This window comes from Leptospira broomii serovar Hurstbridge str. 5399, from assembly GCF_000243715.2.
In the GTDB taxonomy this organism is placed as follows: Bacteria; Spirochaetota; Leptospiria; order Leptospirales; family Leptospiraceae; genus Leptospira_B; species Leptospira_B broomii.
Genome location: NZ_AHMO02000008.1, coordinates 1,783,643 through 1,841,313, shown reverse-complemented (window position 1 = coordinate 1,841,313; position 57,671 = coordinate 1,783,643). Strand labels below are relative to the sequence as shown.

Annotated in this window: 54 protein-coding genes and 1 riboswitch (2 of these 55 running past the window's edge); of the genes, 42 read left to right on the top strand and 12 right to left on the bottom strand. The window is 43.5% G+C overall.

Translation table 11 applies throughout. The features are described 5' to 3' along the window. Window positions 1-364 carry the beginning of an ATP-binding cassette domain-containing protein gene (locus LEP1GSC050_RS14150; protein WP_010571863.1) on the bottom strand. Its footprint begins 1,283 nt before the window's first position, so only the first 364 of its 1,647 coding nucleotides appear in the window; the start codon lies at window positions 362-364; the stop codon falls past the left edge of the window. Between the two features lie 441 nt (window positions 365-805). Here LEP1GSC050_RS14150 and LEP1GSC050_RS14140 point away from each other — a divergent pair, with 441 nt between their 5' ends. Further along, the gene (locus LEP1GSC050_RS14140; protein WP_010571861.1) at window positions 806-2,065 is read left to right on the top strand and encodes an FAD-dependent oxidoreductase; all 1,260 of its coding nucleotides are present in this window, start codon (window positions 806-808) and stop codon (window positions 2,063-2,065) included. A 4-nt stretch (window positions 2,066-2,069) separates the two neighbouring features. On the opposite strand, the gene LEP1GSC050_RS14135 is transcribed toward LEP1GSC050_RS14140, so the two are convergent. Continuing rightward, window positions 2,070-2,918 carry a class I SAM-dependent methyltransferase gene (locus LEP1GSC050_RS14135; protein WP_020987724.1) on the bottom strand — a complete coding sequence of 283 codons (849 nt, stop codon included), beginning with the start codon at window positions 2,916-2,918 and terminating at the stop codon, window positions 2,070-2,072. Window positions 2,919-3,019: 101 nt separating this feature from the next. Here LEP1GSC050_RS14135 and LEP1GSC050_RS14130 point away from each other — a divergent pair, with 101 nt between their 5' ends. Further along, the gene (locus LEP1GSC050_RS14130) at window positions 3,020-5,407 is read left to right on the top strand and encodes a transglycosylase domain-containing protein (protein WP_010571859.1); all 2,388 of its coding nucleotides are present in this window, start codon (window positions 3,020-3,022) and stop codon (window positions 5,405-5,407) included. Here the strand turns inward: LEP1GSC050_RS14130 and LEP1GSC050_RS14125 are convergent. Further along, window positions 5,379-6,848 carry an ABC transporter substrate-binding protein gene (locus LEP1GSC050_RS14125; RefSeq protein ID WP_010571858.1) on the bottom strand — a complete coding sequence of 490 codons (1,470 nt, stop codon included), beginning with the start codon at window positions 6,846-6,848 and terminating at the stop codon, window positions 5,379-5,381. The two genes, LEP1GSC050_RS14130 and LEP1GSC050_RS14125, sit on opposite strands and share 29 nt — an antisense overlap. A gap of 9 nt (window positions 6,849-6,857) precedes the next feature. Here LEP1GSC050_RS14125 and LEP1GSC050_RS14120 point away from each other — a divergent pair, with 9 nt between their 5' ends. The 3 genes from LEP1GSC050_RS14120 (at window position 6,858) to LEP1GSC050_RS14110 (ending at window position 11,383) form a co-directional block, all read left to right on the top strand. Beyond that, a complete protein-coding gene (locus tag LEP1GSC050_RS14120) occupies window positions 6,858-8,741 on the top strand; it encodes an ABC transporter ATP-binding protein (RefSeq protein ID WP_010571857.1) in 1,884 nt (627 codons plus the stop codon). Between the two features lie 15 nt (window positions 8,742-8,756). After that, the gene (gene lpxK, locus LEP1GSC050_RS14115; protein ID WP_010571856.1) at window positions 8,757-9,815 is read left to right on the top strand and encodes a tetraacyldisaccharide 4'-kinase; all 1,059 of its coding nucleotides are present in this window, start codon (window positions 8,757-8,759) and stop codon (window positions 9,813-9,815) included. A 230-nt stretch (window positions 9,816-10,045) separates the two neighbouring features. Then, a complete protein-coding gene (locus LEP1GSC050_RS14110) occupies window positions 10,046-11,383 on the top strand; it encodes a cell envelope integrity protein TolA (protein ID WP_010571855.1) in 1,338 nt (445 codons plus the stop codon). A 47-nt stretch (window positions 11,384-11,430) separates the two neighbouring features. On the opposite strand, the gene LEP1GSC050_RS14105 is transcribed toward LEP1GSC050_RS14110, so the two are convergent. Next, window positions 11,431-12,192 carry a HesA/MoeB/ThiF family protein gene (locus tag LEP1GSC050_RS14105; protein WP_010571854.1) on the bottom strand — a complete coding sequence of 254 codons (762 nt, stop codon included), beginning with the start codon at window positions 12,190-12,192 and terminating at the stop codon, window positions 11,431-11,433. A 12-nt stretch (window positions 12,193-12,204) separates the two neighbouring features. Next, window positions 12,205-12,678 (bottom strand): HEAT repeat domain-containing protein, encoded by a 474-nt coding sequence (locus LEP1GSC050_RS14100; RefSeq protein ID WP_010571853.1) that lies wholly within the window; start codon window positions 12,676-12,678, stop codon window positions 12,205-12,207. 180 nt (window positions 12,679-12,858) lie between these two features. On the opposite strand from LEP1GSC050_RS14100, the gene LEP1GSC050_RS14090 reads away from it, so the two are divergent. From LEP1GSC050_RS14090 to LEP1GSC050_RS14075, 3 genes are all read left to right on the top strand, one after another. Next, a complete protein-coding gene (locus LEP1GSC050_RS14090) occupies window positions 12,859-14,016 on the top strand; it encodes an LptF/LptG family permease (protein ID WP_010571851.1) in 1,158 nt (385 codons plus the stop codon). 397 nt (window positions 14,017-14,413) lie between these two features. Then, window positions 14,414-14,938 (top strand): LIC10415 family protein, encoded by a 525-nt coding sequence (locus LEP1GSC050_RS14080; RefSeq protein ID WP_010571849.1) that lies wholly within the window; start codon window positions 14,414-14,416, stop codon window positions 14,936-14,938. A gap of 206 nt (window positions 14,939-15,144) precedes the next feature. Beyond that, complete coding sequence (locus LEP1GSC050_RS14075; RefSeq protein WP_010571848.1) at window positions 15,145-16,224, top strand: SH3 domain-containing protein; 1,080 nt, start codon at window positions 15,145-15,147, stop codon at window positions 16,222-16,224. 116 nt (window positions 16,225-16,340) lie between these two features. Here the strand turns inward: LEP1GSC050_RS14075 and LEP1GSC050_RS14070 are convergent, their stop codons facing one another. Both LEP1GSC050_RS14070 and LEP1GSC050_RS14065 read right to left on the bottom strand, forming a co-directional pair. Then, entirely contained in the window at window positions 16,341-17,441 is a 1,101-nt protein-coding gene (locus tag LEP1GSC050_RS14070) for an alkene reductase (protein WP_020987463.1), read from the bottom strand. Between the two features lie 71 nt (window positions 17,442-17,512). Beyond that, window positions 17,513-17,995, bottom strand: a complete 483-nt coding sequence (locus LEP1GSC050_RS14065; RefSeq protein ID WP_010571846.1) for a MarR family winged helix-turn-helix transcriptional regulator — start codon at window positions 17,993-17,995, stop codon at window positions 17,513-17,515. Window positions 17,996-18,129: 134 nt separating this feature from the next. Between LEP1GSC050_RS14065 and LEP1GSC050_RS14060 the strand changes: the two genes are divergently transcribed. After that, window positions 18,130-18,975 (top strand): DUF4097 family beta strand repeat-containing protein, encoded by an 846-nt coding sequence (locus LEP1GSC050_RS14060; RefSeq protein ID WP_010571845.1) that lies wholly within the window; start codon window positions 18,130-18,132, stop codon window positions 18,973-18,975. Window positions 18,976-19,109: 134 nt separating this feature from the next. Here the strand turns inward: LEP1GSC050_RS14060 and polA are convergent, their stop codons facing one another. After that, entirely contained in the window at window positions 19,110-21,851 is a 2,742-nt protein-coding gene (polA, locus tag LEP1GSC050_RS14055; protein ID WP_010571844.1) for a DNA polymerase I, read from the bottom strand. Continuing rightward, window positions 21,848-22,981, bottom strand: coding sequence for a glycosyltransferase (locus LEP1GSC050_RS14050; RefSeq protein WP_040911724.1), 1,134 nt, complete (start codon window positions 22,979-22,981; stop codon window positions 21,848-21,850). Before LEP1GSC050_RS14050 ends, polA begins: the two co-directional genes overlap by 4 nt. A 128-nt stretch (window positions 22,982-23,109) precedes the next feature. On the opposite strand from LEP1GSC050_RS14050, the gene LEP1GSC050_RS14045 reads away from it, so the two are divergent. Beyond that, on the top strand, window positions 23,110-23,886 hold the full coding sequence (locus LEP1GSC050_RS14045) for a class II glutamine amidotransferase (protein WP_020987206.1): 777 nt from the start codon (window positions 23,110-23,112) through the stop codon (window positions 23,884-23,886). Window positions 23,887-23,894: 8 nt separating this feature from the next. Here LEP1GSC050_RS14045 and LEP1GSC050_RS14040 read toward each other — a convergent pair whose 3' ends face one another. Continuing rightward, window positions 23,895-24,311, bottom strand: a complete 417-nt coding sequence (locus LEP1GSC050_RS14040; protein ID WP_010571841.1) for an MAPEG family protein — start codon at window positions 24,309-24,311, stop codon at window positions 23,895-23,897. 719 nt (window positions 24,312-25,030) lie between these two features. On the opposite strand from LEP1GSC050_RS14040, the gene LEP1GSC050_RS14035 reads away from it, so the two are divergent. From LEP1GSC050_RS14035 to LEP1GSC050_RS13910, 26 genes are all read left to right on the top strand, one after another. After that, on the top strand, window positions 25,031-26,239 hold the full coding sequence (locus tag LEP1GSC050_RS14035) for an LIC_12337 family protein (protein ID WP_010571840.1): 1,209 nt from the start codon (window positions 25,031-25,033) through the stop codon (window positions 26,237-26,239). A gap of 11 nt (window positions 26,240-26,250) precedes the next feature. Then, window positions 26,251-27,468, top strand: coding sequence for a cytochrome c peroxidase (locus tag LEP1GSC050_RS14030; protein WP_010571839.1), 1,218 nt, complete (start codon window positions 26,251-26,253; stop codon window positions 27,466-27,468). A gap of 100 nt (window positions 27,469-27,568) precedes the next feature. Continuing rightward, complete coding sequence (locus LEP1GSC050_RS14025) at window positions 27,569-27,964, top strand: DUF5329 family protein (protein WP_010571838.1); 396 nt, start codon at window positions 27,569-27,571, stop codon at window positions 27,962-27,964. Window positions 27,965-28,041: 77 nt separating this feature from the next. Further along, window positions 28,042-29,277: a glycosyltransferase family 4 protein gene (locus LEP1GSC050_RS14020; protein ID WP_010571837.1), complete on the top strand. Its 1,236-nt coding sequence runs from the start codon at window positions 28,042-28,044 to the stop codon at window positions 29,275-29,277. A gap of 281 nt (window positions 29,278-29,558) precedes the next feature. After that, on the top strand, window positions 29,559-29,921 hold the full coding sequence (locus LEP1GSC050_RS14015; protein WP_010571836.1) for a DoxX family protein: 363 nt from the start codon (window positions 29,559-29,561) through the stop codon (window positions 29,919-29,921). A 245-nt stretch (window positions 29,922-30,166) separates the two neighbouring features. Then, a riboswitch (cobalamin riboswitch) is annotated at window positions 30,167-30,346 on the top strand. A gap of 131 nt (window positions 30,347-30,477) precedes the next feature. Then, a complete protein-coding gene (locus tag LEP1GSC050_RS14010) occupies window positions 30,478-30,663 on the top strand; it encodes a CbtB domain-containing protein (protein WP_010571835.1) in 186 nt (61 codons plus the stop codon). After that, complete coding sequence (locus tag LEP1GSC050_RS14005) at window positions 30,654-31,454, top strand: CbtA family protein (RefSeq protein WP_010571834.1); 801 nt, start codon at window positions 30,654-30,656, stop codon at window positions 31,452-31,454. Before LEP1GSC050_RS14010 ends, LEP1GSC050_RS14005 begins: the two co-directional genes overlap by 10 nt. Beyond that, window positions 31,451-32,653 (top strand): CbiX/SirB N-terminal domain-containing protein, encoded by a 1,203-nt coding sequence (locus LEP1GSC050_RS14000; RefSeq protein WP_010571833.1) that lies wholly within the window; start codon window positions 31,451-31,453, stop codon window positions 32,651-32,653. Before LEP1GSC050_RS14005 ends, LEP1GSC050_RS14000 begins: the two co-directional genes overlap by 4 nt. Window positions 32,654-32,664: 11 nt before the next feature. After that, the gene (locus tag LEP1GSC050_RS13995) at window positions 32,665-33,039 is read left to right on the top strand and encodes a DUF3209 family protein (protein WP_010571832.1); all 375 of its coding nucleotides are present in this window, start codon (window positions 32,665-32,667) and stop codon (window positions 33,037-33,039) included. 9 nt (window positions 33,040-33,048) lie between these two features. Beyond that, complete coding sequence (locus LEP1GSC050_RS13990; RefSeq protein ID WP_010571831.1) at window positions 33,049-33,813, top strand: FAD-dependent oxidoreductase; 765 nt, start codon at window positions 33,049-33,051, stop codon at window positions 33,811-33,813. Window positions 33,814-33,831: 18 nt separating this feature from the next. Further along, on the top strand, window positions 33,832-34,911 hold the full coding sequence (locus LEP1GSC050_RS13985; protein WP_010571830.1) for a cobalt-precorrin-5B (C(1))-methyltransferase: 1,080 nt from the start codon (window positions 33,832-33,834) through the stop codon (window positions 34,909-34,911). A 31-nt stretch (window positions 34,912-34,942) separates the two neighbouring features. After that, window positions 34,943-35,602, top strand: coding sequence for a precorrin-8X methylmutase (locus LEP1GSC050_RS13980; protein WP_010571829.1), 660 nt, complete (start codon window positions 34,943-34,945; stop codon window positions 35,600-35,602). Further along, entirely contained in the window at window positions 35,599-36,837 is a 1,239-nt protein-coding gene (locus LEP1GSC050_RS13975) for a bifunctional cobalt-precorrin-7 (C(5))-methyltransferase/cobalt-precorrin-6B (C(15))-methyltransferase (RefSeq protein WP_010571828.1), read from the top strand. Before LEP1GSC050_RS13980 ends, LEP1GSC050_RS13975 begins: the two co-directional genes overlap by 4 nt. Next, on the top strand, window positions 36,837-37,604 hold the full coding sequence (gene cobI / locus LEP1GSC050_RS13970) for a precorrin-2 C(20)-methyltransferase (RefSeq protein WP_010571827.1): 768 nt from the start codon (window positions 36,837-36,839) through the stop codon (window positions 37,602-37,604). Before LEP1GSC050_RS13975 ends, cobI begins: the two co-directional genes overlap by 1 nt. Continuing rightward, window positions 37,591-38,748, top strand: a complete 1,158-nt coding sequence (locus LEP1GSC050_RS13965; protein WP_010571826.1) for a cobalt-precorrin 5A hydrolase — start codon at window positions 37,591-37,593, stop codon at window positions 38,746-38,748. Before cobI ends, LEP1GSC050_RS13965 begins: the two co-directional genes overlap by 14 nt. Next, window positions 38,745-40,208, top strand: a complete 1,464-nt coding sequence (gene cobJ, locus LEP1GSC050_RS13960; RefSeq protein ID WP_010571825.1) for a precorrin-3B C(17)-methyltransferase — start codon at window positions 38,745-38,747, stop codon at window positions 40,206-40,208. The genes LEP1GSC050_RS13965 and cobJ overlap by 4 nt, the downstream gene beginning before the upstream one ends. Window positions 40,209-40,218: 10 nt before the next feature. Then, the gene (gene cobM, locus LEP1GSC050_RS13955; RefSeq protein ID WP_010571824.1) at window positions 40,219-41,016 is read left to right on the top strand and encodes a precorrin-4 C(11)-methyltransferase; all 798 of its coding nucleotides are present in this window, start codon (window positions 40,219-40,221) and stop codon (window positions 41,014-41,016) included. 2 nt (window positions 41,017-41,018) lie between these two features. Next, entirely contained in the window at window positions 41,019-41,555 is a 537-nt protein-coding gene (gene cobO, locus LEP1GSC050_RS13950; RefSeq protein ID WP_010571823.1) for a cob(I)yrinic acid a,c-diamide adenosyltransferase, read from the top strand. Between the two features lie 8 nt (window positions 41,556-41,563). Further along, window positions 41,564-42,952 carry a cobyrinate a,c-diamide synthase gene (locus tag LEP1GSC050_RS13945; RefSeq protein ID WP_010571822.1) on the top strand — a complete coding sequence of 463 codons (1,389 nt, stop codon included), beginning with the start codon at window positions 41,564-41,566 and terminating at the stop codon, window positions 42,950-42,952. Continuing rightward, a complete protein-coding gene (locus LEP1GSC050_RS13940) occupies window positions 42,949-43,638 on the top strand; it encodes an adenosylcobinamide amidohydrolase (RefSeq protein WP_010571821.1) in 690 nt (229 codons plus the stop codon). The genes LEP1GSC050_RS13945 and LEP1GSC050_RS13940 overlap by 4 nt, the downstream gene beginning before the upstream one ends. Then, complete coding sequence (locus tag LEP1GSC050_RS13935; protein ID WP_010571820.1) at window positions 43,635-44,276, top strand: histidine phosphatase family protein; 642 nt, start codon at window positions 43,635-43,637, stop codon at window positions 44,274-44,276. The genes LEP1GSC050_RS13940 and LEP1GSC050_RS13935 overlap by 4 nt, the downstream gene beginning before the upstream one ends. After that, a complete protein-coding gene (cobU, locus tag LEP1GSC050_RS13930; protein ID WP_010571819.1) occupies window positions 44,264-44,839 on the top strand; it encodes a bifunctional adenosylcobinamide kinase/adenosylcobinamide-phosphate guanylyltransferase in 576 nt (191 codons plus the stop codon). Before LEP1GSC050_RS13935 ends, cobU begins: the two co-directional genes overlap by 13 nt. Further along, a complete protein-coding gene (locus LEP1GSC050_RS13925; protein WP_010571818.1) occupies window positions 44,826-47,429 on the top strand; it encodes a cobyric acid synthase in 2,604 nt (867 codons plus the stop codon). The genes cobU and LEP1GSC050_RS13925 overlap by 14 nt, the downstream gene beginning before the upstream one ends. Continuing rightward, window positions 47,426-48,376 carry an adenosylcobinamide-phosphate synthase CbiB gene (gene cbiB, locus LEP1GSC050_RS13920; RefSeq protein WP_010571817.1) on the top strand — a complete coding sequence of 317 codons (951 nt, stop codon included), beginning with the start codon at window positions 47,426-47,428 and terminating at the stop codon, window positions 48,374-48,376. Before LEP1GSC050_RS13925 ends, cbiB begins: the two co-directional genes overlap by 4 nt. A 20-nt stretch (window positions 48,377-48,396) precedes the next feature. Further along, on the top strand, window positions 48,397-48,993 hold the full coding sequence (locus LEP1GSC050_RS13915; protein ID WP_010571816.1) for a histidine phosphatase family protein: 597 nt from the start codon (window positions 48,397-48,399) through the stop codon (window positions 48,991-48,993). 290 nt (window positions 48,994-49,283) lie between these two features. After that, window positions 49,284-49,694, top strand: coding sequence for a hypothetical protein (locus tag LEP1GSC050_RS13910; RefSeq protein ID WP_010571815.1), 411 nt, complete (start codon window positions 49,284-49,286; stop codon window positions 49,692-49,694). A 150-nt stretch (window positions 49,695-49,844) separates the two neighbouring features. Here the strand turns inward: LEP1GSC050_RS13910 and LEP1GSC050_RS13905 are convergent, their stop codons facing one another. Then, complete coding sequence (locus tag LEP1GSC050_RS13905) at window positions 49,845-51,146, bottom strand: alpha/beta hydrolase family protein (protein ID WP_010571814.1); 1,302 nt, start codon at window positions 51,144-51,146, stop codon at window positions 49,845-49,847. Between the two features lie 223 nt (window positions 51,147-51,369). Here LEP1GSC050_RS13905 and LEP1GSC050_RS13900 point away from each other — a divergent pair, with 223 nt between their 5' ends. Then, window positions 51,370-51,993 carry a TetR/AcrR family transcriptional regulator gene (locus tag LEP1GSC050_RS13900; RefSeq protein ID WP_010571813.1) on the top strand — a complete coding sequence of 208 codons (624 nt, stop codon included), beginning with the start codon at window positions 51,370-51,372 and terminating at the stop codon, window positions 51,991-51,993. Between the two features lie 16 nt (window positions 51,994-52,009). Here LEP1GSC050_RS13900 and LEP1GSC050_RS13895 read toward each other — a convergent pair whose 3' ends face one another. Then, on the bottom strand, window positions 52,010-52,696 hold the full coding sequence (locus tag LEP1GSC050_RS13895) for an OmpA/MotB family protein (protein ID WP_010571812.1): 687 nt from the start codon (window positions 52,694-52,696) through the stop codon (window positions 52,010-52,012). Between the two features lie 158 nt (window positions 52,697-52,854). Here LEP1GSC050_RS13895 and LEP1GSC050_RS13890 point away from each other — a divergent pair, with 158 nt between their 5' ends. The 5 genes from LEP1GSC050_RS13890 to LEP1GSC050_RS13870 form a co-directional block, all read left to right on the top strand. Next, window positions 52,855-53,547, top strand: coding sequence for a hypothetical protein (locus LEP1GSC050_RS13890; protein WP_010571811.1), 693 nt, complete (start codon window positions 52,855-52,857; stop codon window positions 53,545-53,547). A gap of 213 nt (window positions 53,548-53,760) precedes the next feature. Continuing rightward, a complete protein-coding gene (locus tag LEP1GSC050_RS13885; protein ID WP_010571810.1) occupies window positions 53,761-54,357 on the top strand; it encodes a TetR/AcrR family transcriptional regulator in 597 nt (198 codons plus the stop codon). A gap of 94 nt (window positions 54,358-54,451) precedes the next feature. Then, window positions 54,452-55,699: a crotonyl-CoA carboxylase/reductase gene (ccrA, locus tag LEP1GSC050_RS13880; RefSeq protein WP_010571809.1), complete on the top strand. Its 1,248-nt coding sequence runs from the start codon at window positions 54,452-54,454 to the stop codon at window positions 55,697-55,699. Window positions 55,700-55,798: 99 nt separating this feature from the next. After that, entirely contained in the window at window positions 55,799-56,812 is a 1,014-nt protein-coding gene (locus LEP1GSC050_RS13875; RefSeq protein WP_010571808.1) for a zinc-dependent alcohol dehydrogenase family protein, read from the top strand. 852 nt (window positions 56,813-57,664) lie between these two features. Continuing rightward, window positions 57,665-57,671: the start of an esterase/lipase family protein gene (locus tag LEP1GSC050_RS13870; RefSeq protein ID WP_010571807.1), read on the top strand. 917 nt of this gene lie beyond the right edge of the window; the window shows 7 of its 924 coding nt (coding positions 1-7); the start codon lies at window positions 57,665-57,667; the stop codon falls past the right edge of the window.

Sequence of the window (57,671 nt, the reverse complement as noted above, 5' to 3'; positions counted from 1 at the left end):
ATTCTTCCAGTTCGGAAACTCGAATTCCGTCCTCATCCGACATTTCGGGTTTGGAATAAATCTCGTCTCTTTCCTTAGCGATCTCCCAAAGGTCTTTATTACCCATCATGACCGTATTTAGTACGGTTTCGTTTTCGTATTCGTAATGATCCTGTTTAAGGTAGCCGACCTTAACGCCTACATCTATCGCAATCGAACCTGCTGCCGCTTGTTCCAAGCCGGCTAGAATTTTCATGAAAGTCGATTTACCGGATCCGTTAGCTCCGATCAAGCCGTAACGACACCCCTCTTTGAACTTCAAGGTTACGTTTTCAAAGAGGACCTTCTTACCAAAATTTAGGGAAAGACCTGAGACGCTGATCATAAAACCTACCTATCCGTTTAGGCAACTTCCGAAGAAGAAAGGGGGATAATACCAGAGTTCCAAGACCCCCCGAATTTGCCAACTAAAACCGATCTGTTAGAATCGCCTCTTCCGATTACGTAAAAAATTTCCAACAACTTCATGATGTAGGCGATGAATTCATAATATTCGTAGGCACATTCTACGTTCTCGGAAATTCAAGAATTTATACTTTGATAAGCGACCTAAATGAAACTTTCTCCTTCGGATTTTTCTTTCGTAGTCGATCTATAAGGGAAATTAAATTCGTAAACCTGAGTCGGGATGGAATCGCTAAAAAAGGAGAACAGCCCTTAAAATCGAAGAATAATTCCGAGATTCATTCCTATTTTTGTAGTTCCTCTTCCGGATACGTAGCTTTTACCTTGAATTTCCTTTTTCCATTGAGATAGTGAATTACGAATGAAAATTGCAATCATAGGTAGCGGGATAGCAGGTCTTAGCGCTTGTTGGTATTTGGGAAAAGAGCACGAAGTTACGCTAATCGAAAGGCATTCTCTTGTAGGAATGGATGCTCACGGAACCGATTTGGATTGGAACGGTAAATCGATTAGAATCGACGTCCCCTTTCGAGCTTTTAAAAAAAATTATTACCCGTGTCTCCTCGACTTATTCAAAGAGGCGGATATCGCCGTTAGGCCCGTCGACTATTCATTTTCCTTAAACTACGGAGACGGAACGACTTATTTCGGATTCTCGACCTTTGCGTTAGGAGGAAATTTTTTTCCGATACCCTATATCGCTTGCTTCTCAAATTCCAAATCGAGGAAGATATTTTCGGATGCGATGCGATTTTACGAGGAATCGGAAACTCAATTAGAAACATTGAATGAAGAACAGCTGACGATTTCCGATTTTTTGCATAAGTTTCAGTATTCGCGAGAATTCGAAGACCAGTATTTAATACCGATGTTTTCGACCATCAATACTTGTACTTCCGAAAGCGCCAAGAATTACCCTGCAGAAGCCGTGATTCGATATCATTCCAAAGGCCTAAAATTTTTACGATTTTTAACGGCGGAAAAAGGGACTCGAGATATCACGAACCGTTTGGCTTCACGAGCTTCTAAAATACTGTTAAATTCCGAACCGAAACAAATCGTATTAAACGGAAATAAGGTTCGATTGCTATTCGATAACCACGAAGAATATTTCGATCGAGTCGTGATCGCTGCTCCTGCAAATCGAGCGGTTTCCATGCTGCCCGACGAACATGCGAGAGAAAGAGAATTGCTTTCATCGTTCAAGTACGAGTCCTCCGAAGTCGTAACACATTCCGATCCTAAGTTTATGCCAAAACAAAAAAAGCATTGGGCCCCGATGTGCTTCGCTCTTTCCAAGGACGGTTCGAGAGCAACCGCGACGATTTTACTGAATAAGGTTTTGCCCGAAATGAGCGGTAAACCGGTTTTCCAAACTTGGAATCCCATGATCGAACCTCTGCCCAATTCGATTTTGAGTCGTTCGAAATTCGAGCGTCCGGTCATCGATTTAGCCTCGAAGGAAATGATACGGGAATTGAAAGAACTACAGGAGATGCCCGGAAGAAAGGTCTGGCTTTGCGGTTCGTACGCGCGATACGGGATTCCGTTATTGGAAGCCGGAGTATCCACGGCGTTGGACGTAAAAAATTGGGTCGAATCGTCTATCGTTAAAGCCTAGGTCTCTACCGCTTTTTCAAACTATAGATCGCATATCGGAAAAACTTTCGTCTTCGATCCGAGCTGAGAAAGTCGGCAAAGTCGTTATATCGTTTAACGACTTGCCTAGGAAATCTAGAATTTTCCGAATGTACATTCTTTCGAATAAATTCCGCGAACCCGTTAAAAACGAACTCATCGATGTACTCGAATGATTCTTCCTGAAAACCGATCGAAAAATACAGATCCTTCAAAGTCACCATAGTCATCCTGTTTGAAGAAGGAATTCCTGCCATTGAACAAACGATTTTACGAATTGCATCGTTCCACCAATTTAACGTTTCTCCGTTTAGGATAATTTCCGCAGAAGCAAAAATTCCGTTCGATCTGAGAATTCGAAACGCTTCTTCCATAAAGCGCTTTCGATTTGGGAAGAAATAAGCGCTATCCAAACAAACTATCTTATCGTAGCTAGCGGCGGGAATTCTATTTAGGAATTCGATACTCTCGAGACGAAGATCCACCGTAAGATTTCTCGACTCGAGCATTCTCTGAGCAAACTGAAATTGTTCGGTAGATGAATTAATCGCAGTTATACGTTCCGGCAAAACGCAAAATTTCCGATTCCAAACGAGAAGCTGATCTCCGCAACCGAATCCTAAATCTAGGAGAAGATCGGAAGAAGAAAGTTTGGCCTTCTCTCCGATTAGAAGCGCCAAATCTAAGCATGCCGTCGGATAATCCGTAGTGTCCTTCCAGTATCCTAGATTTGCCCAAGAGGTTCCGCCTAAGCCGTTCAAATAAAGATGAGTCAACGTACTTGGAGCCGCATCGACTTTCCTGCGAAAGAATAAACTCATACCATGTCGAAGCATGTTGATTCCGGATAGTAAGCAAAGCTTTTTAAGGAGAGGTTTCTACCGAAAAAAGGACTTTCCCTTTGTTTCAACATAACGGAAACTACCACAGACCCACCATGAACAAAGAACGCATATTCCGGACAATTTCCTCTTTATTACATTCCGCAAAAGAGAATTGGAAATCCATCCTAAAATACGGAACCGTCATTGGGCTCATTGTCGCCGCATTTTTGATCGGAGGTTCTTACGTTGTCTGGTTGACCAAGCAAGACGACGTGATTCGTAACTTGGAAACGTTCCAGAAGGAAGTCTCCAACGTATACGATCCGAATCAAAGTAAACCGATTCGAATTCTGGATAAAAACGGTAAACTGATCGGGGAATTTTCCCGTAGAAAATTTAAACCGATCCGAACCGACAATCTTAATAATCATGGAAACATAATATGGGCCCTTTTGAGTTCGGAAGACCAGGATTTTTACGATCATGGAGGCGTCAATTATACGTCTTTGATACGGGCGATCATCGTAAATTTGACTACCTTCCGCAAGCAAGGCGGCTCGACCATCACTCAGCAGTTGGCTAAACTTACTTTGGATCTGGGAGCTAGAAATGTATTCAATAAGCTCACAGAATTTTATTGTACATTCTATCTAGAGAATCGCTTCGATAAAAAAACGATTCTCGCAATGTATTTAAATCGAATATTTTTGGGAGAGGGAAATACCGGAGTCGAGGAAGCATCAAGGTACTATTTTAACAAACCCGCGCGTGAACTCACGCCAGCAGAGGCGGCGCTCCTAGTCGGAACGATTCCTGCACCTTCCAACTATAATGCCGTTAGAAATCCAAGAATAGCATTTAAGCGTCAACGTATGGTAATGTTTTTAATGGCGGAAAATAAATCCTTACACCCCAATCCGAACGCAATTGAAAAGGATTTCGAACGAAAAATAGATTCAAATATTAGAAAATTTAAAACTTTCTATAAAGTGGAAGAAACGAAAGAGGATGAGGATAAGCTAACCGTAATTTCCGAAATCGGCAAATACGGCTTCGACAAAGACTTTAATATAAATCTTGCCCCCGATTTCAATTTTAGCGTTCGTCAGTTTGTGATAGAAAATTTTTCGGAAATGGATCTTGAAACCAGAGGGTTAAACGTCTATACGACGTTGGACTACGATAAACAGGAAGCCGCCGAAAAAGCCCTGCGAGAAGGAATCGAAGGAGTTCGGAAAAAACTCTCCGATGAAAAGGCCGCATATTTAAAATCCGGCAAAAACGAAGAAGTCGCGATACAAAAGAAAATCGTGGAGAATATGAACGGAAGTTTAATTTCCATCAACCCGTCCAACGGTTATGTCGAAGCTTTGGTCGGTAGTTATAAAATATCGAACATCTTTAGAATGAATCGCGCAGTCTATGCGGTTCGGCAGCCAGGCTCGGTAATCAAGGCTTTAGTATATCTTCTTGCATTTGAAAAAAGAGTTATCACTCCCACGTCCGTCGTAAAGGACGAAGAAATCAAGATAAGAGGCTACTCTCCGAAAAATTGGTATGCCGGATACAGAGGAGAAATGCAGGCGAGAGTGGCTTTCGCCCAATCGGTGAACACAGTTGCAGTAAAATTATTAAACGAAGTCGGTGTGGGAACTTTTTTGGACACTCTTGGAAAAATTCTAAGCTTAGACAAATCCGAATTAGACAAACGTTTTCAACCGAATTTGTCTCTCGCTTTGGGCTCGGGGGAACTTTCACCCAAAGAACTCGCCACCATTTACGCAACCATCGCCAACCTGGGCAAAAAAGTGAAGCCGATCGAGATATTACGGATAACCGATTATGAAGGCTCCGAACTTTTTTCTATCCCCCCTGTGAATTCAAACGAGGCCGAACAGATACTCGATCCCGTCGCTTGCGCAATGGTTTTGAATTTATTGGAAGCGGTCGTTTCGGAGGAAGGAACGATGAAAATCGGCCTTAAGGGAGAAGATCGGTTTCCAATGGGAGGAAAAACGGGTACGGTTCAATCTCCCAAGGAAGCAAGAAAGCGTTGGGGAAATCGTAAGGGTGTTCGAGATGCATGGTTTGCAGGAGTAAATCCGAACTTAGTCACGACTGTTTGGATCGGAAACGATGCCGGCGCTCCCTTTCCCGGATCCGGCTCCGGTATCAGTGGTTCGGTTTGGTATAAGTACGTTTCTTATGTAGCTCGTACGATCGGTTTCGGCGAAACTCTAATTCCGCCGTTTAACGGTGATTTTGTGAAGGTGGATATTTGCGCCGATACAGGCGGTTTACTCGCGGGAGAAAGCGATTGTCGTCACCCGTTGTACGGACAATATTTCTATATAGGGGATCAGCCTGCGTCGACTGCGGCAATTCCGATAAAAGAAAGCGAAGAAATTACCGGCGGTCATTCGAACGAAGCTTTATCGGGTGAAGATTCCGTAGAGTTGGAAATGCCCGAAGCTAAGGAAGATCGGACGGACGATCCGTAAGTTTTTGAATACGATCCCCGGTCAGATAAAGTTCATAGGGAGACCAGAGAAAAATCCAAGGCGCATCTTCGCCAACTATCTCCAGTGCCTTCCTGTCGAAGCTTGTAAGATTCATCGTGTCCGACTGTCTCACTTCGGTTAATAAACCCTCCATTTCTTTGTTGAAATAAAAGGACCGGTTTCCGCCGTTTCCGAAGCGATCACCTGCAAAAAGAGGATCTATAAAATTCCAAGCTCCCGGCAGGTCCGCATACCAGAAAAGAAGAGTCAGGTCTCCTTTTCCGTCCCCGTTTTCCTTGTATAAGGGCGCTTTTTCCATCGGATGAATTTTTACTTTCAACCCGATATCGCGAAGATAACGCACAAGCGCCGAGCCGTTTGCTTGATTTTCCTCGTCTCCACGCATCCGAAAATCAAGCTCTTTCTCCAAAATTTCAGGATAGCAGGTGGACTTTTCCAAAAAATATTTAGCTTTTTGAATATTATAAGGATATAACTCTTCAATTTCCGAGCCGAGAAATTCTTTAGCGATCGATTGCGGAAACGGACCGATCGAAACTTCTCCCTTTCCTTCCAATAGGACTTTCAAAATCATTCTCTTATCGATCGCGTAATTTACGGCTTTCCTAAAATTTCGATCAAAGCAAGGTTCTTTTCCGTTAATTGCAACATATTGAACTCCCCCACCCTTTCGAACCAAGATCGAATCTTCTTTGACGTTTCCGTTTCTGAGCAAGAAATTCGGAAGACGCATTAAGTCGAGTTGACCTTTCGTATATAGAAAGATCCCGGTAGTCGCTTGAGGAAGAATTCTGAATAAAAGTTCCGGCGCAATCGCCGTGGTTCGATTTTCATTTGCGGCTAAGCGTAAAAAATTATTTCGTTTCCATTCTTTTAAGGAAAAGTCGCCGCATCCTTTCTCAGGAGGACCGCAATAAATCGCAGCTTGCGAAAGCGCAAGTTTCTCGAGTGCCTCCCTCAAACCTCCTTTGAAAAATAAACTCACCGTACGCGAATTCTTTATCGTTCCCCCCATTAAAAAGGAATACGCACTTCGTCTAGGTCCGGGAGTATTTCGCAAGCGATTTAGGGAAGCGAGTACGACGTTCGCATCGATCGATTTTCCATCCGCCGCTTTTCTAGGGTGAATCGTTATCTCAAGAATACGAGTGTCGCCCGAAGAACTCGGTAAGACTCGATAGGATTTTGCCAGAGCTGGCGTAATTTTTCCCAACCGGTCGAAGGAAAATAAGTTTGGATACAGATACTTTAGAATGATTCGAGAGGATAAGTCCGTAGATCGAATCGGATCCAAAGAAATGGGATCCGACGGCAATGAGAATATAAGTTCGTCCTGCCTATCTATGCCTTTTCCGCAATCGTAAAAAAGAAGGGACAAAACAAGGAAAGCTAGGGAAAAGGGTTGAGGAGGAAAAAACATTCCGGACCTATGAACGTCTATAGACGCCTCTTGGGGTATTCCTTCAAGTACAAATACAGATTACTGACCGGTATTGTCCTATCTTTCCTCGTTTCGATTCTGAACGGGGCTTCCCTGACTAGTATCATCCCCATTTTCGATGCAATCGGAAAAGGAGGCAAAACCGAATTCGAGATCTCTCTAACCAAAAAGGATAAACTGTTATTAGAACGAAAATCCTCCGGAGAAAGTCTGACCGGTTTAGATCAGATCGAAGAATATCTGGCTTCGGCCAAAGTTAAAACCAACGACTATCTGCACTCCCTATCGAAAGATCAGCTGGTACTATTATTTTGCTGGATCATTTTTCCCGTTTACGTTGCAAAATTGGTCTTTCTAGCCGGAGCCGTATATTGTATCAATTCCGCGGGATATTTAGCCGTTCGAGATCTCCGAGAAGAGCTATATTCCAAAGCCCAGGAACTCCCACTCAATCAATTTGTACAGGAAAAGACCGGTATCTTCATGAGCCGAATCATCAACGATGTCGAGGTTCTCGCAAAACTGATTAGTTCGGATCTAAAAGATGCGATTACCGATTTCTTCTATATCGTTACCCACCTTGCTTTCTTACTTTTTTTAAGCTGGAAAATGTTCTTAGCGGTAATCGTAGTCGTTCCGTTAGTAATGGGACCGGTCTCTGCGTTTGCCGATCGGATTCGACGCGCGACGAGAAATCAGCAGGAAAGATTATCCTCCTTAAACGGGCACTTGCAGGAGGTCATTTCCGGCATCCGCGTTATTCGAGCCTTCTCCATGGAGAAGACGGAAGCTTCTAGATTTTGGGACATTAACAAAGATTTATCCGAGAAAACGTTTAAAGGACATTTTTATCATCAGATCGGTCCCTCTCTTGTCGAGCTATCCAGTTCCATAGTTGCCGTTATTTTCCTGAGTTTTGGAGCCTATCTAATGGAGGAGGAGGATTTTTCACTCGGAAAGTTTATGGTATTCTTTCTTACCTTAGTTTTCCTAACACGACCCTTTAAACAAATGGGAATGCTTTCCAACTCGATTCAAAGTGCGGTAGCTGCCGGAGAAAGAGTCTTCGACCTACTCGATAGCGAAACCGATATTCAACAACCAAAGAATCCGATTATACCTAAACGTCTGGCGAAAGAATTCAAATTCGAAAACGTTAGTTATTCCTACCCGGGTGCAAAAAATCCCGCTTTATCCAACTTAGATTTGGTAATTCCTAGAGGAGCAACGATCGCCCTCGTGGGGGCCTCGGGTGCAGGAAAATCCACGATCGTGGATTTAATTCCTCGATTAATCGATCCGACGGAAGGAACGATTAGTTGGGACGGTATCGACTTAAGAAAATTGGATTTAGCGACGTTACGTAAGAAAATCTCCATCGTAAACCAACAAGTATTTCTCTTTAACGGAAGTATTCGAGAGAATATATGTTACGGAAGCTCTAACGTTACGGAAGAAAAATTAAGAGGGGCGGCCGATCTAGCCTTCGCGACCGAGTTCATCCTTTCTTTTGAAGACGGATTCGAAACAACCGTCGGCGAACGGGGAGTCATGCTTTCCGGCGGACAGAGGCAAAGAATATCGATTGCCAGGGCTTTATTAAATAATCCTGAAATTCTAATTTTAGACGAAGCCACTTCGGCCCTGGATACGGAATCGGAAAGAGTCGTTCAACAAGCTTTGGAATCGCTATATAAAAACAGGACCGTCGTAATAATCGCTCACCGTTTATCGACAGTACAAATCGCCGATACCATATTTGCTATGGAAAACGGATGCATCGTCGAATCCGGAAGTCACTCCGAATTGATGCAAACGGACGGAAAATATAAAAAACTCTACGAAATGCAATTCGCAGAGTCGCCGGTTTAAAAACAAAGAATCGAAATGTTTCTTACCGTTCTCAGGTTTATTTGTTTTCCGATACTTTACCTGCTTAGCTTCGTTTATCGCTTATTATTCCTCTTAGATCGTAAGCGTAAGAAACCGCAAAAATTGCGGAACGCCATCGTAATAAGCATAGGAAATTTTAGTACCGGCGGCACGGGAAAAACCCCCTTTACTTTACATCTTGTAAAACTCCTACATCTTGTTTATCCGAAAATTCCGTCGGTGATCTTAAGCAGAGGATACGGCGGCTCAAAATCCGAGAGTCAACGGGTTACATTAAATTCCCCGTCCCAGGAAGTCGGAGACGAACCGCTTCTCTTAAAGCAAAACCTGCCTTTCGCCGAGGTCTATACGGGAAAGAATCGAATTTCTTCCTACGATTTGTATCGTAAAGAACTCCAGCTTACCGATGACCAAAAGGTTTTTGTGATTTTAGATGATGGATTTCAACATCACCGAATCGTTCGCGATCTAGAACTAGTACTGCTGGACTGTACAAAAATTCGAACGGATCGGTTTTTACTGCCGGCCGGCTTATTGAGAGAACCGTATTCTTCGGTAAATAGGGCGGATTTTTTAGTCGCATCCAAGTACGAAGACCGGCTTCGGAATGATTTGGAAGAATGGTACAGAAAGTATCTCCCCAAGGAAATTCTAAAATTCTCGTTCATTCCTAACGGGTTCAGTACGATCGGAAACTCTAATCAGGAAGAGCGAAAACCTAATTCCATTCTTCATAATAAAGCAGTACTCGCGTTCTCCGGCATCGGAAATCCCGAGCCTTTCTTTGAATCCTTAAGGAAGAGCGGTGCGCTTGTAAGTCCGATTCGCTTTCCGGACCATTACCCTTATTCGAGGAAGGACATTGAAGAATTATCAAGAAAGGCAAAGGGGAAAGATTTCTTAATATGCACCGAAAAGGATGCGGTGAAGCTTACTCCTTTTTTTGAAACAAAAAAGGATCCTCGTTGGCTCTATCTCAATTTGGATACAAAAATAGAAAACGAATCGTTATTGATGAGCAAAATTGATAGTTTAAAAAAAATGAATATATAAATCTTTCCAAAACGGGAAGTATACTCCGAAAATAGTGATTTATGTAGCCTCTATAACAATTGCTACAGCAATTATAGGATGTGCATTGTAGAAATAATTTTCCTTATTTTTGTCAAAAAATTTCCACATATCGCCAAAGTAAATTTCATCTTTCCACTTATGCATACGAGCATGCACAAGAAAACGATTGTTTTAGCTTAAATTCATGATCTATACTTACAAAACTTCGTATGAAAATATTCTGCTCAAAGGTAGCGATTTGCTTATGTTTGCTTTTTCCTTGCACGTTCATAATTGCAGAACAGCAATCAGTCTTTCTCCGCAACGGAAAAGTTTTGAAAGGAGAAATAATCAATCATACTGCGACTGCCATTCAGCTTAAGCTACCGGATGGAAACGTGGTAGAAATTATTAAAACATCGATTCTTAGAATTAGTTTCAGGGATGCCCCCCCTCCCAAGCAGGAGGAAAAAGTCGGTCCTTCTCCGGAAGAACTGGAGGCAGCACGTAAGCTTGAGGAGGAAAATGCCGCAAAGCTCGCTGAAGACGCCAAGCGAAACGCTCTGCTGGAAGAGAAAAAGGCGAAGCGACAGAAAGAAATCGACGACTCAAAGCGCCACAGTTTGGAATTTTATACGGGTTTTGGGCAAGGATCTTATCACTATCAAACTTTAGATTATTACGAAAAATTTTCGAACTTCGTCGCTTTAACTAATAACGGGAAGGGCCCTATATTCGGATCTCCCCAAACAAAAGGGAAAGCTCCTCTTAACGTGTCTATACGCTATTCATTGAATCGTCTCGTACTGGAGGCCGGAGGGGTTAGTTTTCAAAACACGGTTTCGCAGACATCTCCCGGTATGGTAAATACTGCGGGTCCGAGTTCGCCAAACCAACCTCTTGTAGCACAAGGTACGTTTCCTGAAAGCTACAAACAAATATACGCGCAGATTTCATACAGCGTCTATCCTCATCCGAAATATGACGTAAGGCCGATCCTAGGTTATCAAAGCGTCTGGCAAAAGTCTTCCGATACCTCCACATATGCGTTTTCACCCGCCATTTCAGGAACCAACAATTTAACTGAAAAAAGGGATATGATTGTCGCGGATCATCTTCATGGTCCTTCGTTCGGAATCGCATTTGACACCAAGCTTGGAGAGAAGTGGGAAACAAGAATGGAAATTCAATCTTATTCGTTAAAGGGAGATTCTCAAGGAAATTTTAATAACTACTCTACGATCTCGGGCCCTAGTTCCAATACTTATTCCTCTTTTGACTCGTTTCGACTCCTGAACGAGTGGTCCGCAAAGGGTTCTTCAATTTCAGGAAAATTGATATACAAATGGAAATACGGAATTCGATTTTGGGCGGGTTTTCAATCCACCAGAATACAGTATGCTCTCAAAAGCACTCAAGTGGAAATTACCCAAAACAATCCTGCACCGCCCGACCAACTGCTCTTACAGGAAATTCTTGTAAACTCTATCACTCAAGGATATGCAGGTGCGAGTACTACTTCGGCGATATTTTTCGGAGTCGGATACTCTCTTGACTTCAAAAAATAATCGGGAGGCAAGCGAAGGGACAGTTTTAGACTTTCTGCTATAAGCCTTTAAGTGCGGCCGCAGCTAGAACAATCCGGTCTACGAAGCAGAGGGATTTTCCTGAATTGCATCGTTTTGGTTTCGACTTGAATCATATGTCCGAATAATCCGTCTTCTCCAACATTATGAAAACCTAATAAAAATTTTACGGCTTCGGTGGATTGTATACTGCCGATGATTCCTGCAACGCTCCCGATTACTCCCGCCTCAGAGCAGGAAGGAACGGCCTCCGCAGGAGGTGCGGTTTCGTAGACACATCGAAAGCAGGCGTCTTGATTCGGTCGAATTCCCATAACCATCCCTTCAAATCGTAATACACCGGCAGTTATAAGCGGAATTTTTAGACGAACACAAGTATCGTTAATTAAGAACTTGGTATCGAAATTATCCGATCCTTCCAAAACCAAATCGAATCCTGAAAGCGATTCTTCCGCATTCTCTGCAGTCAGACGAATCGTTTCACCCTGAATTCTTATATAAGGATTCAATTCTTGCGCATGTTGCCGACCGGTTTCCGCCTTCGATCGACCGATATCGGAATGGTGATAGATAATTTGCCTTTGAAGATTGGTAGTATCGATCGTATCGGAATCGAAGATCTTAATATTTCCGACCCCCGAAGCGGTCAGATATAGCAAAGCCGGAGATCCAAGACCCCCGGCTCCGACGATACATACTTTAGAAGATTTAAGTTTCTCTTGTCCTACTCTTCGAACTTCGTCGAGCAGGATGTTCCGAGAATAGCGGCTGAGTTCTTCCGGACTTAGCAACCGAAAGGATTCTTAACGCTTTAGCTTTTTATTAATCACGTTCAGGATGTCTGCGACGAATTCGTCCGAACGGCGATTTTTGTCGGCAAATTCCAGAGCTTCCTTAGTTGCATCTTCCGCTTTTTCATTTTTAGTAGTGATATTCAGAAGACCGGCAAGCGCTGTGTAGACGATATCGCCGTTTTCAGAGCTGATAATCTTGTTTTTTAGAGCAATGGTTGCATCGCCTGGTTCAGCGATCTCTCCCAGAGCGATAGCGGCCGGGACTGCGACCTTAGCGTCGTTCGTGCGGTTCAGGAGATTGATAAGTTCGGGTATAGCGGTTTTTTCTTTCTTGCTACCAAGATAAAGTGCCGACTCGATCTTTTCTTGGTCGGAGCCGCTGGAAAGTGCCTTAATATGCTCTTCAGTCGATTTTTCGGCAAAAAGAGATGAAGCAAAAACGAAAGTAAAAGTAGCGGCAATGGCGAGAATACGGATTTTCATGGATTCCTCCTGTAACCCGAGAATCTTCTCGTCCTTAGGCATATCGTCAACCGAAATTAAATACTCTTCTTACAAACCTGAGACGGGAAAAAGGTCGATTCAGGGTTCTTGGGCAAAACCGAAACGTACAAAAGGTGTCGAAAGATTCTCTCGCATGATTAAAGATGGAATTCCCGAGATATGGAACTAAAGATTCCTAAACTTCAACTTAGAGAACTTCTGTTCAAACTGAAGGAAGAGTTCTTCCCGCCTAGAATTTTAGATAGATACGTCTTTTCCGAGTTTTTCAAAACGTTCGGCGGGACCTGTATTATGATTACCGCGTTGATTTTTTTGAATATGGTCAACACCAATCTAAAAGATTTCTCCGGGACTAAGGCCCCTAAATTTCATATTTGGTTATATCTTGCATATAGCCTGCCAGAAATCATCGCAAGCTATTCGATCAATATGTCCGTATTGTTTGCGGTTTCGTTTACGATCGGCCAATTTTCGGCCAATAAGGAAATCGTAGCAATGATGTCTGCGGGAGTTTCCTTTCATAGGATCGTTGCCCCGATCGTAGCATTCGGATTTCTGCTTTGGCTCATCGTTTTCCTGGGGACGCAATTCATGGTGAGACCCATGAATAAGCTCGCAAAGGAAGAGCAGAAGATGATTACCGAGGGAACCGGAACATTAACCAACATGGTCTACCAATTCCATTTCAAGGGTAAGGAAGGCTTTTATTATATTTATTTCTACGATCCGGTCAAAGACGAAATCAAGGGGGGTTTTAATTACGTTAAGCTGACCCGAGATCAAATTCCGGAATACGTACTTTCTTCCTTAAAAGCTAAATATAATCCGCAGATGGATATATGGAAATTAACGGAAGTGGAAGAGACTAGGTTCGACGACGATTTAAAGGTGACATCTTTCGAGCGGTTCCCGGAGAAAGAATATTATCTCCCTGAAAAACCCGAATATTTTAAAGTTCCTAAAGGTTCCGTTAAGGAAATGAACATATTCGAACTTTCGGAAGAAAAGGATAATCGCGTTCGAAAAGGAATCGGATACGGCGACGTAAATATAGAAGAGCATTCCCTTTTTGCTAGTCCCTTTCTTGCGGTTATCGTTACATTAGTCGGATGCGTTGCCGGATTTTTTACGAAACGGGTCGCCGGAGTCGCCTCGCTGGGAGTCACCTTAATCGTGATACTCGTCTATTTCGTAATGAGTTCCGCGTTCACATCGGTAGGTGAAAACGGGGTTATCCCGGCATGGTTTGCAGTTTGGGTCACGCCTGCGATCTTCTTAAGCGTTCTCTATGGAATCTATCGAAGAATGAGAATTTAATTTTGCTAGGACAGATCAGGATACGTCCGTAGTTTTGAGCGAGAAATTAAACCCTTTCTTACCTCCGTTTACCTATAGCTCGAAACGAATTTCCTCTAATTCACCCGATTCCAAGGCTCAGAAACCGTAGGAAGTTAGAGGAAAAAACGTTTGAACCACTTTGAATCCCTTTTTTACGATCATACTGGATTCATCCTGTTCGGATTTTTTTTTCAAAAATTGATTCTTTAACAAAAAAAATTCATTGGTTGGAAAAGGTTTTACCGATACTGAGTACAGATAAGCCTGTGGGGAAGCCGCATTGATGAGACATAAAGGCATGGAGGAGAGAAGAGTCGGAAGATGATCCGAATTCCTCCCTGCAAGTCCCGGCAGAACCGAAAGGAGGGTAAAGAACATGGACGTTCAGCTAACAAATCTGGTCTCTTCTGCTGAGAAGCTTCTCCGCGACAAGAGATCTTCCGTTCCAGGAAGGACCGGTACGCCCTCGGAAACCCAGAACACAGCGGATAAAACAGAGTTTTCCAGTAGCCTGACTTCGCGTTACCTAAAAGTTCAAGAAACCCTAACCGGTCTACAGCAAGAACTTTCTCGGGAACAGATGAAACTCGGCATCCTGGATGAAGGAAACACTCCGAAAGAAGATCTGATACATATTCTTTTTGGAGAGACTCCTCTCTTTCGGGAACTTGTGGAAAATCCGGACCTCGACCTGAATGCAGTCAAAGATAAGGTTCTAAAAAATAAGGACGAACTGACTGATAAGATTCGAAAATTCGAGGTTGAATCCGAAAACGTTCTATCGTTGGGTATGCTGAAGAGCCCGGAGAATTTCCGGAAATCCGTAGAGGATCTTTCCGCAAAAGATGTCCGGATGAAACAGCTTTCCGAGAAAACGATCGAGAGATTGATTCAGGACTAGTATTTCTCCCGAATCCTTCGCTTTTTAAAGCCCGGCTTTTTGCCGGGCATGTCTTCCTTTTTTCAAGATCCAAACCGAATCCCTCCGCTTCGCTTATAGGCTTAAATAGTTAACCTGGGTGCGCGTAGATGGAGTCCATCTAAATAGGATTAAACGGATATTAACCTAGAAAAAGATTTGCGGCGGATTCGATTGGTTTCGATTCTTTGTCCCAAGTGAGACAATATATCACGAAGGCTATCTTAGCGATTTTAATCTGCCTCGCCTTTCCAATCGTAGGAGGGGAAGCCGATGGAGTCCGCTATGTCCTGATCACTTCAGGCGTTTTAAACGTGAGAGAATCGCCTGAGTCCGGAAAAGTTCTATTTACTCTCAATAAAGGCGCAAAAGTAAGACTTCTATCCGATACATCCTCCCAAGATTGGGCGAAAGTAAAATTGGACGATGGACGAACAGGCTTTGTTTCCAGAAAGTATTTAGGTTCGACTCCACCGGAAACTTTGGATTCGTATAAACTGATCGGCCTGGTATGGTCGGGTTATGACCCGAAAGAGTTACCGGTTTTTGTCCCACTCGCATTCTTTAGTAAAAACGGTTGGCAGGCTGCAAAGGACGAATACGAATTTGATTATAAATTCCGAAGCGGCGTTGAAGGGAATTTGCCGTCGGTGGCTCTAATTGCGGGAAATAAAGGACCCGGATTTGCCGCTACAAATCCGACTACGTACGGATGCCAACAGCTGCCCGCTATAAAAGTCAAACCTACGGCTCTTCTGGATTCGAAAATTTCTTACCTCGTTCATTCCGCGGATATGGCTCTCAATTCGATCCCACTCCATGAACTTTCGCAGGCGGACGCGGATTATGAACTCTTCCGATCCTTAGCCGAAACCACTTGGAAAGCGCGGGGTTATCCCGAAACCCAATGGCTTCGATCCAAAATTCAGGAAGTGTACGAATTTAAAACTTCTAAAAAAGAAACCTTTATCTCCGGTAGAATCGCATTCTCGGAAGGAATAGCCGAACGAAGATATTTATACTTACTCGCTAGAAAATCGGGAACCGATCGAGTATTGATCGCATACGAAAAATCGGATAAACTTTCCCAGGAACTCGGAACTTACGGCGGTTATTTTCATCTTGTAGGCGTGGTTTATCGGGAAGAAGATCCGGTTCCGGTGCTCATTTTTACCGATATAGGTTACGACTCTTCTATCAAAAGTCTTTACGAGCTTCGGAATGGAACGTTGCAACTTATTCTTAGGGGCGCAGGGGATGCGTGTTAAGTTCCAAATCGAACCAATTAGAACATTCCTTTTTTCTAAAATCCTCGATTAGAATCTTGAAGAGGAGAGAGTTCTCCTTCAAATCAATTAGATGATTCGAAGGAGAGGCATCAGGTTTAATTAGCTACGTAAGCATAGTCGGTGTAGCCTTTTTCTCCTGGAGTATAAAAGGTCGCCGAGTCGGGTTCTGACAAAGAAAGTCCTTTCTCTAAACGATCCGCTAAATCCGGATTGGAAATATACGGTCTTCCGAATGCGATCAAATCACCGGCTCCACTCGTTAAATCCGTTTCGCTACGAGCTAAGTCATATCCACCTGAAAGAATGAAAGTTCCGGTAGTGTTTCCTGCTTTGTAGGCCTCCCTGATCTTCCGAACGGTAGAGGGTTCCGGTTTAGGAGCGCCCATCGAGGAATGATCGACGATATGAACGTAAGCCAAAGCAATCTTGCCTAATGCTTTTGCCAATTCTTCGTACTGGCCTTCAAGACCGTCAAAGCTTTGCATATCGTTGAATACTCCGTACGGTGAAATACGAATTCCGACTTTGTCAGCCCCGATAGCCTTAGCTACAGCCGTCGCAACTTCTATGGCGAAGCGATTTCTATTGGCGGCAGAGCCGCCGTATTCGTCCGTACGATGATTAGAGGCAGGATTTAAGAACTGATCGATTAGATAACCGTTAGCGCCGTGCAATTCGACTCCATCAAAACCCGCACGAATCGCGTTCTCGGAAGACTTTACGTATTCCTGAATCGTTTTTTGAATATCGGATTGGTTCATTTCGCGAGGAACTCCGTATTCCTTGTTTCCTTCGCTATCCGTCCAAACAGTCCCCTTCACTCCGATTGCGGAAACCCCGATAAGTTCGGCGCCTGCCGGAAGATTCACCGGATGTCCGACGCGACCGGTATGCATAATTTGTACAAAAATGCGACCGCCCTTTTTGTGAACGGCATCAGTAACTTTTTTCCAACCCGTAACTTGCTCTTCCGAAAAAATTCCGGGTATTCGAGCGTATCCGAGGCCGTTGGCGGAAGGAGATGTACCTTCGGTGATGATTAGTCCTGCCCCGGCTCTTTGCGAATAATATTCCGCCATTAGATCATTGGGAATATTTTCAATCGCTCGGGACCGAGTCATTGGGCTCATTACGATTCGATTTTTCAATTCGATCGTTCCAAGTTTATAAGGTGTAAAAAGTCGATGTGTACTCATAATTAATGGTTAGACCTAAAAACTTTAATAATAAAGTATTTTTTGAGAAAGAAATTCGGAGAGAAGCGAAATTATTCCACTTCTCGCATATGCTTAATTTCCGTTTGCGAGATGGAGATCATGTCCCGACTAATGGACAAGAACGTATTTAATTGCTCAGTGGAATAGCGCTCCAGAGCTTCACTCGCCGATTTTCCTAAAGAAGCGTAGTGTGACTCGAATTCTTTAACCCTTTTGTAACAGGGAACTACTAATACCTTTCTTCTGTCGGAAGGATCCGGTTCCCGCTTCGCGACATTCGCTTTTTCCAGCCGATCGATTACCCCGGTAATCGCCCCGGTCGTAAGTCCACTCAATTCGGCCAATTTTCCGGCGGTCATCGGACCATACATATGCAGGAAATCCCCGCATTCCATATCTGTGCTGTTGATTCCTACCTTTTCTGCAACTGTTTGACTGATGATGACCGAAAGCGCACTCATCTCGCGAATGGCCATCATTACCGATTCTAAAATTTCCTTCCGGGAGAGTTTTTTACTTGATGAATCCGCCATATACCTTAGACAGTAATTATCTTAGTAGCTAAGTATTTTTTCTACTAAGATTTTTGACCTCTGAGGGTTAGAATTAGAACATCGGCAAAAGAGTCAAGACCGATCAAATCCATTTTTTCCACAGGAGAAACCGTATGAATCGTCGAATTTTAGAACAATATCCTCTTGATATGGAAGGAATTACGAAGGTGGAAATTCTAGGTTACGGCGGAGACGTATTCGTGATAGCAGGCGAAACTTCTCCCGAATTTCTGGCAGAGATCCAAGGAGAGATCCGATATCGACTCGCGAGAAAAGGAAATACTCTTAAGATTATCGCAATCTCTCCCGGTTTTCTTCCTGCGACCGGAACGATCCGGTTCCAAGTGAAAATACCTTCAGGATTGGACGTAAAGATAGTCGGTCGATCCGCTCCGATTCGTCTGAAAGGTCGATTTTCATCCGTTACTGCTTCCAGTACGGAAGGAGATATGCGCTTAGAAAACGCCTCGGGGAAGTTTATCTTAAGCTCTTCCAAAGGAGATATCGTTATGAGCAAGGTGGAAGGTCAGACGACCGCGTCTACGGCCAAGGGCGATATACTCGCAAGCGAATTGATCGGCGATCATTGCCTTGCGTCTCCCTCGGGAACATTGACTTTACTGAATGGATTAGGAAGATTCAGACTCGCTTCGGAATATTCCCTAAATGCTAGCGAGATTACTTTGACGCCGGGCTCGGAGAATTATTTCACCACCGGAGGTCCGCTTCGCTTAACCAATCTATTCCCGTCCAGCGGTTGCATGCTGCTTGCGAATGCGCCTAAAGACAGAATTCGAAGCGATCTTCCTAATTTTAGGATAATAGAACAGGGAAATCATCTGAAAGCGAGAGCAATCGGCTCGAACCCTTCTAGGCTACATGCTCATTCCAAAGAGGAAATCCATATCACTTCGACTTCGCATAGCTCGTTTGGAGAAACATTATGTGCAAGCGCCTAAGGAAGATTGAAAGCCCCGAAGTTCGCGCGGAAATGCCTAATCTGTTGTTTCAAGTAAAACGAGATTCGGAGCGATCTTGACGGAAACTCTTCGGTCGTACCGAGCTGCGTCGTTTAACTTTTTTGGGGATTCGCCTAGTGCGCCTCTTCCCAATTGGCTCCGAATTTGCCGGAGACCTTAATGGGAACGGTTAAAGGAAGCGCATTCTCCATTAATTCCTTTGCGCTCTTTAAGAATTCGTCCTTTTCTTTCTTATGAACTTCGAATACCAATTCGTCGTGAACTTGAAGGAGCAGTTTGGACTTCCAACTCTGATCCGCAATTCGCTTATGGATATGCATCATCGCTATCTTAATCATATCAGCGCAAGTGCCTTGGATCGGCGTGTTAATGGCGACGCGGCGTGCCGCTTCTTTCGACATTCTGTTGGTGGAATTAATGTCCGGCACGGGACGACGACGTCCTTTCAAGGTCTCCACATAACCCTTCTGTTCGCAAAAGGCGATCGTTTCATCCATGTATTTTTGAACACCCGGATATTGAGTTAAATATCTTTCGATAAAGCCTTTGGCTTCGTCTCTCGGAACCCTTAAATTTCTACTTAAACCGTACGGAGTAACGCCGTATATTACGGAAAAATTAACTACCTTAGCTTTATCCCTCATCTCCGGTGTGACATCGGTTTCGGAAACGCCGTACAAGGCTGATGCAGTCCGCTTATGAATGTCGATTCCTTTCTTATATGCGTCCACCATTGCTGGGTCGCCTGAAACGTGAGCCATGATCCTCAACTCAATTTGAGAATAATCCAAACTTAATAGCTCAAAATCCTTATGCCCGCTGATAAATCCCTTACGAATCAAACGACCTTCCTTTTCTCGAATGGGTATATTCTGAAGATTAGGATCTGTGGAAGATAGCCTTCCGGTTGCGGCAATCGTCATATTGTAATTGGTATGAATCCGCCCGTCTTTGGCGGATACCATAGTCGGAAGAGTTTCGACGTACGTGGAAATTAACTTGGTATATTTTCGATAATCCAAAAGTTTTTCTATAATCGGATGTTCCCCTAGAAGCTCTTCCAAAACTTCGTGATCCGTAGAATAGCCTGTTTGCGTTTTTTTGATCACCTTCAATTTCAGATCTTCGAACAGAACCTTCTGTAATTCTTTCGTCGAGGCGATATTAAATTCACGGCCCGCATATTTGTGGATATGCCGAACCAGGTCTTTGACTTCTCTTTGAAAATCCTTGGAAAGTTCGGCGAAATATTCCGTATCGATCGCGATCCCTGCTTTTTCCATGTCCGCAAGAACTCGAATCAGGGGAAGATCGATCTCTTTGTATACCGATTCCATACCGGAGTCCTTGACGGGCTTGCGTAACGAATTATATAATCTTAAAGTAATGTCGGCGTCTTCGGAAGCATATTCCGAAACCTTTTCCAATTCCACTTCCCAAAGATTCTTCTTATTTTTTCCCGTGCCTACCAGATCCGAATAATGAATGGTTTGATAGTTCAGTAACTCCTTGGCTAAGTCGTCCATATTATGGTGACGCGACTCCGGTTGCAAGATATAGGATGCGAGCATCGTATCAAAGACGATATTCCCGACTTCGAAACCGTGGTTTTCCAAAACGATCAGATCGTACTTAATATTCTGCCCGACTTTAGGGATGGACGGGTCGGATAAAACGGGTCCGAGAATTTCGCGAACCTTTTCCAATTCCAAGAGCTGATCGTTGAATAAGCCCTGGGAATGAGTGACGGGAATATAAAATCCCGTCCCTTCTTGATTCGATACTGAGATCCCCAGTAATTCCGCATCGAAAGGATTTTGGGAAGTCGTTTCGGTATCTACGGCCAAAATCGGGGATTTTTTCCAGGCCCTCGCGATCTTGGAAAGTTCCTCGATACTTTCGATTCGTTTATAAATTCCTTTCTTTCCTGCCGTCTTACCCTCCGAAGTATCGGGTTCATCGGCCGGCGGTTCTTTTCCGGCAGCCTTGGCCAAATCCCGAGAGAGTACATTATAACCTTGGGATTTTAAGTACCGGATCGCTTCGTCGGAATTATATTCAGGAATTTTTAACTGATCTTCGCCGATTCCCAAATCCAAATCCCTTTTGATGGTGGCTAAATCCCTGGAAAGAAAGGCGTTTTGCTTGTGTTCCAATAATTTCGTTTTTACGGAACCGTTTCGAATCTCCTCTATGTTCTTATAAATGCCTTCTAGATTTTTGTATTCTTGAAGAAGTTTGGATGCGCCTTTATCTCCGATTCCTTTTACCCCGGGAATATTATCCGAAGTGTCTCCCACGATTCCCATGTAATCGGGAATTTGCTTCACGTCCACACCCAATTCATCTTTTACCCAGGAAGAATCGATTTCCACGAATTCGGTAACGCCCTTCTTACCCCGGAGCATCTTAATATTCTTTTTTTCTAATAGTTGATAAAGATCCTTATCTCCGGAGAAAATCAGGATCTCCTTTGCCTTCGATTTATAGGTTTCCGTCAAAGTTCCGATCACGTCGTCCGCTTCGTGCCCCTGAACTCTCAAAACCTTAAAGCCCAGTTTTTCGAGAGTATCCATGATTTCATGCAATTGAGGACGCAAATCCTCCGGCATCGGTTTACGATTGGCCTTATAATCGGCAAAAGTCGTTCCCCTTTCCAAGGGCCCCCCCGGGTCGAAAGTCATGGCAACATGAGTCGGCGTATAATCTTCGAAAAGCTTGAACAGCATTCTAAAAAAACCGAAAACCGCTCCGCTGGGTTGACCGGTTTTGGAATTGGTAAGATGAGTCGCTGCAAAAGCATAGTACGCTCGAAACGCAAACGCGTGTCCGTCAATAATCAGTAATCTCTTCATGCAGCCTCTCCCGATTTTCCTTTTCCAGGATTGGAATATAAATCTTCGCCGAGAAAACTATAATACGCAAGCTCGGTACGCCTAACGGTATTCTTAATCGAAAACTTTTTAACGAATTCCTTATTAAAGGCCCCGAACGTTTTTCGCAATCTGGAATCCTCAAGTAGAGTCTTATATGATTTGGCTAAAAATTCCGCGTCACCCACCTGTGCGACGAATGCGCCTTTTTCAGGGGTCAGCATTTCCGAAATGCCTCCTCCATTGGTTGCGACAATAGGAAGTCCCGCGGCCATCGCGTCTAAAATTGACGTCCCCAATCCTTCTTCCTTGGACGTGAGAGTAAAAATATCGAATAACGAAAGGAACTCCGGGATATCTTCGCGAAAACCGGTAAATACGACCCGGTCAAGCAAACCTTTCTGTCTCGCTAAATCTTCTAGCTCTTTTCGAAGAGCGCCTTCACCGACGATAAATACCTTAAATTTTTGTTCCGTTTCGATTAACGCTATCGCATTCAAAAGCGTTCTTTGATCTTTGTGATCGACTAGAGCGGCGATATTGCCGATCACCAATTCGTCTTTTTGTAAATGGAATTCCTTTCTAAGAAAGGCGGCGTTCGAATGTTTCCTCGAAGCGAGATTTAATTCGATACCGCTATAGACCGTGACGATTTTTGCCGGGTCAACGCCTCCCTGAATCAATACATCGCGAATTTTATTGGAGACAGAAAGAAACATGTCCACGCGGGGAGAAACGTATTTACGTCTACTAAACCAGTTTCTTCTAATCTTAAAATCGACCCGACGCGAAACTATCAAACGTACTTGCGGGAGTTTTGCCTTTGCCATCCAAGCGATAGAATGGGCTTTTGCAGTATGAGCATGAATAATTCGAACTCCTTTTGCCCTAACCAAATCGCGAAGAGCGGTTACGGAAGCAAAGTCCCACTCGCTTTTTAACGGAAGAGTGACAGTAGGAAGTCCTGCTTCATTCGCCTTTGTTTCCAATGCCGACCCTGGGCGGCAAAGAATGAGTTGCTGAATTTTACGCTTTTTTAGACCTTCGGCGAGAAGAAAAAGCTGCCTTTCTCCTCCCCTCCAACCCGTCTCAGTATCGATATGTAGGATCACGCGATCTACCTTGGGTTCTAACCCCGAATTCTGCAAGGAGTTATACATTGCATTCAATCCCTAAAAAATCCTGGACAAAGTCATTCTGTTTTAACGATTATATATTCACTATAGCGGAGTAGCAGAAAATGTGTGAGCTCTTGGGAATGAGTGCGAATATTCCGACTGATATTTGCTTTAGCTTTACTGGTTTGATCCAAAGAGGCGGGAAAACAGGACCGCATAAGGATGGATGGGGAATCGCGTTCTATGAAGGAAAAGGTTGCCGACTATTTCACGATCCGAATCCGAGCGCGGGTTCTAAGGTAGCCGAATTGCTTCAAAAATATCCGATCAAAAGCAATATCGTAATTTCGCATATCCGAAAAGCCAATCGAGGAAAAGTCGAGTTAAAGAACACGCATCCATTCACGAGAGAACTTTGGGGAAACTATTGGACTTTTGCACATAACGGACAATTAAAAGGAATAAAAAAGGAACCGTTAGAGGAATTTATACCTGTCGGAACAACTGATAGCGAACACGGATTCTGCTGGCTACTTTCCCAATTAAAAAGAAAATTCAAAGATAGGCCGAGAGATGAAAAACAACTCGCTCTAGAAATCGAAAAGCTACTTTCCATATTAGGAAAGAAAGGTGTTTCAAACGTCTTATTGTCGGATTCGAAATATCTATTCGCGTTTTGTTCCACGAAACTCACTTACATCACTCGCCGCGCGCCGTTCGGTAAAGCCCGCCTAATAGATTCAGACATGACGGTCGATTTTCGAAAACATACCACTCCGAAAGATATTGTTACCGTACTCGCGACCCAACCTCTCACGAAAGACGAAACCTGGCATCATTTGAAGGCGGGAGAATTCCAAATCTGGAAAGAAGGTCGCTTATTTTATCACAAATCCTAAATTTTATATTATAGGAATGTGAAGAAAAATATGGCCCACATCGCAGCTAATACGAAATTACTCGCTGCAAACAGACCCAAACGACAAAAAATATGATTAAACGTTAAGTGAACAAAACTATGTAAGATTCGTAAGATTACATAGACCCAGGCCAAAACAAGATTCGTAAGATTTACGGAATTCGCAACGTACAGAATCGTGCAAATCACGTAAAATAGCATCGGCGCCTCCAATAAATTCATATAATTCCGGTTCGGAATCGACACCCAAGGAGGAACTCGCTTGGACTCTCCGTATTTAAAATCTTCGGCAGTGACCTTTCCTGAAAAGGCCGCCTTAAACCGTCGGATAGGAATGAGTAAAACTACGAAAAAAGTAAGAAAGCCTAAGGCTCCCACCGGAAATAGAATTAGATGATTTTGCATAGCACTTACGCCTCTTACCTAATATCTCCAGCGATCCGGGAAAAGGCAATTGTAACGTCCGATACAATACCGTCATCCTGAAATCAATCTTGGCGAGAATTAGATATTTTTTCTTTCCATCTAAAAAAAGCGAGTCCCTCTATTTTGAGATCCGCGTATGATATTTCTGAATGCGATTTAGAAAAGAGTCTATTGGTCGAAAGATCAAGCTCGGTTCAGAATCCGAATCCGAAATAAAGTGACATCATTCTGCGAAAAATTAGGCAAAAATAACTTTCCTGTCGGTTAACAAAAATGAAGGTAGAATCAAAGATGCGTTTGACAATCGGGAAAGATCGCTTTAAATATCGTAGCTTCCTTACATTCGGAATCGGCGCCTCTGAAAGTTCACCAATCAGTAGGCCAAAAAGTCATTAAAGGTTCGAAATGTAAGATGACTATCTCATTCGAAACTTTAATTGTGATTCAACGTAAGCGAAATGTTTAATCGGAAACGAATAAAACTCATGAGGTAAACGCCATGCGCCGTCGTTTAAGTTACCTAATTATAGGGATGCTTCTGTTCCTATCCGCGTGTAATCTAATGCACAAGAGCGATAACAATCAAAATGCAATGTTTCTGCTTTTAGCCGCTATATTGAATAGTAACACTTGTCAGAATCAATCCGGGCTTGTGATTTGTATTCCACCCGGAGTTACGAAGTAATCGCGAGAATCCTATGAAAATTAAAATCATTACAGCTCTTGCCGTTATCTTTTTTACTCTCGGTTTTTCAGTCCATTTAACCAGGCAAAATCAATCTTCCGGAATCGTGATAAACATTCCGGACTTGGAAAAATTGGACGCGGTATTGAAAACGATGGCCACGGGAGAACCGCATTTTGCAACTTCGCAATCTTCCTGGAAGATCGTACTCGATGGACCCGGAAAAGTAGAAGCGACTACCGCGTCAGACTGGGAAGCCGTGCGGCAATCCGCGACATGGGCGAATGGAAATTCGACGCTGGCGGATCAGATCATTGTGGCCCTAAAAAAAACTGGGGTCTTGAACAACTCTGGGAGTTTTCAATCCACCACCAACCTGAATGGAGTTCCATTCAAAATAAAATTGCAAACTGGAGCCGCTTGCGGCACTTCCTGCCAAAATATTTCCTCTTCCGCTTATACCGGTACGAAGAATTTCTCGAATCGATTTAAAATTTGGAGAGCGAGCGACGGATTAGATGCTCTAGAATTACTTTTTGATGATGTAAATACTCCGAATACTACGAACGGCGTCTTATTGACCTATCGCATAGGAGTCCTAAATTCTACTCTTTCCGATAATCCGAATTTGCTGGTGGAAAGTTATATATACGGGGCTTCTCCGAGTCGCAGGCAAACCTATTCTTGGGCGGCTCCATTCTGGCTTTCGGGAACGAAGGCAGCGACTACTTCCGATAGAGGTCGAGTGATTTTAGAAGAGATGACACTCGGATTGCAAGGTGGAGGAATGGTGACCGGGATCTGCGTAAGAATCGCCGCAAGAACCGTCTCAATGACTACCGTTTGCGGAACCAATAACCATTACTACGCCCTCGCTTACGGTCAAAAGACGGTTAGCAATTTTGAAACCACGGCTCTTTCAGGTGTCGCCATCAATAGCATGACAACGAACGGGACTATTTGCGGTTTTGACGTTTTGAAGTTCGGAATCTTTAATGGGGGGGGATTTATTATGGATAACCTGACTTCCGGAACGATTCCGACAGGATATCCGGAACCTTCTAGCGGCGGCGGTTATCCCGGAGTGCAGACGCTCTTTAATAAACTCGGTACGGCACCAAACGGTACCGGAACTTACGACGATACTCAGAAGGCCACGATCGATACCGGTATGGGAAGCTCGATGAGTCTCCATCCTTCCGCCGAAACGGTTCCATTTTAACTACATAAAGAATGTCTAAATTATCTCGAGTATTTACGGGCGCGGGCATATTTCTGCTCGCGTTTTTATTTTTTTCCTGCTCTAAAATACGGACCTTTGCTGAAGAGAGGGGATTTTGCTCCGATTATAACTATGGGTTAGCAGAATCGGCTTCGGCTCCTCCACATCCCCCCGATGTCTGTGTGACTCCGGAAACCGTCAAGCTGGGTAGATTTCTCTTTTATGACGTAAATCTTTCGAAAGGAAAAAACCAATCTTGTGCGAGCTGTCACAAACAAAATTTAGGTTTTTCAGACGGCCTTACTCGCGCGATCGGGTCCACAGGCAGAGTTCATCCCCGCAATTCGATTGCGATCGCAAATGTAGGATACTTTTCTCCATACACTTGGTCGAATCCGACTTTGAAACGGTTAGACAATCAGACTCTCGTTCCATTTTTTTCCGAGAATACTGCAACGACCATCGAAGAGTTCGCGATCAGCGGAATCGAACACGTCATCGCGGCTCGTTTGCAGTCGGATCCAAAATACGTTTCCATGTTTCTGGAAGCGTTCGGAGAAAATACGATCGATGTGATTCATATTGCTCGCGCAATCGCGGCATTCGAAGTCACTATGATTTCGGATCAATCTCCGTTCGATAGAAACGCGATGACCTCCTCAGCAATCCGAGGGAAGCAGATCTTCGAATCCGAAATCGGCGGCTGCCATCATTGTCATGGAGGAAAGAATTTAAATCTGGATGATGCAGTCGGTATTCTTAGCTTTCAGAATATAGGCTTGTACAATGTTCGGAACAAAGGAGACTATCCCGATCAGGCTTTGCATGGACCCGCCGCCGCATTACAGACTCAAGGTATCTCTCAAACGTCAGGTAAAGAAACGGATCGAGGAAAATTTAGAACCCCGTCCCTAAGAAATGTCGCAGTTACGGCTCCGTATATGCATGACGGAAGTCTCAAAACTCTTAGGGAAGTGATAGAAGTTTTCAATGCGGGAGGAAGGAATATTATTACAGGTCCGTTTGCGGGAGACGGCAGAAAGAATCCCCACAAAGATCCTCGAATACGCCGTCTCGATTTAACCGAGACGCAAAAAACCGATTTGATTGAATTTTTAAAGTCTCTTACTGATGATTGTTATCTGACAGACCCTCGACTAAGCGATCCGAATCGACCGATGCCGATTCAACCGGACTATTGTCGAACCATTCCGACTTACCGACGATAATTACCTATCTAACTTAAATTACGACGTTCGACTCTTGAATTTGAAAAAGAAATCACTTGCAAGACCTTGCGTCGGCAAGCTAACATGAAATTCGATCTTCATGCGCCACCACAGTGTTATAACGATTCTTTTATTTACTCTCACGCTTTTGCCCCTCGCAGGAATATTTTCTTCTCAACCCGCCGATTTAGAAACGGAAATCAACGCATTACTATCGACGTTAGATTCTTGCAACGGTTGTACCTTTATCCGAAACGGGTCGGAGCATACCGTGCACGAAGCAAAAGCTCATCTTTTAAGAAAATATGAAGCAACCAAGGGAAGAATTAAAACAACGGAAGACTTTATCGTTGGATTGGCTAGTAAATCTTCTATTACCGGAATCCCTTATAAAATTCGATTTCCCGACGGTAAAGAAATAGAATCGGAAAAGTGGTTAATGGATCAGTTGACGAAGCTGAGAAAGCCGGCCGCTCCAGCAAAAAAGAATAAGTAAATCAATCGGCGGATTGTAACCAAAAAGTAACCTGCCTCTCACTGAATAGTTACAAAGCTTTCGTAATATCGAATGCGATGTTTTCCGAGGTATATCCAAAAACTTTTATAAATAGATATCCTTTGCGGATACTAGTCGTTACGGAAACTTTTCCGCCCGAAATCAACGGAGTTTCCAAAACGTTGCATCGAATGTTAAGCGACTTATTGCAGCGAGGACACGAAATCATTTTAGTACGCCCCCGCCAAAGTTTCAACGATATGGCGACTGCAAACGGAAACTACCGCGAAGTTCTTGTACGAGGAGCGAAAATTCCGTTTTACGAAGGTCTTAGATTCGGCTTTCCGGAAAAAAGACTTCTTAGAAGATTAATGCAATATGAGAAACCCGATCTAGTCCACGTAGTAACCGAGGGTCCTTTAGGGCTATCCGCTGTGAGGGCGGCAAGACATTTAAAGTTACCGGTTGTCAGCGATTTCAGGACCAATTTTCATTCTTATGCGAGATATTATAAAGTCGGTTTTATCGGCAAACTTGTTCATTCTTATTTGCGTAGCCTGCATAACTTGACTCATGCTACACTCGCACCGACGGCTCAGATTGTCGCACAACTCACAGCTTCGGGTTATAACAACGTAAAAGTTGTAGCGAGAGGAATCGATACCGCATTATTTCATCCTGCCCGAAAAGATTCCAAATTACGGAAAGAATGGGGCCTCTCTCAATCGGATTTGGCGGTTCTATACGTCGGCAGATTAGCTCCCGAGAAGAATTTAGATCTATTGGTAAAATCCTTCCGTAAGCTTCAAACGAAAGAACCGAAGGCTAAATTGATATTAGTGGGTGACGGCCCATCAAGAGATAAGCTAAGAGCTGAAAATCCGGATTTCTTTTTTTCCGGAATGAGGAAGGGAGAGGACTTAGCTCGGCATTATGCTACCGGTGACTTATTTCTATTTCCCAGCGTAACCGAGACCTTCGGAAATGTCGTTATGGAAGCGATGGCATCGGGCCTACCTATCGTCGCATATGATTATGCGGCGGCAAGGGAATACCTTTCTCATGGAAAATCGGCGCTGCTACCTGCGCTTGATAAAGAAGATGAATTCGCCGAGCATGCTTGCATTCTTGCGGAGAATCGAAGTCTGGCGAAAAAAATAGGAGTTCGAGCTCGTAAAGCTGCGGAAGCATGCAGCTGGGAAGACGTCGCCGATACTCTTGAATCGGTTTATGCGGAATTCGGAAAGGCAAAACCTAAGAAATCGAAATCTAGAAAAAGTGCAAAATTGAAAGTCGCAATCAGTCGCGCGTAATTGGAATTTCCTCGGAATTATATTAAAAATTCTTTTTTTTGCTTGTACTTTCTTTTTAATTCCTATGATGACGGGCATTCCACGGCGAGGAGTTAGAAGCCTATGCTGAAGTTTCCTGGATACAAACCCGAACGAAACCTTCCCATCTCTAAAAGAGAAAAATACCTACCGCTCTCCAAAATTTCCCACAAAATATCGCATCCCCGACAGAAACGCTTTCGGCAAAGAAATCGGGAAAAAAGGCAGACTAACAACCTATAGAGAACTTACTATGGTTTCCCATGGAAAACATAGACGCTAAAACGATTAGCCTTTGGATTATGGCGACGCTATATACTATGGCCGGCATTCTCCATTTCGTCATTCCCAAGTTTTACTTGAGAATCATGCCCCCATGGATCCCTTATCACAAACTGATTGTGCAGCTCAGCGGCATCGCGGAAATTTTATTGGGATTGGGGTTATTCTTTCCACAGACGAGATCCGTCGCTGCTTGGGGAATTATTCTTTTGCTTATCGCCGTATTTCCTGCTAATGTATATCATTATCAATCCAGAACGAAACGAGACCCGCCTACACCGCTCCTTATCCTGAGGTTACCGTTACAATTGGTTTTAATTTACTGGGCATACATTTACACTTAATTTTGTCCGTGTATCGGAACAGATTGCTTGTTCCGATACACCTGCACTTCCTGAAAGAAAGCCGGGTGAAATTCCCGCACTACCCTCAACTGAAATCGTCACCTTCGTATAGTCTTGCGAAATGAAGATGATTAGGGGCCAGATCTTTCTCTCGATTTATTTATCTCGAAATTCAGGCTCGCTTTTTTTAATAAGAGGCCTAAAAAAATTCTATACAAAATCGCGAAGTTCGGTATAGGCTGGCGACACAGACAGTTTATATAGGAACGCAAGTGTATCGCACTTGCGGAAGACGGTGAAATTCCGTCACGGTACCCGCCGCTGTAAGAGGGACGAAAGGAGCAATAAGCCACTGGGGAAACCTGGGAAGGCGCTCTAAGTAGAATGAACTCGAGTCAGAAGACGCCCTATAAAAACCCTGAGTGAGGAATCTGCTTCGGAATTAAAGCCGATTCCCGCGATAAGCACGTAACAAACATAACAAAGTAGGATGTAGAAATTTTCTCGTCCATACTTTTCGCATAACAACGATTATACGTAATCTAAGGAGAGTTCTATGCCTGCAATTTCCATAGGAAGAAATCAAATTCGAAGGATTTCATCGTTTCTTCGTACTCTATTCCTCTTAGGAATTCTAACGTTCTCAATCTTTTTAGTCTATTTGATCGGATTAGAACCGATGCCGGCAGTTCATGATACATTTCATGATCTTCGCCATAGCGCCGGATTTCCATGTCACTAACTAGATGGGAACTTTTGCTTTCTTTTTGCAAAAAAGGATGTAAGTCGGGACTTCTTGCCGGAGTCCTTTGGGGACTACTCTTTCTTTTTTTCACGAGTCCTTTAATTTGGGAAGCAGAAGCTTACGAAGAAACAGGAAACCATCATCATATTCAGGAAACCTTACATTCCCGTGCTCATGGCGAAGGCCGGTTCGATTTAATAGGAAATATAAAACAACAGATCGTTCCAACTGTTCTAGGCTGTACCCTTCTTGGCGGCGCCTTCGGAATTATAATATCTCTGTTTCTAGGACTGGGTTTCTCTTTCGGGTTCTTTACCCGAAACTTTTTCGAATCGCCGATCCGTTCCGCAACATTAACAGGACTGATTAGTTTTTTAATATTTCATGGAATTCCATCCGTCTCTAATCCGCCGGAACTCCCCGGAGTAATAGGAAGCGAAGAAAGCTTTACTTCACGCCAATATTGGTGGATTCAATCCATCGTTTGCTCCATTATGGGAGTTTTAATTTATCTCATCATATCTTCCAAAGAGTCCGGAAGAATCGTTAAGGTCTTCGGGCTTTTACTCGGAATTTTTATAGCACTCCTTCCATTTTTAAGCGGAACCGGCGCTGAGGCCGTAAATTCTGTTGTCCCGCCGGAATTACGGTCCCGTTTCGTATATTATAGCCTAACGATAAACTTTATTTTTTGGCTATGTTTAACGATCCAATTTTTCTTGCGATTGGCCAAGGATAAAACGATCGACTCTTACCAAATACTCAATGAGGAAATTGTTATACAATGACTTCCTCACGTTCGGATAAGCTTGGACTTTTAATCGTGGGGCACGGGAGTCGCGAACCGCGATCAAACCAAGAATTCGAACGTTTCGTCGGCGAATACTCGCTTCATAGACCCGATTTGGAAATTAGGCATGCGTACATCGAACTTGCTCAACCGGAATTTAAGATCAAGCTACGAGAATTCGCACAAACAAATTCCACCATTATAGTCCTTCCCTTATTTTTATTTTCTGCAGGACATACTAAAAACGATATCCCTCTAGTTCTAGACGAAGTTGGGAAAGAATTTCCGACCGTAAAACTAATACCTACCAATTGCATAGGCGTCCATCCGACAATGCTGGAACTCCTACACACCCGTGCTTCCGACATTATAAATAAGAAAGAAGGAATTCCTAAAAAAAGAGGAGTGATCATTGTTAGTCGAGGTTCCTCCGATGCGGACGCGAATTCCGAATTTTACAAGCTGGTTCGTTTATTCGAAGAAAGTAATGAATATAGTTTCGTAATACCGTCTTTTGTCGGAATCACGAAGCCTCTTCTATCGGATAGCTTGGAAGTCGCCGCTAAACTGCGACCGGAAGAATTACTGATCCTTCCTTACTTTCTCTTCGGAGGTAGATTGATAAGATCGATCGAGGAAAAGGTGGAACTTTTTACCGATAAATTCCCTTGGATCAAATCGAGCCTTGCTCCCCATTTTGGATCGAATCCGTCCATTTTTAAAATTCTAAACGACAGGATTAAGGAAGCTGTCGCCGGAATTGGAGTCCTTCCTTGCGCAACCTGCGAATACAGAGAGCAGCTTCCCGGATTGGCAAGCAAAGTCGGAGGCTTAAAAGCCTTACTTTGGAGCGTCAGGCATATGGAAACTCATTCCCAGGCCGCTCCGCACGAATTTCCACACAGAAATATCCAAAAACATATATTAGTTTGTGATAATATAGATTGCTCGGCTCGAGGAAGTGTTGCTTTAATCGCAAAGCTACGATCCGAAATAAAGAGAGCCGGTAAACAAAAGGATTTTCGGGTTACTCGCGCTTCTTGCCTCGGTCGTTGCGGAGAAGGTCCGTCCTTAGTTGTTTATCCCGACGGAATTTGGTATCAGGGTGTCCGAGAAATAGACGCTCCTGAAATAGTTAGAGATCATTTGTTAAATGATCGAATCGTTTCAAGATTAGTCGATTCGATCATGCAATAGGAGAAATATAAATGGCGTGTCATGAAATCGCAGCACTACGACTTGGAATGATGAATGTATTGGGAATCGACGATGAAGTCACCCGAATTCATGAAGTGAATGAAATCGGTCAAAATCTACTAGCGCAACCCGGGCCGATTCAAAGTCTTTCACGTGCCGGCAATTTAACGTCTCTCCTTCAATTTTACGAGAGCAGCCTAACCGAATTGGAGCAAAAGATTTCCTTACTCCCCCCCAACGACCCAAAACTTTCGTATTACCGTTCCCTTTTGATTCTCACCAAAAAAGTGGAACTCGAATTGAAAAATACATTCCAAAATTTGAATACCATATTCAACGACCTGGAAGAAATGCACGATTTCGTTCACGAGATTTATCCGGGGTAAGGTCAACTTATGGTTTCCGTTCCAAAATCAACGACTCTCATAGACAGACGGACGATCGAGAAACATTATGATTTGTACATGTTTAAACACTCGGCAAACGAATCGTTAAATTTTGTAGGGGGGCAATACATAATCATAAATTCCGGTAAAACGACCGCAGATGGAAAACAGCTAAAGCGAGCATACACGATTCTCTCTAGTGATGCTGAACAATCCACATTTCAACTCCTGATTCGAAGAGTCGATTTGGGAAATGTCACAACTCATTTGCGAAATCTTGCAATCGGAACCGAGCTGGAGTTCTCCGGTCCTTGGGGCAAATTTGCTGGAAATGTTAATTGGCCTAAGCGCGGTTCGGCTCTACTAATTGCTACCGATAGCGGCATAAGCTCTTCCTTATCCCTACTTTCTTGCCCCAAATTCAATGACCGAGTTAATTTTTCCAAACTAGTCTGGCTATTATCGTCTACCGAAGAACGGGATTTGGTCGCGTGGGTTCGTAGTGAAATTCTATCCAAAAATACAAACGTAGAATTTATTCCGGTTCGACCTACAGGAGAAAGTTGGCGATCAAATTCAGCGCTCTCTTTTATTCGATGGGTCTTGAGAGATCAGAATTCATTTTCTAATTTTTTCCTGAGCGGAAACGGAACAATATTAGACGAAATTAAAATATTCCTGGAAGAAACCGGAGCGGATTCCGAGTTCATCGGAATGGAATCCTTTTTTAGATCCGAATCACTTAATGAAAATGGAATTCGTCTCGGCGCTTGAACGACGGAGCACAAATGAATGGCGGGGAAAGAGCTAAGAGAGGGATTTACGACTGGGGCCTGTTCCGCCGCAGCTGCAAAAGCGGCGACGCGAGCGTTGATCCAGAAGGCTACTATGCTGGAAATCGAAACTACTCTTCCCAACAAACGAAAAGTCACGTTCCCATTAAAACGGTGCGAATTGAAAGAAGATATGGCGATCTGTAGCATCATTAAAGACGCAGGCGACGATCCGGATTGCACCCATGGAGCTGAAATGACCGCAGAAGTTCGTTTAACATATTCAAACGAAATCGTCTTAAAAGGTGGCGAAGGAGTTGCGACGGTTACGAAGGCGGGATTGGGTCTCGAAGTGGGATCACCTGCGATCAATCCCGTACCAAGAAAGAATATTACGGAAATGATATTAGAGGAATTGATCGGCACCGCGTTCTCAGGTGCAGAAGTAACGATCAGTGTTCCCGGCGGTCAGGAGATGGCTAAGAAAACCATGAATGAACGACTAGGTTTGATCGGAGGAATTTCCATCCTAGGAACGACCGGAATCGTTAAACCTTACTCCACTGCGGCATACAAAGCTAGCGTTATCCAAGCTATATCGGTCGCGAAAGAATTGGGATCCGATACCGTCGTCCTCACGACCGGAGGTAAGTCCGAAAAATTCGCAATGGATCTACTTCAGGAGCTAAACGAGTCTTCGTTTATACAAGTCGGAGATTTTATCGGAACCGGAATCAAAAGCGCGGTCAAGGAATCCATGGCGCAAGTCATAGTCGTTGGTATGATAGGTAAGCTGTCAAAAATGGCGGACGGAGTCATGATGACTCATCGAGGCGGATCCTCCGTCAATACGAAACTTCTAGCCGAGATCGCTCGAACGGAAGGAGTTCCCGAGAACGTTTGTATCGAAACGGAAACGGCAAATACCGCGCGGCATGTGTTAGAACTTTGGAAAGAAACGGGTCACACCGGGATACTTTCAACTATTTGCAAGAGAGTTTCCGAGAATTGCGCAAAGCATGCAGGTACGAATTTAAAAATATCCTGCTATCTCGTCGATTTTGATGGAGCTCCTCTTGGCGAGTATATTGCAAAATGAGAATATATCTAAAGGAATGATTATCACGATTATGAACGACATGCGACAAATGACATCTCTCGGAAGAAATATAGAAGATAGATCGTTTCAAATCATCGACGAGGAGGCGGGAATACATTCTTACCCCCCTGCCGATTGGGAAATTGTTCGTAGAATCATTCATGCGACCGCCGATTTTGAATTCAAAGAGCTTACAAAAATCCATCCGGAAGCCGCCTCGTCGGGTATCTCCGCGTTGAAGCGAGGTTGTTCGATTATTTGCGACGTGCAGATGATCTTAGCCGGTTTGAATCGGGAACGACTCGATGCTTATAATTGTAAAACGTATAGTTTCATTTCCGATCCGGACGTAATTCAAAAAGCAAAGGAAAAAAATTCTACAAGAGCAATCGAATCGATTCGAAAAGCGTCGGAGCTTGGCCTTTTGGACGGAAGCATCCTGGCCATCGGGAACGCGCCTACCGCTCTCTTAGAGATCGTCCGTTTGATCGAAAGCAATGAAGCAAAACCTTCCTTAATCATCGGAGTTCCCGTCGGCTTTGTGTCTGCAAGCGAATCGAAGGAATCAGTGATGGTATTACAAGGTTCCATTCCTTATATCATAACTCAAGGTAGAAAAGGTGGAAGTACGATTGCCGTAGCGATTCTGCACGCGCTTTTATTATTATCTGCTAAAGGAAATCATGTATGAAAGCCGTCGTAGTAGTCGGAATCGGAGACGACGGATGCGTCGGCCTATCCAGTCAAGCAATGGGAGCCGTCGCTAGAGCAAATATACTCGCTGGTGGAGAGAGACATTTGGATTTTTTCCCGGAGTTTGATGGAAAACGAATCACGTTAAAGGAAAACATTACAGCGGCAATCGATCATATCGCCGAACTTTCTGGAGAAAATACGATCTGCATACTCGCTTCGGGCGATCCTCTTTTTTACGGAATCGGCAATCTAGTACGGAAAAAAATCGGAGCGGATCACGTTGAATTTATTCCTGCACCGAGCTCCATGCAACGCGCCTTCGCGAAAGTCGGGATCAATTGGGATGACGCTAAGGTTATCTCCATGCATGGCCGCGACAAAATCGGCTTTGTAAATAAATTAAAATTTCATAATAAAATTGCCTGTTTCACCGACGGATCCAACTCCCCCTCCTCTATTGCACGAAATATGATACAATTCGGAGAGACGGATTGGATAGCTTTTGTCTGCGAAAATCTAGGAGGTAGAAGCGAATCTGTTCGAAAATTTACGATATCGGAGCTGAGCGTTGCTTCCGATATTTCCGACCTAAATGTGCTAATTCTCATTAGAGAAGATGCAGAATGGCGACGTCCTTCGGTTATTCCTTATCGAGAAGAGGACGAATACGCAAAGCGAATCCCCAAAAAAGGTTTAATCACCAAAAAGGAAGTGAGAATTCTATCGCTTGCTGCGCTGGAAATTCGAATCGATTCCGTTGTTTGGGATATCGGTGCAGGTTCCGGCTCCGTTTCGATCGAAGCGGCTTTTCTAGCTTCGGAAGGACGGGCATATGCTATCGAAATCGATCCGGAAGGAATAGCAATTTGCCAAGAGAATAAACTTTTCCATAAAGCGGATAACGTTTTTATAATTGAAGGTCGAGCGCCGGAAGCACTCGCAGATCTACCGTCACCGGATTGTGTTTTCGTCGGCGGCTCTAAAGGAAGTCTGGAAGAAATCATAAGGGTATCCTATCAAAGATTAAAGGAAGGCGGCAGACTCGTAGTAAATGCGGTTACCCTAGATAATGTATCGGAGGCATACCAAGCTTTCAAGAATCTCGGGCTGGAAATGGAAGTCATTCTATTGAACGTTTCGAGAGGGCAAAAATTAGCGACTTACCTCCGCTACGAAGCCTTAAATCCGATCCATATTTTTAAAACTATTAAACGAAGCATGGAATTATAATGAACGAAACTAAAACGCTAGGTAAATTGTTCGGAGTCGGTGTAGGCCCGGGTGCGACCGACTTAATCACTCTAAGAGCGATAAATGTCCTAAACGAGGCCGAAGTACTCGCAATTCCCAAAAGCAGCGAGCATCTACCCTCTTTTGCATGGAGAGTTTGTTCACCGCTTGTTAAGGAAAATTCCAAACAGGAAAAAATCTTTCTACACTTTCCGATGAGTAAGGATCCTAAAGTGTTAGTACCAGCCTGGGATAAAGCATTCAACGAAATCGGAGCGCGACTGCTGAACGGAAAAAATGTCGCATTCGTTACGCAAGGAGATCCTTCCGTCTACAGCTCTTGGAATTACCTGAGAGAAGAGGCTCCTGACCGATGGCCGGGAATCGAGATAGAGATCGTTCCGGCTGTCACTTCAGTTACTGCAATCCCTGCCGCTTTACAAATTCCGTTAGCCGACGGGCGGGAACGTTTTTGCGTCCTGCCTGCAACTTACGGTTTGGAAGATCTACCAAGACTTGTAGAAGACTTTGATTCGATTGTTTTAACCAAGGTCGGCCAAGTCATTCCTGAATTAGTGAGAATTTTAAAACTACTCGGACTTTTGGAAAACGCAACGTATGTTTCTTACGGAACTACGGATAAGCAAAAAATCGTGAAAGATTTAGAATCGATTCAAAACGAAAACTGCGATTACTTTTCTATGGTCTTAATTTCTATCCGCAAACGTAAAGGCGTTCTTCGAGGAGAGTTATATGAATCCGATTAGAAAACCGTACGCCATTTATGCGATTACAAAACACGGGATTATCCTCGGAGAGCGACTTCGGAAATCCCTCGGAACTGCGGATCTCTTCGTTTCGAAAAAACTTTCGGATCAAGCTCCCGCCGATTCGTTAAGCTTAGCCCTACCGATGGATTCGACATTGCGGGAAACATTCACTCGATACGACTGCCACATTTTCATCATAAGCGTCGGGGCAGTCGTGAGAATGATCGCACCTTTATTACAAAATAAAAAAGTAGATCCGGCAGTCATATGCGTGGACGATAAGGGTTCATTCTCCATCTGTGTTCTTTCAGGGCATGTAGGCAGAGGCAATTTTTTTACTCAAATCGTTTCCAAAGCTTTGGAAAATACTCCTGTTATCACGACAGCCTCGGATGTGGCCGGGACCCTAACTGTCGATATTTTAGGAAGAGACTTAGGTTGGGTTTTAGAGGATCAGGATAGAAACGTTACTAGAGCCTGCGCGGCAGTGGTGAACGAAACCAAAGTATTATTTGTGCAGGAATGCGGGGAATCGGAATGGTGGCCAAAAGATAAACCGCTTCCTCCCGGCGTCGAATATTCGACCTCGCTCGAAGCTGTCGATCCGAATAAGTATGAGATATTATTGATCGCCACCGATCGATCGAATATAAAACAAACGCATCCTAATCATTATAATAATTCCGTAATATATAAACCGAAAAGCCTGATTTTAGGATTGGGATGCGATCGCTACATTTCGTTCGAGGATGCGAAATCCGGGATTATGACGACGTTAGACGAGAACGGTTTAAGCTTGGAATCCGTTCGTGCAATCGCAAGTATCGATCGAAAGCATGACGAACAGGCCTTTCTTGAACTGGCTCAAATGTATCAATGGGAATTTCTTACATTCCCGGCATCGGAGCTGGATAGGGCTACTGGAATCGTTTCACCTTCCGCCATGGCAACGAAGCATGTAGAAACCCGATCGGTCTGTGAAGCCGCGGCGTTACTCGGCGCAGGTACGGATTTCCTAATAGTCCCTAAGAGAAAATACAAGAGAACTCCCGAGAGTAAAAATCTTACCGTGGCTGTTGCCAGAATTCCTTTTTTACCCAGAGAAGAAGTTTTGATTACGAAGGAGGCTATTCATTCATGAAATATGGAAAGCTAAATTTAGTCGGAATCGGTCCCGGAAGAGACGAGCATATCACGCCTGCAGCACTCGAAGCGATTCACGAAGCGGAATATGTTATCGGCTACTCGACCTATATCGGTTTGGTCCGTCATCTTTTAACGGGCAAGCAAGTAACAAGAACGGGAATGACCGAGGAGATAGGGCGGGCTCAGGCCGCTGTTGAGGCCGCCGCAGATGGTAAAAAAGTCGCTCTCATTTCGTCCGGTGATGCGGGTGTTTATGGAATGGCAGGCTTAGTGTTCGAAGTTTTACGAAAAATCGGATGGAAGCGAGGGGATTCTCCAGAAATACGAATCTTTCCTGGAATCAGCGCGGATAATTCCTGCGCGTCCCTTGTGGGAGCTCCTTTGGTGCATGATTCTTGCCGAATTTCTCTTTCGGATCTCCTCACTCCGTGGCCAATCATCGAAAAGCGAATCGACTCCGCCGCTAGAGGAGACTTCGTTATTTCACTGTACAATCCGGCCTCGGGGCGGAGGCAGAGACAAATACTGGAAGCAACTCGCATTATAGGTCAATACAGGCCCGGTAACACTCCCGTTGCACTTATCAAGAGTGCTTATCGCAAACAACAAAGCGTCGTGTTATCCGATTTGGATCATTTTTTAGATTTCGAAATCGGTATGAATACCACGGTAATCATCGGATCGTCCAATAGCTTTATCTATGAGGGATTTTTCGTAACTCCTAGAGGCTACTCGAACAAATATTCTTTAAAGAGCGGTGAAGTTCAAAACGGTCAGAGAAAAGGATTTTCTCTGAGAACTGAAGGCGATTTATCGGAAAAATCGAATACTCCGGACGGAGAAAGAACTTTAAATATTACTAAAATATCAAATGCATTCGTTCGAGCCGATACCTCCGTATTGGAGCCGGAAGAACCGATAATCGAAGACAAGAATCTCGAGCGCTTCGAACGGGATTCCTCGGTTGCTTCCGCTTTAAATGCTTTGCGATTCGTCCAATCCGTTAAATCGTCTCCGACCAAAACTCTAATACCGGGAGAAGAAATTAAGGATTTCGGCAAGATAGGAAGACTTGCCGGCGCTCTTTTATACGAATCGAAAGAAGAATATTATTTAATCGGCAAGCTAAAGCGACCCTGCCAATTCGAAGATTTCGGTTTTTCCTATGCCGAGGAGCATACACGTTGGACCAAACTTAACGTAGCGGATTTGAATCTTGCGCGAACAAATTCTTTCCAATTCTTAGTTCCCTCCAAAACGACTCCCGACGATCTTTACGAAAGATTTGCAGTGCATCGTAATTCGTCCATTAGCGAGAGAATTACGGCTTTGCTAGAGGATTCCAGCGATAAAGTTATTTGGAATCAATCGGAGTATTGGGACTTAAGTTGGCTACCGTCGCTACCGAAACCGATTTGGACAATTGTTCGAGACGAAGTATTAAAATGTTCATGAGAAAATTATTATGAAAGTGTATATCATCGGCGCCGGACCGGGAGATCCGGAACTAATAACTATTAAAGGAGCAAAGAGAATCGAAACGAGTCCTATCGTCCTTTATACCGGTTCCTTAGTTCCGGAGAGAGTAATCGCCATGGCGAATCCCGAGGCGAAGATAATCGATTCCTCCGGCATGACATTGGATGAAATCATTCAAGTTTTAAGGGAGGCATTTGAAAAAGACCAGGATGTCGCCCGAGTTCATACCGGGGATCCTGCCATTTTCGGATCGACGGCAGAGCAGATGCGAAGAATGGATGAATTAGGAATTCCTTATGAAATCATTCCTGGGGTATCTTCTTTCACTGCGGCTGCGGCGGCTTTAGGCAAGGAACTTACTCTCCCTGAAGTATCGCAAACGGTCATTATCACTCGAGCGGAAGGCCGAACACCGATGCCTCCGAAAGAAAAATTGGAAGTTTTAGCGCAATCCGGAGCAACCCTCGTATTTTTCTTGAGCGCACTTCTTTTAAGAAAAATCACGGAGCAGCTATTGCCTTACTACGGAGAGGATTGCCCCGTTGCAATAGTTCAAAAAGCCTCCTGGCCGGAACAAAAAATCGTCTTAGGAACATTGTCTGATATTTCAGAAAAAGCTAAAGCGGAAAAGATCAATGCGACCGCAATCGTATTTGTCGGACGAGTTTTGAACTGCCACGACTTCGCAGATTCTCGACTATATTCTCCCGATTTTTCCCATAAATTTAGGAAGAAAACGAAACTGCAAAAATCGGTTTCGATCGATTCACCTCTACCTGGTTAAACATGGAACTTTCGTCTAAAGAACGTCGCGGATTAATGATCGTTAATACCGGGGAAGGAAAAGGCAAAACCACTGCCGCATTAGGAATGATATTCCGTGCTTTAGGACGTGGCATGCGTTGCGGGATCGTGCAATTCATCAAAGGAAAGTGGGAAACGGGTGAAAGAAAATTCGCCAAAACGATTCCTGAATTAGATTTTTATGTTATGGGTCTCGGGTTCACCTGGGATAGCGAAGACTTAGATAAGGATAAAAAAGCCGCCCTCGCAGCTTGGGAGTTATCCAAAAAGATGATTTTAGGGGGAGATCATGCGCTCGTTGTTTTGGACGAAATTACCTATGCATTTCATTTCGGTTGGATAGACGTAAAAGAAGCTTCCGATGTTTTTAAAACGCGTCCTTCTCACGTTCATATCGTTTTAACCGGAAGAAATTGTCCGGAACTTCTACTGGAGCAGGCGGATCTTGTAAGTAAAATTGAAGCAGTAAAGCATCCGTTTCAAATCGGAATAAAAGCCCAGGCTGGAATCGATTTCTAAGAGGACAATTGGAAAAATCACCGAGCATTCCTAGAATTCTAATTGCGGGGACCGGTAGCGGGGTAGGTAAAACCACTACCGTGCTCGCGCTTTCGCAGGCTTTCAGAAAACGCGGTCTCAGAGTTTCAACGTTCAAATGTGGACCCGATTATTTAGACCCGACATACCACACGTTAGTCGCCGGAGTAACTTGCCAAAACTTAGACGGATGGTTAATGGGGAAAGAAGCCGTATTAAAAACCTTTCAAGCGGCAAGTGCAGAAAGCGATATAGCGATAATCGAAGGCGTCATGGGGCTCTTTGACGGAGCCTCTCCTACAGGAGACGCAGGCTCGAGCGCAGAAATAGCCAAATGGTTAGAGGCACCTACACTGATCGTATTGGATGCAAGAGGGATGGCTCGAACGATTGCCCCGTTAGTTCTAGGATTAAAAAATTTTGATACGAGTTTAGAAGTAAGCGGAGTTATCGCCAATTTTATCGGCACGGAAAACCATCGTGAAATTTTAAGATCCGCATTGGATCCCTTCCTCCCGTTAGTCGGAGGGTTTCCCAAATCTCCAGAACATTCATTTCCAGAAAGGCATTTGGGACTCCGTAGTGCACAGGAAGCGGGAATAGGCGACGATAAATTGGCTTATTGGGCGGACTTATGCGAAACTTGGTTTGATTTAGATAGAATCTGGAAGATTGCATCGGAAAAGCTTTACAAGCCTATCGCTTCCGAATTAAAAGTCAATCGATCGAAGACTTCATACAAATGCAGGATCGGACTTGCAAAGGATAATGCATTTCATTTCTATTATGAAGATAATTTACGAAGGTTAGAGATGGCCGGAGCCGAACTAATTCCCTTCTCTCCGATTTCCGATTCTAAATTGCCGAAAATAGACGGTCTCTATATCGGAGGCGGTTATCCGGAGCTATTCGCCGAAGCCTTGTCATCCAACAGAACTCTTCTAAAAGAAATTTATGAATTCGGAATGAATGGACGCCCGATATATGCGGAATGCGGAGGACTTATGTATTTATCGGAGGAAATAGAGACAGTAAACGGAAATTCTTTTTCGATGGTGGGATTAATTCCAGCAAAAGTCAGAATGCACGAAAAATTGCAGGCATTAGGCTATACGGAAGTGAGTACCGAAGAAACATCCTTCTTAGGATCAGCCGGCACTAGGTTCCGGGGCCATCAATTTCGATATTCAAGCTTAGAGGTCAAAGAACATAAAAACGTAAAACTACTTTATAGAATTCGAAAAAGAAAGGGCGAAACTACTTCTTCGGAAGGTTATTCGGATCGAAACATATTAGGATCTTATGTGCATGCTCACTGGGCATCTAATCCAAGCATTCCCGAGAATTTCGTAGCTGCCTGTGTTAGGATACCGTCTTGAAAACGCTCGGACATGAACGATCTATAATTCAAACCGACGGAACATGGTTGGATATAGACCTGAAAGAAACGCATTTAGCATTGAGTTGGACGGTCCTAGGCGGAGGCTGGACTAGAATTAGACACGCGACTTGGCTTCGCGTATGCAACGATGATTTACCTCCCGGAGTGAATCCGTCCGAGCACTATCGCAATCGTCTTATTGAAACGGGACGTGATGTACAGAGTCTAGGCTTTTTAACCAGCGCCTCTCTGTTCGCTTATACGGAAAGAATTTGTAGAATTAAAGATTTGTGGGTCCGCTGCATTGCGACTGTCGGTTTAGGAAATGCCTTACGAGTTGGAGAACTGCCGCTCTTCCATCAAAATTACGGTACAGTTAATTTGCTCGTTCAAACTTCCGTTCCCTTAAATCTTCCTGCGTCAATCGAGGCAATCTCGATAGCTGCCGAAGCAAGAACCCTCGCGATTTTAGAAGGAGATATTCCGAGTCTCTCCGGTTTCCAATCGGCCACCGGAACGGGAACTGATTGTATCGGAATCGCATCTCCTGAAAATGATAAGACTCGAATTTATGCGGGAAAACATACAGACATCGGTCATCTAATCGGAAGTTCGGTACACCAAGCAGTGGAAGCGGGGGTTCAGAAATGGAAACTGGCAAAAACGAACGTCGGTAAAAAATGAAACGTTCTCTTTTTCTAATACGCCATCCTTGGACAATCGGCGATAATAAACGCTGCTTCCCTGGAAACGATAATTTATCTCTTTCTCCGGAGGGAAAACTTGAGGCAAAAAACTTAGGCATCGAGCTTTCACGATATTTAACCGAAAATGAAACCATTTTCCTCATAAGTCCTTCATTATGCTGTACTGATACATGGGGCAATATGGGATTTAGCGATAAAATTTCGGCAACGTTATTAAGCGAATTAGAAGAACTTAATTTCGGAATATGGAAAAATCGTTCTTTTGGAGAGATACATCGTTTATTTCCGGATAATTTTCGTCAATTTTCGGAGTTCGACCCGACCCTTGAATTTCCTGGGGGGGAACAAATCTCCTCTTTTCTGAAAAGAATCTCTCAAGTTAAAGACCTGGTTATAAACGAATTTTCCCTTGGATCCGATATCGTGCTGATTTCGCACGGGGGTGTTTTGTCCGTTCTTATATGCATTCTATTAGGAATGGCTCCGGTGGAATATACAAAGTTTCGATTACTTAGCGGTTCTATTTCAAGTCTGGAAATTTATAAAAACGGAACCGCTTCACTTACCGGTTTGAATAGATACGGAAGACTTTCGGAGGGACAATGGCCGATATAAGCCTCGTTACAGGCGGCTGCCGGAGTGGAAAGAGTCGATTTGCATTAGAAAAAGGAAATGCATTCGTAGGACGAAAAATTTTTATCGCCACCTGTCCTAAAATCGACGATGAGATGGATGATCGGATCCGAAAACATCAGGAAGAGAGAAAAGACCACAACTGGGAAACGATAGAAGAACCGTTAGATTTACATAATGTATTTAGCAATTTATCGTCGAAAGAAGAAAAAATCGTAGTGGTAGATTGCTTAAGTCTTTGGATCAACAATCAATTATTCAAATCCCAGAACGAAGGTAAGATACTAAGCGAGCCCTCGGTTCGAGGATCTGTAGTAAAATTTTTAGAGGAAGCTCGTTCTTGCTTTCCCGGCAAAGTTATTTTTGTAACGAATGAAATTGGATTAGGCGTGGTTCCAGAATCGTCTCTTGTCAGAATTTATAGGGATTTATTGGGAACATGCAACCAAGTCGTCGCCAAGGAGGCGGACGAGGTATTCTTATTGATAAGCGGCATTCCGATTCGATTGAAAACCGGCGAAGGCGTAAAAAATGAACGAATCTGAGATGCAAGCTCACGGGGGCAATATCGATGCCCTTTCTAAAGAACTCAATTGCAGTCGTGAAGAAATCTTAGATTTTTCGGCTAACTTGAATCCGCTCGGATTTCCGGATTGGCTTCGCCCTTTAGTTAATTCGCAAATCAGTAATCTCGCATATTATCCGGATATTCGATACGAAGCCGTCAAAACAGCTCTCGAAACGCGATGGGGAATTCCGGCAAGCGAACTCGTTTTCGGAAACGGAGCCTCGGAGCTTCTATACTTCTTACCGCGAATTATCCAGTTTGATCTGGCAATTCTTCCAGTCCCTAGTTACGGAGATTATGAACGAGTCCTGCAAAAAAACTCGATTCGATGCCAATATTTTGAATTACGAAAAGAAGTGAACTTCGATTTAGAATACGACCGACTCGAAACGATTCTTAAACAGAATTCCGATAAAAAGAAACTAATCATATTAGGACATCCTAATAATCCTACCGGTCGAATCTTGAACCGTATAGAGATCGAAAATTTAGCAAAGAGTTATAAGAATACATTCTGGATAATAGACGAATCTTTTTTAGATTTCTGTTCGAACGCTATTTCTTTCAGAAAGGACCGACCCGATAATATGGCGATCGTCCGGTCATTAACAAAAATATTATCGATTCCGGGCTTGAGGGCCGGAATTTGCATCGCGGATCCCGATATTTGCGAACGATTATCCGATTTGCTTCCCCCATGGTCGCTGAATCGATTAGCCGCGGCGGTTATAGAAAAAGCTGCGGACGATCCGAAATTTTTCGAATTATCTAGAAAATCGCTCGAACGATGGAAAAAACCGTTCTTCGAGCAATTAAACTCGATTCCGCAATTAACCGCATTCCCCAGCGAAACGAATTTCATTCTCGTCAAATTATCCGCGACGGAAATTTCTGTTTCCGATTTAAAAAAAGAACTATTAGAAAAGCATAAAATATCAATTCGTGATTGCGAGAAGACTCCCGGACTAGGGTCCGGATTTTTCCGAATAGCCGTTCGCAATGCGGAAGATAATCGTACCTTGATTAGCGCACTTCGAGGAATTTTCAATATCCCTTCAAGTTCTAATGTGCATTCCCGAAAAAAACCCGCCTTGATGATACAAGGAACCGCATCCAATGTCGGGAAAAGTTTACTAACGGCCGCCTTTTGTAGAATTTTTCGACAAGATGGGATCGGCGTAGCACCTTTTAAATCGCAAAACATGGCCTTGAATTCGTTTGTAACCGTCGATGGATTCGAGATTGGAAGAGCGCAGGCCCTACAAGCGCAGGCGGCAGGAGTTCCCGCAGACGTCAGAATGAACCCCATACTGCTAAAACCTTCAAGCGAAAAGGATTCGCAGGTTATCCTGAACGGAAAGCCGATAGAAGCGATGGATTTTCGCGATTACACGAAATTCAAGCCGAAAGCCTTCGAGCAAGTGATGAAATCCTACGATTCCCTCTCCGAAGAATACGAGGTGATCGTGTTAGAAGGCGCCGGAAGCGTTTCCGAAGTGAACCTAAAAGCGAATGATATCGTAAACATGAGAATGGCTCAATACGCTGAAGCAAAGGTTCTATTGGTCGGAAACATAGATCACGGAGGAATCTTTGGAGCTTTGGTAGGTTCCCTCGAAACGATGGCGGAGTGGGAAAGAAAATTAGTTTCAGGATTTCTAATAAATCGTTTTCGAGGAATTCCGGAACTATTGGATCCGGGAATTCAATATCTGAAAACATATACTAATAAATCCGTCTTTGGAATAATACCTCATTTCGAAGGATTAGGCCTGCCGGAAGAAGATTCCTTAGAATTTAAGTCGGGAAAACTAAGCGATGAATCACCGTTAAAAAACAGGATTGATATAGCCATGATCGATACTCCTAGAATTTCCAATCACACAGACGTCGACGCTTTGCGATTGGAAGAAGATGTTCGATTGAGAATCGTAAAATCTGCAGGGGAACTAGGTAGCCCGGATGTGCTAATCTTGCCGGGAAGTAAAAACGTTGCTTCTGACATGCACTATTTAAGAACTTCGGGGTTCTCGGAAAAAATCCTTAAAATGGCACAGGACGATGCAACGGAAATCGTCGGAATTTGCGGAGGATATCAGATATTAGGAGCAAAGATACATGATCCTTATAAAATCGAATCCACTTCCGGAACTACCATAGGTTTGAACTTATTACCGATAGAAACTACATTAGAGAAAGAAAAAGTACTCAAGCAAGTCGGAGCTAAGCATCTACCTTCCGATAAAGTCGTTTATGGATATGAAATTCATCACGGAAACACCGAGCTAAAAGATTCGATTCCGATCGTCGTCGTTTCTAGAGAAGGTATCCATTTAGGACATTCCAATCGAAACGGAAGGATTTGGGGTACTTATATTCATGGAATCTTTGATGCCGACGAATTTCGTCGCTCCTTTCTGGATAAAATCAGAGTTCGAAAAGGGATGAATGCATTGGGTGGTGTGACCATAAAATATGAATTAGAATCAAGCTTAGAGAGACTTGCAACCGGAGTCCGAAATTCGGTAAATATGAATGAAATTTACCGACTTATAGGATTGAGATGAGACTCGAAACAATCATAGTCGCTTCGATTCTAATGGATTTAATTTTAGGCGATCCGCGCAGGATGCCTCACCCGGTTCGCTGGATCGGAAAATTTGCGCGATTAACGGAAAGACACGCGCGGAATTTTTTTCCATCTCCTTTTTGGGCTGGATTTTTTGCATCCTGTATCGTCTATTCGTTTTCTTTCACGATTCCTTTTACGATCGGCAAAATATTCGAAAGTTTTAGCTCTATCGCAGAATCAATATTTTCAATTTTCATAATATACACGACCATTGCTCTTCGCGACTTATTAAACCATAGCAAAGCCGTCTATCACGCATTAAAGTCTGACGATCTGTCCCTCGCGAGAGAAAAGGTGGCTTTACTTGTAGGAAGAGATACTCAAAATTTATCCAGATCGGAAATCGTTCGAGCGTGCGTAGAAAGCGTTGCAGAAAGTTTGGTCGACGGCGTGACGGCACCTTTATTCTTCGCAATTTTCGGAGGTCCCGCTTGGGCGGTTCTATACAGATCCGTAAACACTCTAGATTCCTTATTCGGTCACAAGAATCAACTGTACGAAAAGTTCGGGACATTCCCTGCTAGAATCGACGACTGCGCCAATTTCCTACCGGCACGACTGACAGCTCCGATGGTATCCTTGAGTTCGGCTATCTTATTCATGAATCCTATTCGATCCTTTCGAATTCTACTACGGGATGGCAGAAAACATCCGAGTCCTAATTCAGGTTTGGCGGAGGCGGCGGTCGCCGGAGCGTTGGGAGTCAGATTAGGTGGAATAAATTACTATCAAGGAATCAAAAGTGAAAAACCCTTTTTAGGAGATGAGAAAGATTCCTTGTCTTCCATTCATATTCTGCGCGCCAATCGAATCATTTTTATCACCTCGATTCTATCTTGCATATTCTTCTTAATTGCACGTCGCTTAATCGTAAGTGTTTAGAGAGTACAGGAATGCATAGATTGAACCCGATAGAATTGCTTTCTCTTTATATATTTCGGCATGCAGAAACGGATTGGAATGCCGAAGGAAGACTTCAAGGCCAACTAAACACTCCGATATCTGTAACGGGTCAAAATCAAATCAAATCTATTTCTGATAAATTAAAGGATCGCGAAATAGACATTTTATACAGTAGCGACTTACTGCGTGCTCGACAAACCGTCTCTCCTTTGGCCTCCGAATTAATGATTCCTCTATTTTTCGATTCCCGCCTACGAGAGGTCAACCTTGGCGAAGCACAAGGAATGCTGATTTCCGAAATCGATGCTAAATTCGGTGAGGATACTTGGACAAATTGGAAAAGCCTGGAAGCAAAATGGGAAGCAGTGAATTTTCCGAACGGTGAAAGAAAGAAAGATGTCGACTTGCGCATTCTTTCATTTTTACGGAATCTATTCAACACACAAAATCGAAACCGAATTGCGATATGCACTCACGGATATTGGATTTATAGAATGTTCCATCTTCTTGAATCAAGATCGGTCGAGAATATTTTGAATTGTGAAATTTACGAAATCCTTATCGACAAAGAAAGTCTTCTAAAAAACCGGCCATAGCCTCTATTCGAATATTCGGTTTCCTTCGTATCTCAGATAGGAAGGGGAATAGGGTGCAGGGACGGACAATTGATTGGGTTGTCTATTAGTCGGATCAAACCTAAAATAGAACATAAATTAGGTCGTCCGAATTTCTGCCGGATCGATTTTGGTCGGATTCTTGAAAACCGTATTGCTTAAATTGTTATGCGAAATATACAGTTTCTATTGAAATATCGAAAAATTATGGACTTATGTTAGTTATAAGATAATTTATTTTCGTGCGAGTTTATCGGAGAATTGTTTCGGTTGTGATTCTGATCGGAATTTGCGCTTACGGTTGTGACAGGCATTCCGGTCACGGACATATTTTATCGTTAATCCAACCGACGGCTTCGTGCCTAAACTCTTCGGCAATTACCAAAGGTGGCGCGCCTGAAACCGGTTCCTCGCCCGGCCATTATTTTTACTACTATGCCGGTAACGGAACAATGGACTCCATTTCTTTTACTTCAAATCCCTCCGGGAACGGAGCGGGAATTTACATAGGAAACTCGAATTCCACCGTTACTGGCAGTAATTATAGCGTATCTTCAAATTTCGCGGTTTACGGACAACCCTCGCCGTTTACGCAATCGATTCAGACCGACAAAGGAAGTTTCAGATGTTTTTTGGTCGTTATTCCCTACGACCATCTGTCATTTTCCCTTAAGATTCAGTGAGAAATCATTAATTTCTAAAAAGTAATTTGAATTTCTTTAAAATTATTGGATGAACGAAACGACATATTCGGAAATACAAGGTGAGAAAAATTTCGATCGGGGAACGAAATCGTATTGAGAAATACGTTCAAATCGACATTCGAATGGCGACTACTTTCCACCAAACCGATCGTTTTCTGAGCCGAATTTTTCCCGCATCCAATCAAAAAAATCCGCGTGCCACAATTGTATCGCTCCCATTTGACAATGTTCCGCTCCGCCCGAATTGCGATCGTAAATTTTAGTCGTAACGCTTTCGGCTCCGGTCAATTCGGTCTGAAATTGCGATACTTGCTCGACGGGAATAAAATGATCCTCTTCTCCCGCTAAAATTAAGACATGCGATTTAATACGCTTTGCAATTCCGGATAAATTATATTTTTCGAATTCTTTTACCGTATCTAACGGATGCTTCGTTCCTAACGTCCATTCTCCGTTAGCGGTCGCCCAGGCAAAACCGGGCGAAAAGAAGGACTTTATTTTCACGATCGACATTAAAACAGAATTCAACCCGTGATCCTTCAACCAAAATGAGACGGGAGGAACATAACGTTTCGCAACTGCACCCATATCGAAAAGAACGTCAAAGGCAACCACTCCGTCGATTCGATCGTCGAAGGCCGCGGCACGCGGCGCCAGATAACCCCCCATACTCATTCCGACTAATACGATTTTACGAGGACGTCTATGAGATTCCAAAAACCGATCAATCACAGCTTTTGTGGGTATTTCCCATTCATGAGTAAAGACCAGTCCTTGCTCCCTGAGTACCGAACCTTGTCCTGGACCTTCGAACGTCAAAACCGAATATCCATGTTGCCAAGCGTCTGCAACTAACGTAAAATACAGTTCTTCAAGAGTAGAATCATAGCCTCCAAAAAATACGATCAGCGGCCGCTCATTAAAACCGATCGGCCCCGGATAGTAAATCGCATTCAAATGATTTTTCCCGAACGGAATTCGAATCCTTTCATATGTGATTCCGAGGATATCCAGTCCTTTATAAAATGCGGAGGTATTATCCTTCCAGGAATCACCGCGTTTTGGATCGTCCGGAGGAAGAAAAAATTCCGCAGTTCGAAAGTAGTTATGAGCTCTAAGATAAGCTCTCCCTCTACTTTTAGTATCGCGGACCGTTTCCGCCATTTTCAGGGATTTCTTCCCGGTCTCTGTCCAAGCCGAGTACCAACCATGCGAATCGCCGGATTTGATTTTCCGAATTGTCTGGAGAACTTCCTGTATATCCGCGCCATCGAAAGGAATGTCGTTTAACGCCCGTAGAGTTTGGAAATGGTAGGATTGATCCTCGAAAAACCTATGCTGCCCACTATCCGTGGGACGAAAAAAGAAGTAAGCCACCAAAATGATGACCGCAACTACAACAATCTTAAAAAGAAGAGATTCGATTCTCACTGAAAAACCCCATAATATGAACTGTGTTCATATTGTTAATAAAAAATTCAGGCCGGTCAATCAAAAATATGAACGTAGTTCATATTTTTTTATTTTAGGGCGTCTATAAACAAAGTAAAATCCAGTCCACAAAGTTAGCTTTGCCGAATCTTTTAATTGTTTCCCGGAGTGGCCTGGGGAGAAAAATGTAGGCGTTGAATCCTTTGTCGTTAAGACCGAATAAATGACTTCGATCAGAAATAATCTCAGAAAGCCGATTCAAAAACGTTCCATCGATAAAAAGGAGCGATTGGTGCAAGCAGCCTACCGGCTGGTTAAAAAACACGGATATTCGAATATCGGAATTAGAGACATCGTCCGGGAAGCGGAAGTTTCGATCGGGTCCTTTTATGCTTACTATAAGGACAAAAGCGATATCGGATTGGAAGTAGTTAGGCAGATTAGCGAAGAGTTTTTCGGAAAATTAGCGCAGGATATCATACGAGATTTACCAAAAACCGAAGACTTTGAAACGATCGTTTATTTACTTCTATTAAAAATGAAGGAGAATATACAAAAGAATCGAAAGCTTCATAAGGAATTCGCCCTTCTTTCCTATACGGACGATAATATCCGAAAGGCAATCCAAACTGTAGAAGTGGAAAGAACCAGGATCGAAGTCTCTAAATTATTAAAACATTATGGACAAGTATTGGAGATCGACGCCGACGAGGCGCAGTTAATCGTAGCTCATCGGGCCATGGACGATATCATTGGACACTTGGTTTTTTTCGGATCCGAATTGAGCGAGGAAAGAATCCTTAAGGAAACGGCAAAAATGATTGCCCGCTACCTTACTAAAAAGTAATTCAAACTTCGTAAGTTTATTCGCTCATCTTTTTCAATTCTTCGATCCCGGGTAAATTGGAAAGATCCGGAACGATCACGATTTCGATCCTGCGATTGGCCATGCGATTTTCGGCGGTAGTGTTCGAAACTGCCGGTCTGGATGAACCCATCGATGCTGCACTGATTCTTTCTTCAGGCATTCCCGCCTTAACCATAGTGTGTAAAACATTCAAAGCTCTTGCAGATGCGAGTTCCCAGTTCGAATAACCTTTAACTCCCGTGGGGATGTCGTCGGTGTGTCCCTCGACTTGAAAGCGGCGACCTTCTAAGGAAGCTAAAATGCCCGTAACTTCCTTAATCGCATCCGTACCTTTAGGCGAAAGACTTGCGGAACCCGGAGGAAAGAGAATGTCTGAAGATAAAACAACCACCATTCGTCCGTCTACGATTCTAATTTTCAGTTTTCCCGCATCAATCATACTCTTGAAGCTAGCAAGAAGATTCTTATATTCCATGACGCGATGTTGAGTTTCTTCCTGTAGACGTTTCATATCGTCCATCGAGCGAAGTAGACCGAGTTTATCCTTTTCCAGAGCCTCAAAATCCTTCGATTTACGCGTATAGGCTTCTTGGAGAGAGTCGTACTTTGACTGTGAGACGCAATATTGCGATGTTAGAATGATAAATATCAGAATAAATAAGGAACTTCTTTTAGGTTTCATGGTCTTCTCCTCTAAATCTAGTTGTGCATCGAACTAAGACGCACTGTTAATCTATCGATCATTCTCTTAAATTCCTGAGACATTCTAATAGGAAATTGTGTTTGTGAGGGAAAAAATCTGGCAATAAACAAGCATAAGGGTTAGTCTGATCCGTAAGTATGCATCATTTCTCATTAGAACCGGTCCGAATCGGAATCTTTCCTTTTCTACTGATATTTGCGCTTTTTTTAAGTGCGGAATCCCGTGCGCAAACTACGCCGGCAGGGACACATGTAAATCCTAAGGAATCATTAACCGGCGGGCCTCCCACTTTAAAAAAACTAGTCGAAGATGTAAGAGCTACTTTAAAAGAACGAGGCTATACTCTAGATAAAAAGTCTCAGTTTACAGGTTCTGTTTTTAAGGGAAGTTCGGTAATTTTTAAACTGCAATTTCCCGAAGGCAAAGATAGGAAAATAATTCGCAAACTCGGAATCGGTCTCGCTCACGAAATTCCGGACGAAGCGGTGATGGTTCAAATTTTCATTTCGGATTCCCAAGATCGAAAGCTTTCTCCCTTATATACCGGACTTGCGGAAACATCCTTTATTTATGAATGGGAAGCAAGATACGGGGAAAACCATTTCCTAATAGAAATTCGTTTAGAAGAATCGGAGTCTAACGTAGCCAACTTTGAACTTTTATTCGGAAGCGAGCTATATACTCCTTCCGCGGCCTTCGGAAGAGAGGAAAAGGACCAAAACCTCAATCTCCCTCAATCTCCCGGTACGAAGCAACCAGGATTAGATGGTCGAGCGCCGGGAACCACTGAGACCAGGAACTACTTTGAAGTTTTCAAGAAAGAATTCTAACCAAACAGAGGATTAGGATGAAAAACTCTTATTTTTCTCTTAGATAGTCGCATTGAAGCTTTAATAATTTGTTATTGAATTGCGAAAATCGGGTATTTGTTGTAGCGTAGACTATAAGCCCGAAAGCTACGAAGGGTTTAACCAAGCGGGCTCGCTAACGAGTACGAAAAATAAAACGCTCGGGAAATATCCTCGCAAAAGAGGTCTGAATCAGTGAAGAAAAAGGATGGTAGCCCAGTCTACCCCATTAATGGAAATTTTAGAAATTCTCGGGAACGAATTCTAGAGGGGGCAGCGATCGCTTTTGCTAGAAAGGGTTTCCACGGTACCTCACTACGTGAAATCAGCAGAGAATGCGGATTAGAACAACCGAGTATTTATCACCATTTTCATTCAAAGGAAAACCTGTTTCGTAAGGCGCTCGTCGCCACACACTTAATGATTTTAAACGGCATTCGGAGTCGGATCATTAAAGAAAAAGGCTTAAGGGAGGAAGTGGTTTCCGTTTTCCAGGCAATCATAGATATCGCCCGAGAATTTCCCGAAAGAACCCGCCTACCATTCAGTCTGGTTTATTCCGCCCCGGAAAATCTTGTTCTAGAATACACTAATCATTATGGAGCCCAGTATAGAAAATTGTTAGAAGCTGCCGCGACGCGCAACCCTCCAAGCAAACGACCCGACTTAAAATTATCTTTATTAGTGGATCTCCTTCACAGCCTCATACTTTCCATAGCTTCCGAACGCTTTTTTGAAGACCGAGTCAAAGGAATCGAAGAAAGAATCGATTTTATTCTATCAAACAATTAACCTCCGACAAGGACCCGGGAAATTCATCGATTTACCGTAAAAAATCTATCGTTTTTTGGTCGTATCCCAGATCGATACGGTTTTTCTGGTCCGCATGAACGCACCTGAAATCGTACCAATCGGCCAACTTCCCCCTTTGGGAGTTGTCCCTAAAAAAATGCATGCACAGGTTATCCGTCCTGACAGGTTCGGAGATCCGATAAAATCAATTCAACCTGAGGAAATCGAAGTCCCTGAAATCGCCCCCGACGAAGTTTTAGTCGCGGTCATGGCCGCAGGTATCAACTACAATAATGTTTGGGCCGCACTCGGATATCCGGTAAACGTAATCGGAGCCAGAAATAAAAAAGGAGAACCGGAGCAATTCCATATCGGCGGCTCCGATGCTTCGGGTATCGTATATAAAATCGGATCCGACGTAAAGAATGTGAAGGTTGGCGACGAAGTAGTCGTCCATTGCGGGATGTGGGATCATAACGATCCTTGGGTTAAGTCCGGAAATGATCCTATGTTCGCCCCGTCTCAAATCATATGGGGATACGAATCAAACTGGGGATCCTTTGCACAATTTTGCAAAGTTCAGGATCATCAATGTTTACCAAGACCGAAGCATCTTAGTTGGGAAGCATCAGCAGCTTATATGCTGGTGGGCGCCACTGCTTATAGAATGCTTCACCATTGGAAACCGAACGACGTAAAACCCGGTGATGTAGTTCTTATATGGGGAGGTGCGGGGGGTCTTGGAGCCATGGCTATTCAGATCGTAAAGGCCGCAGGTGGAGTTCCTATCGCAGTCGTTTCTTCGGATGATAAAATCGATTTTTGTAAAAACCTAGGTGCAGCCGGAGTAATCAATAGGAATCATTTCAAACATTGGGGAGCCTTGACTTCTGAAATCAATAAGCCGGAAGTATTTGCGGAATGGACTAAAAACGCACGCGAATTCGGTAAGGCAATCTGGGATATCGCAGGAAAAGGAAAAAATCCGAAAATCGTTTTCGAGCACCCGGGCGAGTCGACTATACCGACTTCGGTATTCGTTTGCGAAACGGGTGGAATGGTAGTAATTTGTGCCGGAACCACCGGTTTTAATGCGACCGTTGACCTTCGCTATCTTTGGATGAGGCAAAAACGTTTACAAGGTTCCCACTTTGCAAACGATGAAAATTCCGCCGGACTAAACCAACTGGTGATAGAAAAGAAAGTCGATCCGGTTCTCGCGCAGACATTTACATTTGATGAAACTGCTAAAGCCCATCAATTGATGAAGGAAAATAAGCATCCTTCGGGAAATATGAGTATTCTCGTGGGAGCCGCTAAGCCAGGATTAGGAATCAAGTAAGGAATCTTTTTCCATCGAATCGAAACTCTCTCGTGGAGAAAATCAGCGGGAGAGTTTCCGAAACCTGAAAAAACCTAAATTATCAACTAAGAATCAACCATGAAGGCAATTCGTCTTTCTTCCTTCGGCGCAGAAAACCTCTCTCTTGTAGAAATACCGGATCCCGAAAAGCCGGGTCCGAGAGAAGTGTTGGTCCGATTCCGTGCAGCCTCCTTAAACTTTAGAGACTATTTGGTGATCGAAGGCAAATACAATCCTAAATTCCCCGTACCGATGATTCCTTGCAGTGACGGAGCCGGGGAAATCGTGGAAGTCGGAGAAAACGTTACGGAATTTAAAGTCGGAGATAAGATCAACGCAACCTTTGCGCCGTATTGGATCAGCGGCCCCGCCACAAAGAAAGAGCTTCGAACTACATTAGGCGGTCCTTTAGACGGAACTCTACGAGAATATGCTATTTTACCGACAACCGGTATCGTCCCGATGCCTTCGCATCTAAGCTTTGAGGAAGCCGCTACTCTGCCATGCGCTGCCCTAACTGCCTGGTCCTCCTTCTTCGTAGAAAACAAAGTGAAGCCGGGTGAATCTGTCTTAGTTCAAGGAACGGGCGGAGTTTCCCTGTTTGCATTGCAATTCGCAAAGATGATCGGTGCGACAGTCTACCTAACATCATCTTCCGAGGAAAAGCTAGCTCGGGGGAAAGCACTGGGAGCCGACTATGGAATCAATTATAAGGAACTTCCCAAATGGGGAGAGGCGATTCGAGATCTAACGGGAGGAGAAGGAGTCGATCATGTCGTCGAAGTAGGAGGCGCAGGAACGTTAGAGCAGTCCGTGAAAGCCGTTAAACTATTCGGCACGATTCACTTAATCGGAATTCTCGCAGGGTCAATTAAGGATTTGAATCTTCTACCGCTTGTTATGAATCAAATAAAAGTTCAAGGAATCGTAGTAGGACATCAAAAGGCTTTCTTAGAGATGAATCGCGCTATTCAAAGCGTCGGACTACGTCCGGTAGTAGATTCTATCTTTCCGATTCAAGAATTCAGAGAAGCATTAGGCATCCTTAAAAAAGGAAGTCATTTCGGAAAGATAGTCATTCGAATCTCCTAGGAAAATCATCGATTTCGAAGTCCCTTAACTACCAGCTTCCGACAGCGATCAGCTTCATTTCCATTAAACGAAGGACCTTTCTTTTTGCCTGTTACGAATTTTCCAAAATACCCATCCTATCATTGTAAAACTTTTTGGTCTTTAATCGGCTCTTACGCACTTATCAAAAAGAATTTTTCGTTCGAAGTTTCTCCCCACCGAACGAATGATTCAAACTGAAATCACAGACGATCGTATGCGAACACTGAGAACCTAGAACCGAAATAGAAATTTTATTCCGATTCGACGATCGAATTACGACTAAGAAAAACCCGATCGTGTATTTTAAAATTTAAAAGCCGCGCGCTAATTTTGTTTCACAGATCGCGGGATAAAAATTCGGAATCCTTCGGAAGATTTGTTTTTCTCGGAGCAAAAACTCAAATTTCGTCGGAAAAGAATATCACATCGGAAGGAATAACTTCCTGGACCGATCTGAATTCTTCGTATCATTGACCGGTCTTCTAAAAATCCTCTCCTATAAAATATAATTGGGAAATAAGAGAAAAAGGCAGCAGGTAAGAGGGTTAGCCTTAGAACTTTTATTTTCCTAAAATGCTTTCAAATCGCCCTTTTTGAAAAACTAAAATGCATTTTTATATAACGCTTGATTTAAAAATAATTTAGTTTTATATCAAACGTATTATTTAAGAAGTTTTTTTCGAACGTTTTCTCTTGACAATCTCGGGGATCAGAATACAGTAAAAACCCTCACTCTATATCGAGTGATACATAGAAAAAGCGAACAAGAAACACAAAGCGAATCTCAATTTGAGACACAGAGAATAGTGAAGAGAAAAGAGGTAACATTCCATGCGTA

Bases quoted from the DNA above. Each gene is read 5' to 3' on its own strand.
- LEP1GSC050_RS14140 (WP_010571861.1), top strand. From the start codon at position 806: ATGAAAATTGCAATCATAGGTAGCGGGATAGCAGGTCTTAGCGCTTGT.
- LEP1GSC050_RS14135 (WP_020987724.1), bottom strand. From the start codon at position 2,918: ATGCTTCGACATGGTATGAGTTTATTCTTTCGCAGGAAAGTCGATGCG.
- LEP1GSC050_RS14130 (WP_010571859.1), top strand. From the start codon at position 3,020: ATGAACAAAGAACGCATATTCCGGACAATTTCCTCTTTATTACATTCC.
- LEP1GSC050_RS14125 (WP_010571858.1), bottom strand. From the start codon at position 6,848: ATGTTTTTTCCTCCTCAACCCTTTTCCCTAGCTTTCCTTGTTTTGTCC.
- LEP1GSC050_RS14120 (WP_010571857.1), top strand. From the start codon at position 6,858: ATGAACGTCTATAGACGCCTCTTGGGGTATTCCTTCAAGTACAAATAC.
- lpxK (WP_010571856.1), top strand. From the start codon at position 8,757: ATGTTTCTTACCGTTCTCAGGTTTATTTGTTTTCCGATACTTTACCTG.
- LEP1GSC050_RS14110 (WP_010571855.1), top strand. From the start codon at position 10,046: ATGAAAATATTCTGCTCAAAGGTAGCGATTTGCTTATGTTTGCTTTTT.
- LEP1GSC050_RS14100 (WP_010571853.1), bottom strand. From the start codon at position 12,678: ATGAAAATCCGTATTCTCGCCATTGCCGCTACTTTTACTTTCGTTTTT.
- LEP1GSC050_RS14090 (WP_010571851.1), top strand. From the start codon at position 12,859: ATGGAACTAAAGATTCCTAAACTTCAACTTAGAGAACTTCTGTTCAAA.
- LEP1GSC050_RS14080 (WP_010571849.1), top strand. From the start codon at position 14,414: ATGGACGTTCAGCTAACAAATCTGGTCTCTTCTGCTGAGAAGCTTCTC.
- LEP1GSC050_RS14070 (WP_020987463.1), bottom strand. From the start codon at position 17,441: ATGAGTACACATCGACTTTTTACACCTTATAAACTTGGAACGATCGAA.
- LEP1GSC050_RS14065 (WP_010571846.1), bottom strand. From the start codon at position 17,995: ATGGCGGATTCATCAAGTAAAAAACTCTCCCGGAAGGAAATTTTAGAA.
- LEP1GSC050_RS14060 (WP_010571845.1), top strand. From the start codon at position 18,130: ATGAATCGTCGAATTTTAGAACAATATCCTCTTGATATGGAAGGAATT.
- polA (WP_010571844.1), bottom strand. From the start codon at position 21,851: ATGAAGAGATTACTGATTATTGACGGACACGCGTTTGCGTTTCGAGCG.
- LEP1GSC050_RS14045 (WP_020987206.1), top strand. From the start codon at position 23,110: ATGTGTGAGCTCTTGGGAATGAGTGCGAATATTCCGACTGATATTTGC.
- LEP1GSC050_RS14040 (WP_010571841.1), bottom strand. From the start codon at position 24,311: ATGCAAAATCATCTAATTCTATTTCCGGTGGGAGCCTTAGGCTTTCTT.
- LEP1GSC050_RS14035 (WP_010571840.1), top strand. From the start codon at position 25,031: ATGAAAATTAAAATCATTACAGCTCTTGCCGTTATCTTTTTTACTCTC.
- LEP1GSC050_RS14030 (WP_010571839.1), top strand. From the start codon at position 26,251: ATGTCTAAATTATCTCGAGTATTTACGGGCGCGGGCATATTTCTGCTC.
- LEP1GSC050_RS14025 (WP_010571838.1), top strand. From the start codon at position 27,569: ATGCGCCACCACAGTGTTATAACGATTCTTTTATTTACTCTCACGCTT.
- LEP1GSC050_RS14020 (WP_010571837.1), top strand. From the start codon at position 28,042: ATGTTTTCCGAGGTATATCCAAAAACTTTTATAAATAGATATCCTTTG.
- LEP1GSC050_RS14015 (WP_010571836.1), top strand. From the start codon at position 29,559: ATGGAAAACATAGACGCTAAAACGATTAGCCTTTGGATTATGGCGACG.
- LEP1GSC050_RS14010 (WP_010571835.1), top strand. From the start codon at position 30,478: ATGCCTGCAATTTCCATAGGAAGAAATCAAATTCGAAGGATTTCATCG.
- LEP1GSC050_RS14005 (WP_010571834.1), top strand. From the start codon at position 30,654: ATGTCACTAACTAGATGGGAACTTTTGCTTTCTTTTTGCAAAAAAGGA.
- LEP1GSC050_RS14000 (WP_010571833.1), top strand. From the start codon at position 31,451: ATGACTTCCTCACGTTCGGATAAGCTTGGACTTTTAATCGTGGGGCAC.
- LEP1GSC050_RS13995 (WP_010571832.1), top strand. From the start codon at position 32,665: ATGGCGTGTCATGAAATCGCAGCACTACGACTTGGAATGATGAATGTA.
- LEP1GSC050_RS13990 (WP_010571831.1), top strand. From the start codon at position 33,049: ATGGTTTCCGTTCCAAAATCAACGACTCTCATAGACAGACGGACGATC.
- LEP1GSC050_RS13985 (WP_010571830.1), top strand. From the start codon at position 33,832: ATGGCGGGGAAAGAGCTAAGAGAGGGATTTACGACTGGGGCCTGTTCC.
- LEP1GSC050_RS13980 (WP_010571829.1), top strand. From the start codon at position 34,943: ATGAACGACATGCGACAAATGACATCTCTCGGAAGAAATATAGAAGAT.
- LEP1GSC050_RS13975 (WP_010571828.1), top strand. From the start codon at position 35,599: ATGAAAGCCGTCGTAGTAGTCGGAATCGGAGACGACGGATGCGTCGGC.
- cobI (WP_010571827.1), top strand. From the start codon at position 36,837: ATGAACGAAACTAAAACGCTAGGTAAATTGTTCGGAGTCGGTGTAGGC.
- LEP1GSC050_RS13965 (WP_010571826.1), top strand. From the start codon at position 37,591: ATGAATCCGATTAGAAAACCGTACGCCATTTATGCGATTACAAAACAC.
- cobJ (WP_010571825.1), top strand. From the start codon at position 38,745: ATGAAATATGGAAAGCTAAATTTAGTCGGAATCGGTCCCGGAAGAGAC.
- cobM (WP_010571824.1), top strand. From the start codon at position 40,219: ATGAAAGTGTATATCATCGGCGCCGGACCGGGAGATCCGGAACTAATA.
- cobO (WP_010571823.1), top strand. From the start codon at position 41,019: ATGGAACTTTCGTCTAAAGAACGTCGCGGATTAATGATCGTTAATACC.
- LEP1GSC050_RS13935 (WP_010571820.1), top strand. From the start codon at position 43,635: ATGAAACGTTCTCTTTTTCTAATACGCCATCCTTGGACAATCGGCGAT.
- cobU (WP_010571819.1), top strand. From the start codon at position 44,264: ATGGCCGATATAAGCCTCGTTACAGGCGGCTGCCGGAGTGGAAAGAGT.
- LEP1GSC050_RS13925 (WP_010571818.1), top strand. From the start codon at position 44,826: ATGAACGAATCTGAGATGCAAGCTCACGGGGGCAATATCGATGCCCTT.
- cbiB (WP_010571817.1), top strand. From the start codon at position 47,426: ATGAGACTCGAAACAATCATAGTCGCTTCGATTCTAATGGATTTAATT.
- LEP1GSC050_RS13900 (WP_010571813.1), top strand. From the start codon at position 51,370: ATGACTTCGATCAGAAATAATCTCAGAAAGCCGATTCAAAAACGTTCC.
- LEP1GSC050_RS13895 (WP_010571812.1), bottom strand. From the start codon at position 52,696: ATGAAACCTAAAAGAAGTTCCTTATTTATTCTGATATTTATCATTCTA.
- LEP1GSC050_RS13890 (WP_010571811.1), top strand. From the start codon at position 52,855: ATGCATCATTTCTCATTAGAACCGGTCCGAATCGGAATCTTTCCTTTT.
- ccrA (WP_010571809.1), top strand. From the start codon at position 54,452: ATGAACGCACCTGAAATCGTACCAATCGGCCAACTTCCCCCTTTGGGA.
- LEP1GSC050_RS13875 (WP_010571808.1), top strand. From the start codon at position 55,799: ATGAAGGCAATTCGTCTTTCTTCCTTCGGCGCAGAAAACCTCTCTCTT.